Source organism: Actinomyces provencensis (genome assembly GCF_900155435.1).
Classification (GTDB): domain Bacteria; phylum Actinomycetota; class Actinomycetes; order Actinomycetales; family Actinomycetaceae; genus Pauljensenia; species Pauljensenia provencensis.
Genome location: NZ_LT700212.1, coordinates 2,378,742 through 2,436,412, shown reverse-complemented (window position 1 = coordinate 2,436,412; position 57,671 = coordinate 2,378,742). Strand labels below are relative to the sequence as shown.

38 protein-coding genes, 1 tRNA gene and 6 pseudogenes (1 of these 45 only partly in view) are annotated in these 57,671 nt (G+C 70.0%); 17 read left to right on the top strand and 28 right to left on the bottom strand.

Annotation, left to right across the window (positions count from 1 at the left end):
- The 4 genes from BQ9890_RS10775 to BQ9890_RS10760 form a co-directional block, all read right to left on the bottom strand.
- On the bottom strand, window positions 1-1,166 hold the 5' portion of the coding sequence (locus BQ9890_RS10775; protein WP_075891452.1) for an IS256 family transposase. The gene continues 103 nt to the left of window position 1, outside the view; the window shows 1,166 of its 1,269 coding nt (coding positions 1-1,166); the start codon lies at window positions 1,164-1,166; its stop codon lies off the left edge, out of view.
- A gap of 696 nt (window positions 1,167-1,862) precedes the next feature.
- Window positions 1,863-4,223 carry a DEAD/DEAH box helicase gene (locus BQ9890_RS10770; RefSeq protein ID WP_078062583.1) on the bottom strand — a complete coding sequence of 787 codons (2,361 nt, stop codon included), beginning with the start codon at window positions 4,221-4,223 and terminating at the stop codon, window positions 1,863-1,865.
- Window positions 4,224-4,323: 100 nt separating this feature from the next.
- Window positions 4,324-4,812, bottom strand: a complete 489-nt coding sequence (locus BQ9890_RS10765; RefSeq protein WP_075891448.1) for a YbjN domain-containing protein — start codon at window positions 4,810-4,812, stop codon at window positions 4,324-4,326.
- On the bottom strand, window positions 4,809-5,261 hold the full coding sequence (locus BQ9890_RS10760; protein ID WP_326844913.1) for a YbjN domain-containing protein: 453 nt from the start codon (window positions 5,259-5,261) through the stop codon (window positions 4,809-4,811). The genes BQ9890_RS10765 and BQ9890_RS10760 overlap by 4 nt, the downstream gene beginning before the upstream one ends.
- Before the next feature lie 124 nt (window positions 5,262-5,385).
- On the opposite strand from BQ9890_RS10760, the gene BQ9890_RS10755 reads away from it, so the two are divergent.
- Complete coding sequence (locus BQ9890_RS10755; protein ID WP_143226316.1) at window positions 5,386-6,384, top strand: phosphatase PAP2 family protein; 999 nt, start codon at window positions 5,386-5,388, stop codon at window positions 6,382-6,384.
- A gap of 558 nt (window positions 6,385-6,942) precedes the next feature.
- On the opposite strand, the gene BQ9890_RS10750 is transcribed toward BQ9890_RS10755, so the two are convergent.
- Complete coding sequence (locus BQ9890_RS10750; protein WP_075891442.1) at window positions 6,943-8,253, bottom strand: ISL3 family transposase; 1,311 nt, start codon at window positions 8,251-8,253, stop codon at window positions 6,943-6,945.
- 115 nt (window positions 8,254-8,368) lie between these two features.
- On the opposite strand from BQ9890_RS10750, the gene BQ9890_RS10745 reads away from it, so the two are divergent.
- The 4 genes from BQ9890_RS10745 (at window position 8,369) to BQ9890_RS10725 (ending at window position 13,266) form a co-directional block, all read left to right on the top strand.
- Window positions 8,369-8,920: a DoxX family protein gene (locus tag BQ9890_RS10745; RefSeq protein ID WP_075891440.1), complete on the top strand. Its 552-nt coding sequence runs from the start codon at window positions 8,369-8,371 to the stop codon at window positions 8,918-8,920.
- Between the two features lie 581 nt (window positions 8,921-9,501).
- Window positions 9,502-11,358 carry a ribonucleoside triphosphate reductase gene (locus BQ9890_RS10735; RefSeq protein ID WP_075891436.1) on the top strand — a complete coding sequence of 619 codons (1,857 nt, stop codon included), beginning with the start codon at window positions 9,502-9,504 and terminating at the stop codon, window positions 11,356-11,358.
- Between the two features lie 22 nt (window positions 11,359-11,380).
- Entirely contained in the window at window positions 11,381-12,145 is a 765-nt protein-coding gene (locus BQ9890_RS10730; protein WP_075891434.1) for an anaerobic ribonucleoside-triphosphate reductase activating protein, read from the top strand.
- 194 nt (window positions 12,146-12,339) lie between these two features.
- The gene (locus BQ9890_RS10725; protein WP_075891432.1) at window positions 12,340-13,266 is read left to right on the top strand and encodes a variant leucine-rich repeat-containing protein; all 927 of its coding nucleotides are present in this window, start codon (window positions 12,340-12,342) and stop codon (window positions 13,264-13,266) included.
- A 332-nt stretch (window positions 13,267-13,598) separates the two neighbouring features.
- On the opposite strand, the gene BQ9890_RS10720 is transcribed toward BQ9890_RS10725, so the two are convergent.
- From BQ9890_RS10720 to BQ9890_RS15690, 3 genes are all read right to left on the bottom strand, one after another.
- Window positions 13,599-14,453 carry an SIR2 family NAD-dependent protein deacylase gene (locus BQ9890_RS10720; RefSeq protein ID WP_075891430.1) on the bottom strand — a complete coding sequence of 285 codons (855 nt, stop codon included), beginning with the start codon at window positions 14,451-14,453 and terminating at the stop codon, window positions 13,599-13,601.
- Window positions 14,450-15,187: a glutamine amidotransferase-related protein gene (locus BQ9890_RS10715; protein WP_075891428.1), complete on the bottom strand. Its 738-nt coding sequence runs from the start codon at window positions 15,185-15,187 to the stop codon at window positions 14,450-14,452. Before BQ9890_RS10715 ends, BQ9890_RS10720 begins: the two co-directional genes overlap by 4 nt.
- Before the next feature lie 230 nt (window positions 15,188-15,417).
- Window positions 15,418-15,588: a hypothetical protein gene (locus BQ9890_RS15690; RefSeq protein WP_154671913.1), complete on the bottom strand. Its 171-nt coding sequence runs from the start codon at window positions 15,586-15,588 to the stop codon at window positions 15,418-15,420.
- 597 nt (window positions 15,589-16,185) lie between these two features.
- Between BQ9890_RS15690 and BQ9890_RS10705 the strand changes: the two genes are divergently transcribed.
- Entirely contained in the window at window positions 16,186-17,586 is a 1,401-nt protein-coding gene (locus tag BQ9890_RS10705; RefSeq protein WP_075891424.1) for a uracil-xanthine permease family protein, read from the top strand.
- 612 nt (window positions 17,587-18,198) lie between these two features.
- Here the strand turns inward: BQ9890_RS10705 and BQ9890_RS10700 are convergent.
- Complete coding sequence (locus BQ9890_RS10700) at window positions 18,199-18,873, bottom strand: LytR C-terminal domain-containing protein (protein WP_075891422.1); 675 nt, start codon at window positions 18,871-18,873, stop codon at window positions 18,199-18,201.
- 346 nt (window positions 18,874-19,219) lie between these two features.
- On the opposite strand from BQ9890_RS10700, the gene BQ9890_RS10695 reads away from it, so the two are divergent.
- Window positions 19,220-20,368 (top strand): acyl-CoA dehydrogenase family protein, encoded by a 1,149-nt coding sequence (locus tag BQ9890_RS10695; RefSeq protein ID WP_407638902.1) that lies wholly within the window; start codon window positions 19,220-19,222, stop codon window positions 20,366-20,368.
- Between the two features lie 28 nt (window positions 20,369-20,396).
- Here BQ9890_RS10695 and BQ9890_RS10690 read toward each other — a convergent pair whose 3' ends face one another.
- Complete coding sequence (locus BQ9890_RS10690) at window positions 20,397-20,903, bottom strand: hypothetical protein (protein WP_075891420.1); 507 nt, start codon at window positions 20,901-20,903, stop codon at window positions 20,397-20,399.
- 235 nt (window positions 20,904-21,138) lie between these two features.
- On the opposite strand from BQ9890_RS10690, the gene BQ9890_RS10685 reads away from it, so the two are divergent.
- From BQ9890_RS10685 to BQ9890_RS10665, 5 genes are all read left to right on the top strand, one after another.
- A tRNA-Ser gene (locus BQ9890_RS10685) sits at window positions 21,139-21,223 on the top strand.
- Window positions 21,224-21,487: 264 nt separating this feature from the next.
- Window positions 21,488-23,146: an OmpA family protein gene (locus tag BQ9890_RS10680; protein WP_075891418.1), complete on the top strand. Its 1,659-nt coding sequence runs from the start codon at window positions 21,488-21,490 to the stop codon at window positions 23,144-23,146.
- A 395-nt stretch (window positions 23,147-23,541) separates the two neighbouring features.
- The gene (locus tag BQ9890_RS10675) at window positions 23,542-25,134 is read left to right on the top strand and encodes an amino acid permease (RefSeq protein WP_075891416.1); all 1,593 of its coding nucleotides are present in this window, start codon (window positions 23,542-23,544) and stop codon (window positions 25,132-25,134) included.
- A 427-nt stretch (window positions 25,135-25,561) separates the two neighbouring features.
- The gene (locus BQ9890_RS10670; protein ID WP_078062393.1) at window positions 25,562-26,386 is read left to right on the top strand and encodes an HNH endonuclease family protein; all 825 of its coding nucleotides are present in this window, start codon (window positions 25,562-25,564) and stop codon (window positions 26,384-26,386) included.
- 223 nt (window positions 26,387-26,609) lie between these two features.
- Window positions 26,610-27,902: a VanZ family protein gene (locus tag BQ9890_RS10665; RefSeq protein WP_075891414.1), complete on the top strand. Its 1,293-nt coding sequence runs from the start codon at window positions 26,610-26,612 to the stop codon at window positions 27,900-27,902.
- A gap of 346 nt (window positions 27,903-28,248) precedes the next feature.
- Here BQ9890_RS10665 and BQ9890_RS10660 read toward each other — a convergent pair whose 3' ends face one another.
- The 6 genes and pseudogenes from BQ9890_RS10660 to BQ9890_RS10635 form a co-directional block, all read right to left on the bottom strand.
- Window positions 28,249-29,007: a response regulator transcription factor gene (locus BQ9890_RS10660; protein WP_078062392.1), complete on the bottom strand. Its 759-nt coding sequence runs from the start codon at window positions 29,005-29,007 to the stop codon at window positions 28,249-28,251.
- On the bottom strand, window positions 29,004-30,062 hold the full coding sequence (locus BQ9890_RS16345; RefSeq protein ID WP_407638915.1) for a sensor histidine kinase: 1,059 nt from the start codon (window positions 30,060-30,062) through the stop codon (window positions 29,004-29,006). Before BQ9890_RS16345 ends, BQ9890_RS10660 begins: the two co-directional genes overlap by 4 nt.
- Before the next feature lie 18 nt (window positions 30,063-30,080).
- Window positions 30,081-30,659, bottom strand: a pseudogene (locus BQ9890_RS16340) (response regulator transcription factor); the annotation flags it as partial.
- A 146-nt stretch (window positions 30,660-30,805) separates the two neighbouring features.
- Entirely contained in the window at window positions 30,806-32,002 is a 1,197-nt protein-coding gene (locus tag BQ9890_RS10645; protein ID WP_143226314.1) for a sensor histidine kinase, read from the bottom strand.
- A gap of 137 nt (window positions 32,003-32,139) precedes the next feature.
- Entirely contained in the window at window positions 32,140-32,985 is an 846-nt protein-coding gene (locus BQ9890_RS10640; protein ID WP_078062391.1) for an ABC transporter permease, read from the bottom strand.
- Window positions 32,986-33,095: 110 nt separating this feature from the next.
- On the bottom strand, window positions 33,096-34,136 hold the full coding sequence (locus tag BQ9890_RS10635) for an ABC transporter ATP-binding protein (RefSeq protein WP_078062390.1): 1,041 nt from the start codon (window positions 34,134-34,136) through the stop codon (window positions 33,096-33,098).
- A 392-nt stretch (window positions 34,137-34,528) separates the two neighbouring features.
- On the opposite strand from BQ9890_RS10635, the gene BQ9890_RS10630 reads away from it, so the two are divergent.
- Window positions 34,529-35,755: a VanZ family protein gene (locus tag BQ9890_RS10630; RefSeq protein ID WP_075891410.1), complete on the top strand. Its 1,227-nt coding sequence runs from the start codon at window positions 34,529-34,531 to the stop codon at window positions 35,753-35,755.
- Window positions 35,756-35,892: 137 nt separating this feature from the next.
- Here BQ9890_RS10630 and gcvH read toward each other — a convergent pair whose 3' ends face one another.
- Window positions 35,893-36,279, bottom strand: a complete 387-nt coding sequence (gene gcvH, locus BQ9890_RS10625; protein ID WP_075891408.1) for a glycine cleavage system protein GcvH — start codon at window positions 36,277-36,279, stop codon at window positions 35,893-35,895.
- 391 nt (window positions 36,280-36,670) lie between these two features.
- Between gcvH and BQ9890_RS10620 the strand changes: the two genes are divergently transcribed.
- A complete protein-coding gene (locus BQ9890_RS10620) occupies window positions 36,671-38,095 on the top strand; it encodes an IS1380 family transposase (protein WP_230297884.1) in 1,425 nt (474 codons plus the stop codon).
- Between the two features lie 182 nt (window positions 38,096-38,277).
- Here the strand turns inward: BQ9890_RS10620 and gcvT are convergent, their stop codons facing one another.
- The 3 genes from gcvT to BQ9890_RS10605 form a co-directional block, all read right to left on the bottom strand.
- Window positions 38,278-39,549, bottom strand: a complete 1,272-nt coding sequence (gene gcvT / locus BQ9890_RS10615) for a glycine cleavage system aminomethyltransferase GcvT (protein WP_078062388.1) — start codon at window positions 39,547-39,549, stop codon at window positions 38,278-38,280.
- Between the two features lie 150 nt (window positions 39,550-39,699).
- Window positions 39,700-42,726 (bottom strand): aminomethyl-transferring glycine dehydrogenase subunit GcvPB, encoded by a 3,027-nt coding sequence (gene gcvPB / locus BQ9890_RS10610; RefSeq protein WP_075891406.1) that lies wholly within the window; start codon window positions 42,724-42,726, stop codon window positions 39,700-39,702.
- 94 nt (window positions 42,727-42,820) lie between these two features.
- Window positions 42,821-43,054, bottom strand: coding sequence for a hypothetical protein (locus BQ9890_RS10605; protein ID WP_075891404.1), 234 nt, complete (start codon window positions 43,052-43,054; stop codon window positions 42,821-42,823).
- Between the two features lie 151 nt (window positions 43,055-43,205).
- Here BQ9890_RS10605 and BQ9890_RS10600 point away from each other — a divergent pair, with 151 nt between their 5' ends.
- Window positions 43,206-43,946, top strand: coding sequence for a TetR/AcrR family transcriptional regulator (locus BQ9890_RS10600; RefSeq protein WP_078062387.1), 741 nt, complete (start codon window positions 43,206-43,208; stop codon window positions 43,944-43,946).
- 845 nt (window positions 43,947-44,791) lie between these two features.
- Here BQ9890_RS10600 and BQ9890_RS10595 read toward each other — a convergent pair.
- The 3 pseudogenes from BQ9890_RS10595 to BQ9890_RS10585 all read right to left on the bottom strand — a co-directional run.
- Window positions 44,792-45,886, bottom strand: a pseudogene (locus BQ9890_RS10595) (ISL3 family transposase); the annotation flags it as partial.
- Window positions 45,887-46,022: 136 nt separating this feature from the next.
- Window positions 46,023-47,117, bottom strand: a pseudogene (locus tag BQ9890_RS10590) (ISL3 family transposase); the annotation flags it as partial.
- A gap of 136 nt (window positions 47,118-47,253) precedes the next feature.
- A pseudogene (locus BQ9890_RS10585) lies at window positions 47,254-48,369 on the bottom strand (ISL3 family transposase); the annotation flags it as partial.
- 124 nt (window positions 48,370-48,493) lie between these two features.
- Here BQ9890_RS10585 and BQ9890_RS15435 point away from each other — a divergent pair.
- Window positions 48,494-48,619 (top strand): annotated as a pseudogene (locus BQ9890_RS15435) (IS3 family transposase); the annotation flags it as partial.
- Window positions 48,620-49,182: 563 nt separating this feature from the next.
- Here BQ9890_RS15435 and BQ9890_RS10580 read toward each other — a convergent pair.
- Entirely contained in the window at window positions 49,183-50,538 is a 1,356-nt protein-coding gene (locus BQ9890_RS10580; RefSeq protein WP_028701541.1) for an FAD-dependent oxidoreductase, read from the bottom strand.
- A gap of 149 nt (window positions 50,539-50,687) precedes the next feature.
- Window positions 50,688-52,105: pseudogene (locus BQ9890_RS10575) on the bottom strand (IS30-like element ISPfr9 family transposase).
- A 159-nt stretch (window positions 52,106-52,264) separates the two neighbouring features.
- Between BQ9890_RS10575 and BQ9890_RS10570 the strand changes: the two are divergent.
- Window positions 52,265-53,689 (top strand): IS1380 family transposase, encoded by a 1,425-nt coding sequence (locus BQ9890_RS10570; RefSeq protein ID WP_230297880.1) that lies wholly within the window; start codon window positions 52,265-52,267, stop codon window positions 53,687-53,689.
- Window positions 53,690-54,317: 628 nt separating this feature from the next.
- On the opposite strand, the gene BQ9890_RS10560 is transcribed toward BQ9890_RS10570, so the two are convergent.
- From BQ9890_RS10560 to BQ9890_RS10550, 3 genes are all read right to left on the bottom strand, one after another.
- Window positions 54,318-55,253 (bottom strand): tyrosine-type recombinase/integrase, encoded by a 936-nt coding sequence (locus BQ9890_RS10560; RefSeq protein WP_075893057.1) that lies wholly within the window; start codon window positions 55,251-55,253, stop codon window positions 54,318-54,320.
- On the bottom strand, window positions 55,250-56,191 hold the full coding sequence (locus tag BQ9890_RS10555; protein ID WP_075891398.1) for a tyrosine-type recombinase/integrase: 942 nt from the start codon (window positions 56,189-56,191) through the stop codon (window positions 55,250-55,252). The genes BQ9890_RS10560 and BQ9890_RS10555 overlap by 4 nt, the downstream gene beginning before the upstream one ends.
- Window positions 56,192-56,331: 140 nt before the next feature.
- Window positions 56,332-57,657 carry an ISL3 family transposase gene (locus BQ9890_RS10550; RefSeq protein ID WP_075891396.1) on the bottom strand — a complete coding sequence of 442 codons (1,326 nt, stop codon included), beginning with the start codon at window positions 57,655-57,657 and terminating at the stop codon, window positions 56,332-56,334.
- Window positions 57,658-57,671 lie beyond the last annotated feature (14 nt).

Genomic DNA, 57,671 nt, shown 5'->3' with positions numbered 1-57,671 from the left:
TAGCTCCATTCCTCGTGCTGCTCCTGGAGTACGGCGCCGATGAGGCGGGTCACGCAGTCGCGGTCAGGGAAGATCTGGACGACGTCCGCGCGGCGTTTGATCTCGCGGTTCAGGCGCTCGATCGGGTTGTTCGACCAGACCTTCTGCCAGTGTTCTCGGGGCAGCGGAGCGAACCCGGTCAGGTCAGCCTCGGCTGCCTCGAGCATTTCGGTGATCTCGGGGAACGAGCCGCGGAGGCTCTCGGCGACGGCTTTGTACTGGGCGGTGACGGCCTCGGCCGTGGTCTGCGCGAAGATCGTCGAGATCAACGCGTTGACCGGCTTGGAACGGGCCGACCCGAGGCGCTGGGTGACGTTGCGGGCGAAGTGGACCCGGCATCTCTGCCATCCGGCGCCGGGCAGGATCGCCTTGACGGCGGCTTTCAGGCCGGCGTGGGCGTCGCTGGTGACGAGGGTCACGCCGAGCGGGTCGGCGTCGGTGGCGACCTTGAGTCCGCGGTCCCGGAGCGAGCGGAGGAACTCGGTCCAGAAGTCGGTGGTCTCCGCGTCCCCGAGCGCCATGCCCAGGATCTCCCGGCGCCCATCGCCGCTGACACCGGTGGCGACGACGAGGGCTTGAGAGACGACGCGGCCGCGGTGGCGGACGTCGAGGTAGGTGGCGTCGAGGAACAGGTACGGGAACCAGGTGTGGTCAATCCGACGAGACAAGAACTCCTGCACCGCCTCGTCGATCTCGCCGCAGATCCGCGACACCGTCGATCTTGAGATGCCAGTGTCGTTACCCAGGGCGCGGATCAGCTGATCGACCTTGCGTGTGGAGACGCCGTCGATCCAGGCCTGGCAGATCACCGCGTAGAGGGCCTTATCGACCCGGCGTCGCGGGTGCAGCAGCGAGGGGAAGAACGATCCCTCACGCAGCTTCGGGATCGCGAGGTCGACCTCCCCGGCCGGGGTCGCGAGGGTCTTCGGGCGGGTGCCGTTGCGGCGAGTCGTGCGCTCCGAGGTGCGCTCGTGCGGGGCAGCGCCGATCCTGACCGTCGCTTCCGCGTTGATCAGGTCCTGCAGGCCGGCCTGCAACATCCGCCGGAACACGTCCTGATGCGCGAGGTCGGGGTCGGCGAGGACTTCGCCGATCAAGGTCGACAAGGCAGACTGGTACTGGGTCATCGTGGGATCACTTCCTTGCTTCTTGGCGGAAACAACTTGGGTCTCCCACGATGGCCCTCTTACGTCAACAACGACGAGAACCCCGCGGGAAGTGACACCACGCTACGGGACTCACCCGTCTCTGGTGTCGGCACCCGCAGTCTCGGTCCTTCGGAGGGACGTCCCGCTCCCTGTGGCCTCTACGTGTGCCGGAATGCGGCGCACCCAGTTTCCCTGCGGGAATTGGGTACCCAGATGAGGGCGGTGACATTGGTGCAGGTCAGGGCTGAAGTGAGTTGCACGTGGCGTCGGTGTCGGGTCCCTGTGTCGTGAAACTGGGTGCATTCCAGCACGCCGAACGGACGTACCACCCACTCCCACCCACACCGCGGAGTCGCAGTGGGCGTTCCTGACCTGAAGGCCAGATCAGAGCGGACTTCAACCCCAGAACAGGACGGACTTCGAGCCCAGAACAGAGCGGACTTCGAGCCCAGATCAGAGCGGACTTCGAGCCCAGAACAGAGCGGACTTCGCGGAGTGGGGACGCCAGAAGGGGCCGGTCCGAAGACCGACCCCTTGAGGCATCCCATCAACACAGTGCGAGTCTTCCCGATGAGCGTCCCTTTCCGGTTCTGCGGACCCCTTCTGGATCCCTGAACCTCTGTTCCCGATGACCAACAATGTAGGCACCGAATCTTGGGGGAACGTCAGTGGAACCTATGAGTTCGCTGGGATTTCCGGAGGGCAGCGGTCAGCGACGTGGCGCAGCAGGGCGATCGCCCCCGACTTGGACAGGGGTTCGTTGCCGTTGCCGCACTTGGGGGACTGGATGCATGCGGGGCAGCCGTCCTCGCAGGGACATGTCGAGACGGCCTCCAGGGTCGCCGTGATCCACTCCCGGGCGTGGTCGAACCCGTGGGCGGAGTACCCCGCGCCACCCCGGTAGGCGTCGTGGACGAAGACCGTGGGGGCGTGGGTGTCCTCGTGGTCGGCGGTGGAGAGCCCACCGAGGTCCCACCGGTCGCAGTTCGCCAGCAGTGGCAGCAGGGCGATGGCCGCGTGCTCGGCGGCGTGCAGGGCACCGGGCAGATCGGCCGGGGGGATCCCCGCCAGGCGCGCCCCCGCAGGTGAGAGCGTGTACCACGCCGCCCGCGTGGGCAGGGTGTGGGTGGACATGTGCAGTTCCTGGTTGCGGATGAACTCCAGGCCCGGCAGACGCAACAGGTCGAAGTCCGTGACCCGGGTGGAGACGTCGACCTCGCCGAAGTGCCAGGAGACCGAGCCGTCGGGGCAGGTCCAGGACCTCTCCTCCGAGACGACCTCCACGGAGACGTGCTGGGCGGCGCGCGTGCGCAGCCGGGTGCGCACCTCCTCCACCACGGCCATCCGCTGGCGGGACCCCTCGGTGACGGGGGAGAGCTCCAGGACGTGGTAGCTGCGTCCCTGGTGGAGGTAGATCGCGTCGGGGAACACCTGGGCATCGGCGGAGGAGTCGTCCACCGTGCCGATGACCGTACCGGAACCGGCCTCCACGATCTGGACGTCCCCGGCGGATCCGCGCAGGTCCGTGAGGTCCGCTGCGCGTCCCTCCCGGGTCACGTCCCAGTACCAGCCCCGTGAGCGTCGCCGCAGCCAGCCCTGCGCCGTGAGCTCCTCGAACATGGAGGTGTCGGGCAGGTCGAAGACCGCCAGGTCCTCCTCCGTGAGGGGCAGTTCGGCGGCCGCCGCACACAGGTGGGGTGCCAGCACCCAGGGGTTCGAGGGGTCGATGACGGAGGCCTCGACCTCGGCGAGGACGGCCTCGGGGTGGTGGACCAGGTAGCTGTCCAGGGGGTTGTCGGAGGCGATGAGCACCGAGACGCCCTCGTTGCCCGCCCTGCCCGCACGGCCGATCTGCTGCCACAGGGACGCACGGGTCCCGGGCCAGCCGGCCGTGACCGTGGCGTCCAGACCGGAGACGTCGAGGCCGAGCTCCAGGGCACTGGTCGTGGCCAGGGCGCGCAGGCCGCCACTGCGCAGGTCGCGCTCCAGCGCGCGCCTCTCCTCGGGCAGGTAGCCACCCCGGTAGGCCGCGACCGCCCCGGACAGCGGTGACCCGTGTGAGGAGAGGCGGTCCCTCACCTGTGCCGCCACCGTCTCCGCGCCGTGGCGCGAGCGGACGAAGGTCAGCACGCGCGCCCCGTGCTCCAACAGGGCCGCGGTGAGGTTCGCGGCCTCCGTCGGTGCGGACAGGCGCTGCACCGGGGCCTCCAGCACCAGGGGTTCCTCCCCCTGGACGGCCGCCAGGAAGGACTCGATGGACACCTCGGCCTCGTCGCGCATGAGCGCCCCCTGCCACAGGGCCAGGTGGTGGGCACCCGCGGGCGCGCCGTCGCGGTCGATGGCGACCACCCCGTGGCGCCCGGTCATGCGTTCCCCCACCAGGGCGGGGTCGCGCACGGTGGCGGAGAGCATGACGACCACGGGATCGGCCCCCAGGTGGTGGGCGATGCGCAGCAGTCGTCGCACGACCAGGGCGATGTGGGAGCCGGTGACGCCCCTCCAGTGGTGGAGCTCGTCGATGACGACGTAGCGCAGGGAGGCCAGCAGACGCGTCCAGCGTTCGTGGCCGGGGAGCATGACGTAGTGGAGGAAGTCGGGATTGGTCAGCAGGACGTCGGCGTGTCCGCGCGCCCACTCCTTGGCCTCCCGGGGTGTGTCCCCGTCGGCGGTGGAGGCCCGCACCTGCAGCCCGCTCCCGTCCAGGAGGCGTTCGAGGGCGGCCAACTGGTCCGCGGCCAGCGCCTTGGTGGGGGACATGTACAGCAGGGTGGGCCGACGGTGCACCTCGGAGATGCGGGCCGTCCCCGCTGCAGTGGCGAGGTCGGAGAGGATCGGTACCCACGCCGCCAGGGACTTCCCCGATCCCGTCCCGGTGGCGAGCACCGTGTCGTGGCCTGCGTGGACGGCATCGAGCGCCTCGCGCTGGTGGGACCAGGGGCGCCGGATCCCCAGGGCGCCGTAGGCGTCCACGACCCCGGGGTGCACCCACGTGGGCCAGTGCGCCAGGACCTCGGGGCGCGCCGGGACGACGTGCATGTGGACGAGGCGCTCGTCGCGCCGACCCAGGTCCTCCAGCAGGGCGACCAGTTCGGCAGGGTCCGTGACAGGGACGCTGCTGGCCTCCGACACGTCTGCCTCAGTCGCCCTCGCGGGGCTCGGTCCATCCCAGCGCGTGGGTGGCGGCCTCCTTCATGTACCCGATGGCGCCGATCCCCGTGGAGACGCCCGCTCCGATGTTCTCCGCCAGCTGCGTGTCGGTCAGGCCGGGACGGGTGTCCACGATGAAGTCCGCGCACACCTGCAGCGAGCCGGTCTCGGAGGGGATCCAGTAGACGGTGGGGAAGTACTTCTCCCTGTTCCACCCGTCCGCCGCGGCGAACACGGCCTGGGCGGAGGACCGCGGGTCCATCCCCGTGTCCCACACCGCACGCACCGAGAGGAAGCGGCCGGTGGCATCGAGGCTGAGGAGGACGGGGACGCCGTCGAAGACGGCCCCGGCGGCGCGGCCCTCGACCAGCACGTCCACCTCGTAGCCCATGGAGGCGACCACGGAGAGGAGCCTGTCGAAGGGCACGGGATAGGGGGTGGTGGGGTCGTCGGGGACCACGAAGGGTGCGGAGCTCATCGGTCGTCCTCCTCCGCCGTCCAGTCGACCAGGTCCGGGTGTGTCTCCTCCACGTCGCGGAAGAAGCCCATGATCATCCCCATCGAGGTCTCGCAGAAGTTGGTGAGCTGGTCCTCGGTGAGCCCGGACATCGACACGATGTTGCACTCGGCGACCAGACCGAAGCGGCGACCGTCCTCGAAGGGGGCCAGGAACGCCTTGGGGCCGGTGCGGCGGGCATTGCACTGCGCGACCTCCTCGGCCAACGCCGTGAACTGCGCGTCGTCCTCCGCGATGCCGCGCCACTGACCCCGCAGCTGCAGGATCTGGGGGTTCGCCGTGTTCCAGAAGAAGACCGCGTTGGAGGTGGGCACCGCCAGTTCGGACTCGGCGTACTCGCCGAAGCTCACGTCACGGACGGTGAGCATCGACCGGATCCTCTCGCTGCTGACCGGACTCGGTCCTGCCACGGTGTTCCCCCTTGTCGGCTGCTGTCCCGCGATGGACGCCACACACCCTAGCCGAGGGGCGGCCCGGGAGCGCGGGGAGCCCAGCACTACAGTGGGCGGAAGTCATTCACGAGGGGGACGACGCATGGCTGAGGAGGCCGGAGGCACCACGGAACCGGGGACGTCCCGGTCCGGTGGATCGCGCCCCGGCGACGCGGGAGAGGCCAGCGGGGGGCGGGTGCCGCCCTCGTCGGGACCCCGGACCGGTGCCGACTGGGCGCAACGGCCCGAGGGCTACCGCCCCCGATTGGTGCGACGCATCTGCGCCGCGGTGCTGGGCGCCCTGCTCGTGGGGACCCTGGCGTGGGTCGCACTGCGCAGCCCCACCGGGCAGGCCCTGGACACCGTCCTCATGGAGTCGGTGATGTCGTGGGACGGGGCGCTCGGGCGCCTCGGTGTGGTGGTCACGGGCCTCGTCTCCCTGGAGGCGTCCGTGGTCGTGGCCGCCGTCGTGGTGGTGGTCGCACTGCTGCGCAGACGCCCGACGCTGGCCGGGAGGGCCCTGGGCATCGCCCTCGGGGCCAATGCCACCACACAGTTGCTCAAGGCCGCACTCGACCGCCCCGACCTCGGCGTGTCCACCGTGCTGGAGAACTCACTGCCGTCGGGGCACGTCACCTTCGCGGCCTCGGTCTCCCTGGCTCTGGTCGTCGTCGCGCCCGAGTGGTTCCGCACGCCTGCGGCCTGGCTGGGGTGGTTGTGGACCTCGCTCATGGGCATCACCGTCATGGTCTACGCCTGGCACCGCCCGGCCGATGTCATCGCCGCCGTGGCAGTGGCGGGGACGTGGGCCCTCGCCCTGGCACCCGTCGAGCACCGTGGCCGCCACGGCACCGTCATGCGACGCACGATGGGTGTCATCGCCCTCGTCCTCCTGCTCCTGGCGGCCCTCGGAATCACCGTGGCGCTGGCAGGGAGCGACCTCCCCGCCCAGGCCATGCCGGGGGCGACGGAGTTCGGCTTCTCGACATTCCTCCACGCCCACCCCTGGCGCGAGAGGCTCCTGGCGCTGTGCTGCGCGGGGATGGTGACCGGAGTCGTGGGCGTGGTCGTCCACGAGGTCGACCGGCTCAGCTGGTCCTGAGGGAGCGGCCCTCCGGCGTCCGGCCGGTCGGATGATGCAGGTCACCCGGTCCGGATGTGCATCAGGTTCCCGGAATGGGACCTTTGTCCCCGTGTGGCCCCGGGGAGTGAATCCGGCATGAGGCGCACCGCTGTGCGTTCGCCCGATGGACACGAGCATCCCCGGATGACTCGTGGACACGTCGCGCATGGCCGGCGACGGGCGTGTCCGGCTCCTCCGCGCTCCTGGCAAGGTGGTGTCTGACCGCGGATTCAGGCGGTCAGGACCTCTGTCACTCGGCTCTTTGCGCTGGTCAGAGGCAAGTTGTCAGGTGAGGCTGTCCACATCGGTTGGGACCGAGGTCGGCGTGGGATCGTCATGTGGGCGCCGAACCCTCCATGTGACGGTAAGATTTGCACGCACGGGTCCCGAAGCACGGTTCGCAGCGGAGGAGTCCGGGACGCCCGCCCCACCGACGTGGTGCGGCGAGATCTCTTCACTTTCGACAACACGAGCAATGTCCCGGCTGGGCCGGGACAAACAGGAGCAACAATGTGGCGCTTCTGACTCTTCCGTGGGTCATGGTCGGCCGGGGAGGGTGGGGCGGTGGCCGCCGAGGGTGAGCATGGCCAGGGCGATGAGTGCGTCGGGTGAGCGGAACCCGTACGCGACGCGGGTGATGAGTCGGATCTTGGTGTTGACGGACTCGATGCGCCCGTTGGAGAGTCCGTGCTCGATCGCGGCGAGGATCCTCTCGCGGTGTTTGACGATCGAGCGTTGGAGTTTCACGAAGGCGGGGATGCGACATCGCCTGGCCCAGGAGATCCACCGCTCCAGTGCGTCGATGGCTTGCTCGTAGGGCAGCTTGAAGACGACCCGTAGTCCTTCTTTGAGGAGGTAGGCGCGGTGCAACCTGGGGTCGGTCTGCGCGATCCAGGCGAGCTTCGCGGTCTGCCTCTCGGTGAGATCCTCAGGGTTCTTCCACAGCGCGTAGCGTGAGTTCTTCAACCTGCGGGCCGTGTCGTTGGCGGGTCTGGCGGGTGCGTCTTTGCGAGGTCTGCCGACGTTGCGGCGCGGCTCACCCCGGGCGGCCTTGCGGGCATCGTTCCATGCCTGCCGGCGCACCTCATCCAGGGCGTCGGTGGCCCACTTGACGACGTGGAACGGGTCAGCGCAGCGCACTGCATGAGGGCACTTCTCCGCCACGACGTCGCCGATCCAGTCCGCCCCGTCCGCACTGACATGCGTGACCTGGGCGCACCTGCCCGCCCCGGAGGCCTCCAGGGCGTCAAAGAAGGCTCGCAGCGTCTTCTTGTCCCGCCCAGGCGCTGCCCACACGAGTCGGCCGGTGTCGTGACAGACGACGACGGTGAGGTACTTGTGGCCCTTCTTGTAGCTGATCTCATCGATCCCGATGCGGGTGAGCCCGGCGAACAGGTCGGTCTCGGCGGCGGTGTCGTCCCACACGCGGGCAACGATCGCTCCGACCGTGCGCCACGCGATGCGCATCAACTCCCTCACGGCAGACTTCGAGGACACTGTCGCCAACCACGCGACCTGATCGTCGAAGAACCTCGTGTGTCCGGCACCGTGACGCGCCCACGGCACCTGCGCGACGATCACCCCATGCTCAGTACACTTCACACGCGGCGCCTCCGCTTCCAGCCACACCGGGACAGGGCCCAGGTCCAGCGCCCTCCACCGCCGCAGCCCCTCACCGAGGTCGTAACGGGCAGCACGTCTGCCGCACCTCCCGCACCGAGGCCTCAGCTTCCCCGACGCACGCACCGACGCGACCACGATGCCCTCGTCCGCGTCATACTCGACCTGCTCGACGACCGTGGTCTTCTCGACTCCCAGCAGCCCTCGCCATAGGGTGGTTTCCTGCACGCCGTTCTCCCTGTTTCGTTACTGACTCTCGACAAGCCAGGAACATAGACGAGAGAACGGCGTGCACCCGTCCAGACCCGCCCAACCACCCACAGATCAGTCACAAGAGCCAACAATGTCCTCTGCCACTTCCCTCACACATGAGGAGGAGATCGTCACCTCCTCCACCGTCCGCAAGGTCCTCGCGGCCCTGCGACTGACCACGGGCTTCATCTTCCTGTGGGCCTTCCTCGACAAGACCTTCGGCCTCGGCTACTCCACCCCTTCTGAGCGGGCCTGGATCAACGGGGGCAACCCCTCACAGGGCTTCCTCGGCAACCTGGACGCCGGGAAGCCGCTGACGGGCTTCTTCGGCGCCATCGCCTCGCCCGTCACCGATGTCCTGTTCATGCTCGGAATGCTCGGCGTCGGCCTGGCCGTCATGCTCGGCATCGGCACGCGCGTCGCCGCCTGGTCGGGCTCCATCATCATGGCGCTCATGTGGCTGGCCGAGTTCCCGCTCATCACCGGCCAGGGTGATGCCGCGACGAACCCGCTCATCGACTACCACGTCATCTACGCTCTGGCGCTAGTCCTCGTGGCGCTCACCTACGCCGGTGACACCTGGGGCCTGGGTCGCTGGTGGAAGTCCCTGGAGATCGTCCAGAAGAACCCCTGGCTCATCTGAGTCACCGGGAGTGTCCGGGGAGGGCGCCGGGTCGGTCATCCGACCCGGCGCCCTCCGTCGTTCGCGGCCGGGTCCGGGTCGGGCCCACTGCCCGGATGGAGAGTCGGTGCAGTGAGGTCGCGACCACCGTGGCGGGCACGTGCAGGAGGGGCGTCGCGGCCTCGGTCATCACCGCGTGCACCGCGGCCACACTCCTTCCGCCGGACAGGAGCCGAACAGGAGCCGGACCGGACCCTATGGGGAGGGCCTCCGTCCGTCCCGCGACCCGGTCGCGGGCGGTGTCAAGGACCGGGCCGGGATGTCGCGCGGCGGTGCTCCACCGGCGCAGCCTCGGCGCCCCCACCGGGACCTTCGGCCCCGTCCGACAGGGGTGGGCGAGCTTCCCCACAGTTCCCCCGGCGCGACACGCCCATGGGCGCGGCCGCCCGTCCAACACCTAGATACAGTGTTGTGACGTACCTGGAGACACTAGATGTAGTGTCCTCCGACGTGTCCCCGAACACGGTCCACCGCCCGACCAGGGCCTCCGCCGAACCGCCCAGGGGACACCACGAAGGACCGACCCGAGGTGGAGGAGCCCCATGAGCCAGCGATACGACGTCGACGCCATCAGCACGATCGAGGAGTACCTCGACCGCTCCGACTGGCGGGTCAACGCGAATGCCAACCAGGGCTACTCGCTCGGCGGTCTCATCCTCAACACGTCGGGCAAGATGGTCGCCAACTACTGGCTCGAGCGTGTCTTCAGCCGTGACGCGGGCGCCGCCCACCGCGCGGGCGACATCCACATCCACGACCTCGACATGTTCGCCGGGTACTGCGCCGGGTGGTCGCTCAAGCGCCTCCTCCAGGAGGGCTTCAACGGGGTCCCGGGAGCCATCGCGGCAGCTCCTCCGAAGCACTTCTCCTCCGCGTGCGGGCAGATCGTCAACTTCCTGGGCACCCTGCAGAACGAGTGGGCCGGAGCGCAGGCCTTCAGCTCCTTCGACACCTACATGGCGCCCTTCGTGCGCCTGGACGACATGACCTACGACCAGGTCGTCCAGTGCATGCAGGAGCTGATCTACAACCTCAACGTCCCCAGCCGCTGGGGCTCGCAGTGCCCCTTCACGAACCTCACCTTCGACTGGACCTGCCCCGACGACCTCGTCGACGAGCACCCCCTGATCGGGGACGAGGTCTGCGACTTCGCCTACGGCGACCTCCAGCCGGAGATGGACCTCGTCAACCGGGCCTTCATCGAGGTGATGAGCGGGGGCGACGCGGACGGACGCGTCTTCACCTTCCCCATCCCGACCTACAACATCACCCCGGACTTCGACTGGGACACCGACAACGCCAACCGACTCTTCGCCATGACCGCGAAGTACGGCCTGCCCTACTTCCAGAACTTCATCAACTCCGACCTGGACCCGCACATGATCCGCTCCATGTGCTGCCGCCTCCAGCTGGACCTGCGCGAGCTGCTCAAGCGCGGCAACGGCCTCTTCGGGTCCGCGGAGCTGACCGGCTCCATCGGGGTGGTCACCCTGAACATGGCGCGCCTGGGGTACGAGCACAAGGGCGACATGGACGCCCTCGTCGCCCACATGGACCACCTCATCGACCTGGCCTCCCAGACCCTGGAGCGCAAGCGCGAGACCATCCAGTACCACATGGACCGCGGCCTCTTCCCCTACTCCCGGCGCTACCTCGGCACCCTCGACAACCACTTCTCCACCATCGGCGTCAACGGCATGAACGAGATGGTCCGCAACTTCACCGACGACGCCCACGACCTCACCGACCCCGAGGGCTTCGCCATGTGCGAACGTCTCCTGGACCACGTCCGCGACCGCATGGTGGAGCTGCAGGAGTCCACCGGGCACATGTACAACCTGGAGGCCACGCCCGCGGAGGGCACCACCTACCGCTTCGCCAAGGAGGACCGCAAGCGCTTCCCCGGCATCCTCCAGGCCGGCACCGAGGAACAGCCCTACTACACGAACTCCTCCCAGCTCCCCGTCGGGGCCACGGACGACCCCTTCCAGGCGCTCGAGGACCAGGAGGTCCTCCAGGGCAAGTACACCGGCGGCACGGTGCTCCACCTCTACATGGGGGAGCGCATGAGCTCCGGGGAGGCCTGCAAGCAGATGGTGCGCCGCTCGCTCACCGCCTTCAAGGTCCCCTACATCACGATCACGCCGACCTTCTCGATCTGCCCCGTCCACGGCTACCTGGCGGGCGAGCACTTCGAGTGCGAACGCTGCGCCGCCGCCCACCCCGACCGCGAGCCCCAGCCCTGCGAGGTCTGGACGCGCGTCATGGGCTACTTCCGCCCCGTCCAGTCCTTCAACATCGGCAAGAAGGGCGAGTACGCGGAGCGCCAGATGTTCACCGAGCAGGCAGCCGGCGGCCACGGCGAGCTGGTCAGCGCCTTCCCCGCCGTGGGGGCGTGAGAGCCCGGAGGGGGCGCGCACGATGACCACTGACGAGGGCGTCTCCGCGTCCCCCCGGGGTCCCGGACGCCTCCCCGTCCGGGCGGAGGACCTGCAGATCGCCGGTCTGCAGCCCATGTCCGGCGTGGACTGGCCGGGCAGGCTGGTGGCGACCCTGTTCCTCCAGGGCTGCCCGTGGGTGTGCCCCTACTGCCAGAACCACGCGATCCTCGATCCCCGCCTGCCGGGCGTGGTGGGTTGGGAACAGGTCGAGGACCTGTTGGCGCGCCGCCACGGGCTCCTCGACGGAGTGGTCTTCTCCGGTGGGGAGGCCACCCGCCAGGTGGCCCTGGGTGCCGCCATGGAGCGCGTGCGCGCACTGGGCTACCAGGTCGGGCTGCACACGGCCGGCCCCTACCCCCACCGTCTGGAGCAGCTGCTCGGGGCGGGCCTGGTGGACTGGGTCGGCATCGACGTCAAGGCCATGCCCGCCGACTACGAGGAGGTCGCGGGCCGCCCGGGGGCGGGGGAGAAGGCCTGGGAGTCCCTGCACGTCGTGGCCGCGCACCCCGAGGTCGCCCACGAGGTCCGCGTCACCGTCTACCCCGGGGGCCCGGTGGATGCGGTGGCGATCGCCGGGGAGGCCCGTGCCCTGGGACTCCGCCACTTCGCCCTGCAGCAGGCGCGCGCACTGGGAGCACCCGAGGGCTTCCGGGCCGATGGCGTGGGCTGGGAGGACCAGGTGCGCTCGATGGCGCGCGACATCGAGGCCCTGGGCTTCGCCGGGTTCACCTTCCGTGCCGCCTGAGACCGGGAGAGCATGAGTGGGAAGCAGGTCGAGGACACCGTCCGGGGCCGTCCGTGTCGGGGTCCGCTCCCCGCGGGGAGGGGGAGGGAACCGGATGGACGCGGGTCCACACCGGGCGACGGGCCCGGATGACCGCTCACGACCGGTCCGCGTAGGGTGTGGTCAGACACGAGCACGACTGAGGGGACGAGAACATGGGTGAGGGACCCACTCCCACCGGAATGGCCGGGACTGCCGCCGATCCCGGGGCAGACCCGGAGACCCTGCGCCAGATCGCCTTCCACTACCCCGACCTGCGACCTGCGGTGGCCGCCAACCCTGCCGCCTACCAGGGGCTCCTGGACTGGCTCGCCGCACTGGGGGACCCGCGTGTCGACGAGGCGCTCGCGGCCCGCGGGCACGCCTCCCCGGGAGCCGGGGCAGCGGGTGCGGGAGCGCCCGTCTTCGCGCCGCTGGGCAGCGCGGCTTCGGTGGCTCCGGGTGCGACGCCCGCCCAGGGGGTACCCAGCAGCGCCGACCGGGACTCGGGCAGGGGACTCTCGAAGGGGACCAGGACCGCCCTGGTCATCCTGCTGGTGGCGGCGGTGGTCCTGGCGGGTGTGGTCTGGGCGATCTTCCGTGGCGCCTCCGGCGGCAGTGAGTCCGACCAGCCCGGGGCGACACCCCAGAGCTCCCCCGAGACGACTGCCCCGGCGTCGCCCACACCCGAGGAGACCTCCACCGTCGATGTCCGGTACCCCGCACCCGCCGGCGCGGTGGCAGCGACGCTGGTCGTCACCCCGTCGGGCAACATCGCCTGTGACCTGCAGCCGGACTCTGTGACCTGTTCGATCGTCGAGCAGAACTACGTCCAGAACGGCCTCCAGGACTGCGACGGGCAGAGCTTCGCCCTGACCGCCGATGCCGACTCGGCCGACCGCGCCTGTGGGATCTCCGTCGAGGGGACGGGCACGCAGCTCCCCTACGGCACGACCGCCGTCAACGGGAACTCGGCATGCCTGTCCGACACGAAGGGAGTGTCCTGCTGGAACACCGTGTCGGGTCAGAGTTTCGCCCTCGCGCGTCAGGGCTGGCAGACGGGGAACACGGGCCCCATCCAACCGTCGAACTTCCTCTGGTGAGGGTCCCCGTCCGGAGCTGAGCGCGGCCACCGCGGACCCCTCCCGCCTTCGTCGGGTCGGCTGTCACGCGGTGGTCGGCACGCGCTGGTCGGTCCCCCGGCACGGGGACGAGCGCGGACGAGGGCGTGGCCGCCTCGTGGGGGACATTCCCGGCACGGGACGGACCCGGTGCGCGGAGGCCGGAGGTCGCCGATGGCAGGCGTTCCCCCGAGGAACCCTGCGTCACCCGCGGGATCCAGGCGGTTGTCGAGGAACTCAGCGATTCGCGCCGTGATCTGTGTTCCCCGTGGGATGCGGACGCTCTCCGAGGAACTCAGCGTCTCCCGACGTGCTCAGCTTTCCCCGAGGAGTTGCCCGGACAATGCCTCCAGGTAGTCACCCGCGCCGCCGTCCACACGCAGGGCCACCGAGGGATCGCGGTCGAGATCCGTGGGACCGCGGTTGATGACGACCAGGTCCGCCCCCGAGGAGGCTGCCTGGCCGGCCACCCACACCGCCGTGGAGACCTTCACGGAGGTGCCCACCACCAGGAGGACGTCGCAGGCGTCCGCCATGGCGAACGCATCGGTCATGGCCGCCTCGGGCAGGGACTCCCCGAAGAACACGACGTCCGGCTTGAGGATGCCCCCGCAGTCGGGGCAGTCGACCAGGCTGAGGCGTGCGGCGCGGGCACCCGCGGGATCCACCCCTGCCAGGATTGCGACATGGGCGGGGTCGGGGTCGTCGACCAGCCACGGGTTGGCCTCACGGAGGCGGGCGTCCAACCACTCCCGGGGGAACCGGTGCCCGCACTGGAGGCAGTCGACCAGCAGGAAGGACCCGTGCAGTTCCGCCACGCGTCGGGAGCCCGCCTTCTGGTGCAGTCCGTCGACGTTCTGGGTCGCCACACCCTCCAGGAGACCTGCCCCCTCCAGACGTGCCAGTGCGAGGTGGCCCGCAGTCGGGGGCAGGGTCTCGAGTGCACGCCAGGTCTCCTGGTTGCGTTGCCACACCCAGCGTCGCCACATCGGGTCGGACAGGAACAGGTCGATGTCGACGGTGGGCATCCCGGAGGACCCGGTCCCCCTGTAGTCGGGCAGACCGGCGTCGGTGGAGATCCCGGCCCCGGTGAGTGCGGCCAGGCGACGACCGCGGCACAGGTCGACGAGCTCCGAGAGGACGCGTGGATCCGTCCCGGCAGTGGTCATCGGGCGAACATCTCCACGAAGTTGGCGAGGATCCGACCGGCCTGGTGGTGGCCCTCGCCGCTGCGGCCGATGAGGACCAGCGAGGCGAGGTCGTCCGCCCCGGAGTAGCCCGCGTCCTCGTAGGCGCTGAGGCGCTGGCTGATCACGTCGGAGTCGAGCTCCGGGTTGAACTGGGTGGCGTAGAAGGTGGGGGCCAGGCGCATCATCTGGATCGGGCAGCTCAGGGAGCGGGCGAGGACCACCGCTCCCTCGGGCGCCTCCTCGACGGCCTCGTGGTGACCGACGTAGGTGGAGAAGCCCGTGGTGGGAAGGCCTCGGAGCAGGGGGTCCTCGGCGCCGGCGCGCGTGAGGATGATCTCCACCATCGAGGGTGGCTCCGCCCACTTCGTCGTCACCGCACCGCCACGCAGCCACGCGGCGACCTCCATGCCGTAGCCGGTGGCGAGGCAGGGCGTGGAGGCATCCGTGATCTGGGTGAAGAGGTGCTCAAGTTCGGACTCGGTGCGCTTCTGGGTGGCGGACTTGCGTTCGTCCGGGGTGGTCGTCCCGTAGGGGGAACCCGCGACCATGATCCCGGAGTAGGCACGCACGTCGATGTCGGGCAGCCCCAGCAGGTCCAGGCGCACCTGCTCGAGCTGGTCCTCACCGAGTCCGGACGCCCGGAGGAAGGAGCGGCGTTCGGCCTCGATGGCCTCGTCCTCAGGACGGGTGGAGACGAGCAGGAAGGGCTTCATGCTTCAACTGTAGGCAAAGTGGAGGTCGGGCGTGCGTGAGGGGCCACGCGGTGGTCTGTCCCAGCCGGTATCTGCGCGTCGGGGTCACTGCGTGGCGAGGGCGTGTGGGCCCAAGGTCCGCCCACCGGGCGGTCCCGTGGTCGCGCGGCGGGGCACCGGGCGCCGCCGGGGCCCCGGGGGAGTGGGCAGGCGATCCGGGGAACGTCGCCGGTCCGTGGGCCGGGGGTGGGTCAGCTGGCGATGACCAGGACGTAGATGAGGGCCCACAGGGCGATCAGCACCAGGGAGATGGCCAGCGCGGCACCGCCCTGGCGGGCCCCGACCCTGTGGAGGCGTGGCGCACGGGCGAGTCCGATGGCGCCGAGGAGTCCCGAGACGACGAGGAGGGGAGGGAGGAACACCCCCACCACCGTCAACCACAGGGCAGTGGTGGACAGCCCGTTCGTCGGGGGGAGGGGAGACGTGTAGCCGGGACCTCGGAAGACGGTGGCCGGATCGACGTCCTCGGTGCCGGGAAAGGGAGAGGTGACGAGCTCCGCCTCCCCGACCGTGCGAGGAGCGGTGGCGAAGCTGTCGTCGGGGCCCGGGGTGGGTGGGGGAGTCCTGCCGGCAGGCGAGGCAGGTTGGTGACGAGGAGGGACGGTGGCAGGAGTGGACTCGCCCGGTGGGGGACCAGGTGGGGCAGGGGTGGATGCATGCACACCGGTCGGGGATGCCGGGGCCGGGGAGCTGGCAGGTGCCGGCCGGGGTGTGCCCACCCGGCGGGTGTCGCCCGGCGGCCTGAAGGCATCGTGTTCCATTGGTCCTCCCCTGGTCCGGCCCCCAGCATGGCACAGCGGCTGGAGGTCCCGGTGAGGGTCATCACAGGGTCAATGGCGCGTCTGCTCCTGTGCATGACCAGTTGTCGGATGGGTTGTGGGGGCGTGCCCGCTCTCGTCTATCCTGAGGTTCCGACCGGTACATCGGCCCAGCCCACTGACTGATCGGAGACGTCGCACATGAGCGACTCGAGCCATGCCCTGTTCCGTTGGAAGCTCCACGGCGACGGGCACTCCATCCCACCGGGCGAGGTCGTCGCCCCCGACGAGCGCCTCTCCTGGCCGCGGACCTTCGGCATCGGTGCCCAGCACGTGGTCGCCATGTTCGGCGCGACCTTCCTGGTCCCCCTGATCACCGGCTTCCCGCCCTCGACGACGCTGTTCTTCTCAGCGATCGGCACCCTGCTCTTCTTCCTCATCACCGCGGGCCACCTGCCTTCCTACCTCGGATCCTCCTTCGCGCTGATCGCCCCCATCCTGGCGGTCTCCCAGACGCTGGGGCAGGAGTACGCACTCGGTGGCATCATCGCCACGGGCGCCACGCTGGCCCTGGTCGGCATCGTCGTCCACTTCGCGGGCGTGCGCTGGATCGATGCCATCATGCCGCCGGTGGTCACCGGCGCGATCGTCGCCCTGATCGGGTTCAACCTGGCTCCCGCCGCCTGGAACTGGGTGAAGGAGGGTCCGGTCACGGCCGTGGTCACCATCGTCTCGATCTGCCTGGTCACCGTCCTGTTCAAGGGCATCATCGGGCGACTGTCGATCCTCGTGGGCGTGCTGATCGGTTACGTCGTGGCCTGCCTCCAGGGCGAGGTCGACTTCACCGCCATCGGTGAGGCCGCCTGGTTCGGCCTGCCCCAGTTCCACTCCCCCGCCTTCGACCCCTCGACCCTGGGCCTGTTCATCCCCGTCGTCTTCGTGCTCATCGCCGAGAACGTCGGGCACGTGAAGTCCGTGTCGGCCATGACCGGGCAGAACCTGGACCACCTGACCGGTCGGGCGCTCTTCGCGGACGGCATCTCCACGATGCTGGCGGGCTCCGGTGGCGGTTCGGGCACCACGACCTACGCCGAGAACATCGGCGTCATGGCCGCCACACGGGTCTACTCCACTGCCGCCTACGTCGTGGCAGCGGGCGTGGCCTTCGTGCTGTCCCTCATGCCGAAGTTCGGAGCGGTCATCGCCACCATTCCCGACGGCGTCCTGGGCGGGGCCGGCACGGTCCTCTACGGGATGATCGGCATGCTGGGCGTGCGCATCTGGGTGCAGAACCGCGTCGACTTCTCCAACCCGGTGAACCTCAACACCGCTGCCGTCGCCCTGATCGTCGCCATCGCGGACTTCACCTGGTCCCCCGGCGGGATGACCTTCGGTGGCATCGCCCTGGGCACGGGAGCCGCAGTGGTCATCTACCACGGCATGCAGTGGGTCTCCAAGATGCGTGGCACGAACCTGGAGGCCGCGACACCCGCGTCGGCCCCCTCGGGATCCGAGTTGGAGTCCGAGCCCTACGCCAAGCGACGCAAGGTCGGTGGTGTCGCCGTTGCGGACCCGGGAGGGGAGACGACTCCGAGGAGCTGAGCCCGACGTCCCGCGGGTCGGTGGACTGGTGGGTCGGGGCGAGTCCTCCGGCACGGCACTGGGCGACTCCGCTGCTGCGCGACCCTGCGGGAGGGCGACTCCGCGTGCGTGACTCCCCGGGGTGCGGGACCGGCGGGGCTGCATGACTCCGCAGGTGACGGGACCACGGGATTCCGTGGCTGCGTGACTGCCGCCGCCAGCAGGGTCCGAGCCCGGTGCGGCAGCAAGGGTCGGGGGTGGGGAGACGGGTCTCCCCACCCCCGACCTCTCCTTCGCCGACCACAGTCACCCGCACCACTGGGTCGACGGGACCCCTCACGCCGGACACTGTGGTGCGCGGCGCGGGACCCCTCACGCCGGACACTGTGGTGCGCGGCGCGGGCCCCGCGCGCACCTCGGGGACATGTGTGAAGGTCAGGGCCGGGTGGGTGGACGCCCTCGTCGGCCGGTCGTCGACGTCGTCTGCCGAGGCGCACGTGGTCCCCAACCGGTCCGCGTCCGGGTCCTGCGCAGGGCGGCTCCACGGCGCGCACGGGGACCGTCACGACGTCACGACGTCACTGAGTGGGACGGCAGGTCCTCCGCTCGGGTGGGCCGTGCCGACACCCGCCCTCACTGCCCGGACTGTTCTCCCGACTGGGTGCCGGACTGTCCGGACTCGCCTGACTGCTCGCCGGACTCGGACCCGACCGTCTCGGGATTGAGGGGAAGGCACGTCGCCGGACCGGAGAGCACCGAGACGTCCTGGGCGACCTTCTCGATCTCCTCATCGGAGAGGACGCCCTCGTAGAAGCCACCGAGGATCACGGTGACCGTCGTGTCGGTGGAGTCCGTGAGGGTGACCCTGGACTCGGGGAAGTAGCGGGCGACGGTGTAGGCGGCGTCCACCGCCCTGGGGCCCGCGTCGATCTCGACTGCTCCGGCGTACTCGGAGGAGGCGTTGCCCACCTCCTTCGTCTGGAAGCCGGCCTTGTCGAGCATGCTGCTGGCATCGCCCGCCAGACCTGCGCGTGACGTCGCATTGAGGACCTGGACGGTGACCGATGAGGGGTCCAACGGCGTCGTCGCGGTGGCCGGGCAGGGCACGTCGCCCTCGTCGGCGTACTTGCCGCCGTCGGAGAAACCGGAGGGCAGGGGCAGGGACACCAGGCCCAGGATCGACAGGAGGCTGATGATCACCAGGACGGCCATGACCGAGAAGATCACGGAGAAGGTGAGGTTCTGCTTGCGCTGGCGGTTCTCGAGGTAGCGCTGGCGCGGCGAGAGTCTGGGCGGTTCCGGGGTCACGGGTCCAACCTACTCGACCGGTGGCCGACGAGGTGCTCGCGGACCGGAGGTGTCCCCGGCCTCACGCCTGTGCCGGAGGTGCCGGGTCGCCCTCGTCGGGGCCGCGCGAGGGCGCGGGGCACCCGGGGAGGCGGGGTGGGACGAGGGCGGACGTCGCGCGGACGGGCCGGGGCACCCGGGGAACGGGGCGGAGGCAGGCGGACGGGTGCGGACGCCGCAGGAGCGGACCGGGGATGCCTGACATGCATCGATCGGGGCTGTGCGCGCGAGTGGCGGGCGGATACGGTGGGGGCGGTCGATGTGCGACCAAGGTCCTCATGGTCCTGTACACGCTTCCAAGGAGACAATGGTGGGATTCCTCAGCGACGAGCTGCTGTCCACGATCCACGCACGCGCTGCGCGCCACGACGCGGAGAACACCTTCCCCGACGACGACCTCGCCGACCTGCGGGCGGCCGGCTACCTGGCGGCGTTCGTGCCGCGGGAGTTCGGTGGCGCGGGCCTGACCCTGGAGGAGATCGCCGCCGAGCAGACGCGCCTGGCCAAGGCCGCGCCCGGCACCGCGCTGGGCATCAACATGCACCAGATCATCGTCGGGCTGGGCAGGCACCTGGTCCGCAACGGGAACCCGCGCGGGGAGATGATCCTGCGCGACGCCGCCGCCGGGGAGCTCTTCGGGTTCGGGATCTCCGAGCCCGGCAACGACCTCGTCCTCTTCGGGTCGACCACGGCCGCCGTGCCCGACGGGGAGGGCGGGTACTCCTTCACCGGTACCAAGATCTTCACCTCCCTGGCACCGGTGTGGACGCGGCTGATGACCTTCGGCCGTGACGACTCCGGGGAGGACGGGCCCCACTCCGTCTTCGCGGTCCTGCGTCGCGAGGACGGTGGGTTCACCGTCAAGGACGACTGGGACACCCTGGGCATGCGGGCCACCCAGTCCAACACCACCCTGCTCGAGGGCGCCCACGCCTCCGAGTCCCAGATCCTCACGCGCACCGAACCCGGGCCCTCGAAGGACCCCGTCGTGTTCGGGATCTTCTCCAACTTCGAGATCCTCCTCGCCGCCACCTACACCGGGGTGGGGGAGCGCGCGGTGGAGCTCGCCGCGGAACAGGTCCGCACGAGGAAGTCCGTGAAGAACCAGACGGTGTACGCCAACGACCCCGACATCCGCTGGCGCATCGCGGAGGCCGCCCTCGCGATGAACGCGGTCGGTCCCCAGATCCGTGAGCTCGCCCGCGACATCGAGGCGGGCGTGGACCGCGGCCCCATCTGGATGCCCCAGCTCTCGGCCGCCAAGAACGCGGCTGCCGAGGCCTCCCTGCGCGCTGTCGAGCAGGCGGTGCGGGCCTGCGGCGGGTCGTCCTACTACACGCGGAACGAGCTCTCGCGGCTCTACCGCGATGTGCTCGCCGGCCTGTTCCAGCCCTCGGACCAGGAGTCGCTGCACTCCGCGTGGGCGAACGTGGTGCTCGGACCGGTCGAGCGCTGACCCCGGGCGGCACCCGCGCCAGTGCCGGTCAGTCGCCGGAGGTGGAACCTCCCAGCTGGTCCGCGGCCTCCTGGAACTTCGGGCACAGACCCTGGAGGGTCGTCATGGACTCCTCCATCTGCTGGGAGACCTCCTGGAGACGGGCGAGTGCCTCCTCGGCTCCCGACTGCGAGGTGTCCCCCACCGAGGTCGACTCCGTGAGGGAGGCGTAGGCACCGATGTAGGAGTCCCAGGCGTTACTGACCTCGGGGTTCGTCACCGTCCCCCCGATGTCCTGCATCTCCTCCATCATCCGGCCCACGGCCTCCAGGGCTGCCTCCTGGTCACTGGTGTCGACGTCGCGGTACTTCGCGGCCATGACCTCGAGCTCGGTCTCCAGGGCCGTGCAGCCCTCGTCGACCGACTGGGAGGAACCGGCGGCGGCCGGGGCCGAGGCCTGCGCCGAGGACGTGCTCCCTCCGGCGCTGCCCGAGGCGGGTGCACCCGACTCCTCGGAAGGGCTGGTGCCGCAGGCGCCCAGCGAGGCGGCGAGCACGAGGGCGGACAGGGCTGCGGTGATGCTGTGTCATCTCATGGGGGACAGCCTGAGGGAACGCCGGGAGTGCGGCAACAGGAGGAGCGGCGCGCGGCATCCCCGTGTCGCGGCCGGTGCGGAACAGGGCTCCCGTGGTCACGGTGACCCATCGCACCCGGGACGAGGGCGGGACGGTTGGCCTTTTCGGTGCTCGGCCCGCTAACATGGTCCAGCGCGCGTGCGATCCACGCGCCTCGGAGGATTCGCCTAGTGGCCTATGGCGCACGCTTGGAAAGCGTGTTGGGTGCAAGCCCTCGGGGGTTCGAATCCCCCATCCTCCGCCGCGAGACCCCGGGACCCCAGTGGTTCCGGGGTTCTTCGTTGCCCGGCGCCGGGGGTGCCGGAGCGGAGGGGCCAGATGTCCCCGGGCGATCGGGACGATGCCACACCGGTCGCCGTGCCGTTGAGGGCGGGGCCGTGCCCCTCGTCCTTCCTCCGGATCCCCCTGGACTCTCCTCGGGCGGGACCACGCGTGTGCCCGCTAGGGTGCAGTGGAGACAGATCCCTGACCGCTTGCCCAGTCGACACCCGGAAGAGGTCCGCTGATGACGCGCCGCCCGACGTCTGATCCCCATGCCGCACCGTCCGCAGCACGGTTGGCCGCCCTCCTGGCGGCCGCAGCCCTCGCCCTCGGGGCCTGCACCGGTGGGGGTCAGTCCTCCGGGGAGCAGTCGGGACAGTCCGGGCAGTCAGGTCCGTCCCAGTCCGGTGCCGCCGACGAGGGCGGGACCGAGGCGCCGGCCGCGGGAGATCTCTTCGTCGAAGGGACGATCGAGACCCCGACGAGCGAGGTGACCGCCCGCATCGGTCCGCTGGTGAACCGGGGTGATCACGCCGTCCTGGTGCTCGAGGTGGAACTCCCCGACGGCGCGCAGGCGGCCGGGTTCGAGAGGCGCGACCACTGGATGGCCCACCCCTTCCGCGGCATCTACCGCTTCCCCCTCCTCGACCTGGAGGCAGGCACGGTGGAGGAGCCCGTACGGCTCGGGGCGGATCCCAAGGCCAGCGACGAGGCGACCCTGGAGATCTCCCCCTTCACGCAGGAACCGCCCTACGTGGCCTACTCGGTCTACGGTCCCCAGGACCGCGACGCCGTGGACGTCCTGGTGCCCAGCGTGGGCCTGGTGGAGGACGTGCCCGTCGTGGAGGAGTCGGCCCTGCCCACGGACGCCACGGACATCCGTTCCGTCGCCGCCCTGGACTCCGCCGAGGAGGAGATCGGACTGCCCGGCCAGGAGATCAACCTGCGCACGGCCGAGCTGCAGTCCTTCGCGCTGGCCACCGACGACGGCCAGGACATCGAGGTCACCCCCGAACGGGTGGACATCAATGTCAACTCCGACGTCCTCTTCGACGTCGACCAGGACACCCTCGGAAGCGGAGCCCAGGCGGAGCTGCAACAGGTGGCAGCCCAGTTGGGTGGCATCGAGGGCGGAACCATCACCATCGTCGGCCACACCGACGACGTCAGCACCGACGAGTACAACCAGGCCCTGTCGGAGCGGCGCGCCGAGGCGGTCCGAAGCGCCCTGGACGACCTGGCGGATCTCTCCGCCTTCGAGGTCACCACGCAGGGCAAGGGTGAGAGCGAGCCACGCGTCGCGGGCACGACCAGTGAGGCGCGGGCCGCGAACCGCCGTGTCGAGATCCTCGTCGTCCCCGCCGACACCTCCGGTCACGTCGTCATCCAGGGCAGTGACGAGGCACAGCTCCCCGAGGCCGAGGGACCCGTGGGTGTGTCCGGGGAGGGGGCGACGGTCTCCAATGACGACGGTGACACCATGCGCATCGACCTGGCGGAGCTGCGCACGCGTGGGCGTTACCTGGTCGGGGAGGTCACCGTGACCAACGTCGGGGACAAGGAGGACATCGGGGTCCTCAACGCCCTGCGGGCCATGACCCTGAGCACCCCGCGCGGTGAGTTCGAACCCAACCAGATGTCCATGCCGGCGGGGCTCACCCTCCTCGAGGGCGGCCAGCGCTTCTTCCCCGTGGACTACTCGATCGCGGGCGCGGACCACATGCCCGTCGTCCCCGACCAGTACGTGACGCTGGAGCCGGGTCAGTCCGTGGTCGTCCCTGTGGTGTGGCCACGGATGGAGGCCGACTCCGCAGTCCTCGACGTCTCCGACTACAAGGACGTCCTCGGGGGCATGACCGCCCACTACTTCCTCTTCCGCGTCACCGACATCCCCATCCGCTGATCGCCGGGGGCGGGCGGGTCCGATTCGGCTCGCCCGCTCGGGCACCTCCACCTCGCTCCCCGATGCGCCCACCGGATGGCTCCACTCGTACGCGCCCACCCCGGTCAGTCCAGGTCCGTCCCGGGCGCGACCCGGTAGAGGCCCCCCACGCCGCTGGCCGGTCGGGTCCCGCCGGGAGTCGTGGAGTCAGTGCACACGGTGGCACAATGGCGGGCGTCGTCACCGGAGACACCGCTCTCCGCGCACCCCAGCCCGGAAGGCCATCCGTGGACCCGAACCCAGACCCGTCCCGCCCTCGTCCAGTGTCGGGAGCCAGGCCCGCACCGGTTCGCGCGACGCCGACTGGCACGACCGCGGGAGCGCCCTCGTCCGCGTCCCCCACGACCGGGGCACCCGTGACCGGGAGGGGATCGCAGGCGGAGGCGGACGCGCGCCGGGGTGCCACCGCCACGACGGGCAAACGCTTCAAGACGCGCCACCTGTCGATGATGGCTCTCGGCTCCGCGATCGGGGCCGGCTTCTTCCTGGGCACGGGCGTGGCCGTGTCGGAGGCGGGGCCCGCGGTGCTCGTCTCCTACGTGCTGGCGGCGCTGCTGGCGATCTCGGTCATGTACGCCCTGGCGGAACTCGCCGCCGCACTGCCCTCCACAGGGTCCTTCTCCACCTACGCCGAGGCGGGCATCGGGCGCTGGGCCGGGTTCACGGTCGGCTGGCTGTACTGGTTCACCCTGATCATGGTGCTCGGCATGGAGATCACCGGCGCGGCCGGGATCTTCGTCAACTGGTTCCCCGCGGTGCCGCAGTGGACGGTAGCACTGGTCATCGTCGTGGTGCTGGGCGGGGTGAACCTGCTGGCCGCCGGCGACTTCGGTGAGGTCGAGGCCTGGTTGGCCGGCATCAAGGTCTTCACGATCGTCGCCTTCCTCGCCATCGGCATCGGCCTGGTCACCGGCATCATCCCCGGGCGCCCGGAGTCCGTGGTGGACAACGTCCTGGGCCACGGCGGCTGGGCGCCCCACGGGCTGGCCGGCATCGCCGTGGGCCTGCTCGCCATCATCACCTCCTTCGGGGGCATCGAGATCGTCACCATTGCGGCCGCGGAGTCCGAGGAACCCCAGCGCGCCATGGGCCAGGCGATCCGCTCCGTCATCTGGCGGATCCTGGTCTTCTACGTGGGGTCCGTGGTCCTGATGATCTGCCTGCTGCCGTGGAACTCCGAGGAGATGCGCACCAACCCCTTCGCCTCCGTGCTCGACATGGCGGGCATCCCCGCCGTGGGACGCATCATGGAGGCCGTCGTCTTCATCGCGCTGGTCAGCGCGTTCTCCGCCAACATCTACGCCTCCTCGCGCATGGCCTACTCCCTGTCGGCGCGTGGCATGGGGGCACGCTGGCTGCTGGGTGGGGCGGGCGTGCCCACGTCGGTGCCGGGTGTGCCCGCCGAGGTCAGCCCGGGTGTGCGGCGCGCCGACGGGACCGTGGGCACCCTCGACGACGCTCCCGTCGACGGGACCGTGGACACCCTCGACGATGCTCCCGTCGACGAGGACGACGTCCGCTCCGTCGTCGCGCACGAGGGCGCCTCCGGTGACCTCTCACGAGGGCGGACCCCACGCCGTGCCGTGTCGGTGTCCATCGCCCTGGCACTGGTCTCGGTCGGGCTCAACTGGTGGCTGCCAGAAGCCCTCCTCGGCATCCTGCTCAATGCCATCGGCATGTCGCTGCTGGTCGTGTGGCTCTTCGTGGTCGTCTCACAGATGCGTCTGCACCCGATCCTGGTCCGCGACGGCACCCTGGCGATCCGCATGCCCGGCTGGCCGTGGCTGGGATGGTTGGTCCTGGCCGGTCTGGGTGCCATCGGCGTGCTCATGGCGTGGAGCCCGTCGGGGCGCCCGCAGTTGATCGGTGTGGCAGTGCTGACGGCACTGATCGCCGGTCTCTACACGGTGCGCCAGCACTGGGGTCTGCGTCGCGCAGCTCGCGGCTGACGGCGGGGGGTGGGGGTGAGGGGCCGTAGGGCTGCGCCCGGTGCCGCAGGGCCCTCCCGGGGTCCGGGATCAGTCCCGGTGGTGCCCCTCGTGTCGGACGGACTCCCCGGTGGTGCCCGGTGTGTGGGACGGACTCCCCGGTGGTGCCCGGAGTGTGGAACGCACTCCCCGGTGGTGGGCCCCCGGACAGTCCAGGAGCTGTGGACGATGTCCAGGTGCATGCGGCCCACATCATCATGTGGATGAGGGAGGGGACCACCGGACTGAACGGAACGACCGGTGAAGACCGGATCGACCGGGATGCCCGGTGACGAGCGGACCTGCCGGAAGGACCGGAGCGGCCGGACCGATCGGTGACGGAGAGACCCGTCGTCCGGACAACACGGACCAACCGGCGCGGGCACAGGTGTGAGAGCGAGGACCAGGGATGGGGCACGACAAGGGCAGGTCCGGCTCCGGTGGTCCCCCATGGCGTGGCTCCGCGATCCGCAGCTCGGGGCGCGGTGGTCCCGCCAGCCGGGGGTGGAACAGGCCTGACGTCGCACTGGTCGTGTTCGCACTGGCCGCCCTCGTCTGGGCCTTCTTCCCGGGGCTGGGTCCCGACCTCCTCGGACTGCAGCACCGCCTGGGCTGGCCTGCCGCATCCTCGGGCGGGGACGTCGGAGACCTGCCTGCCACCGAGGTCGTGGTGGCGCTGCGCTCCCTGCCCGCGCGCGGGGACGAGGACGTCCCCGACTACCGACGCGAGGCCTTCGGGACCCGGTGGGCCGACACGGACCACAATGGCTGCGACACGCGCAACGACATCCTCGCCCGGGACCTTGCCCGGCCGGTGTTCAGACCGGGAACGCACGACTGCGTGGTGGCGTCGGGGACCCTGGCCGAGCCCTACACCGGACGGACCGTCGAGTTCGTGCGCGGGGAGGGGACCTCGGATCTGGTCCAGATCGACCATGTCGTCGCGCTCGCGGATGCGTGGCGCGCCGGTGCCTGGCAGTGGGAGCTCGGTGCCCGTCAGGAGTTCGCCAACGACCCCCTCAACCTGTTGGCGGTGGACGGAGCGGCCAACCAGGACAAGGAGGCGGCACGCGCGGACCAGTGGCTGCCCCCGGATGCCGACTTCCGGTGCCCCTACGTCGCCCGTCAGATCGCGGTGAAGGCAACCTGGGGGCTGAGCGTGACGGACTCCGAGCGCGATGCCATGGGCGATGTGCTGCGGGACTGCCCGGACCAGGTGTTGCCGACCCGGTGACGGTACGCCGAGAGGTGGCATTCCCACCGAGTAGTGACTTCCCGTCGAACGGTGGACTTCTCACCGAGAGGTGGCCCCATACCCCCACCGTTCGGTAGGAAGTCCACCGCTCGGCGGGGCGAGTCGAGACCCTGCCCCGTCGTGCTGCCCCTGCGCAGTAGTGTCCGTGAGGAGGAACCTGTGGGCCAGGAGTGGCTCCGCGACACGTCAGGGGAGGTGACGCATGCTCTTCCACTGGGAGGAGAGGGGGCGCCTCGCGCTCCTGGCCGGTATCCCGCTGTTCCTCGTGCTGTTCGTGCCCGGGCTGGTGTGGCACTACCGCCGCTACGGGCGCCCGAGCCTGGCTCGCCTGGTCGGTCTCGCCATGGTCTGCCTGTACGCGACGGCGATCGTCGCCTACACGACCATGCCGTTGCCGGACTCGACGGGCCAGTGGTGCCAGTCGCACACGGCGGACCGCAACACCACACCCCTGAGGTTCCTGGTCGAGATCCTGGGGGCCATCGAGGCGGTGGGTCGCCGGGCCGCCCTGCGCTCCTCCGTCTTCCTCCAGGCCGTGCTCAACGTCGCCTTCTTCGTCCCCTTCGGGGTCATCGGCACCCGCTACCTCAGGTGGCGCACGTCGGTGGTGGTGGGCCTGGCGGCCGTGGTGTCCGCCGCCATCGAGGTGACCCAGGCCGTCGGCATCCCCTTCCTCTACCCCTGCCCGTACCGGGTGGCCGATGTCGACGACATCCTCCTCAACACCTCCGGGGCCCTCCTGGGAGTCCTGCTGGCCCCCGTCCTGCTGTGGTGGATGCCGAGTGCCCGGTCACTGTCCCAGGAGCGCCTGCAGCCCCGGCCCGTCACCCCGGGGCGCCGCTGGACCGGGATGGTCGTGGACGTCCTGCTCGCCGCGGTGCTGGGGGCGGGGACCACCTGGGTGGTCCGAGCGGTGCGCATCCTCGCCGGGGCACCCCACCCCGCAGTCCTGGACACCGCGGAGTTCGCCGCCGGCCTGGTGGTGGCGCTGGTCTGCGTGTTCCTCGGCCCGGCATGGAGCGGCAGGGGGTCGACCATCGGCCAGGCGAGTGTGTGGCTCGCCCCGACGTGGGGGCCCGCTGCTCCGACCGGAACCGACTTCCGGGGAGCCGTTGCCCCCACCAGTTCTGCCCGCCGGGGGGCGGTCCCTCCTGCCACCGCCACCCACGAGGGCGCCGCAGGCGAGCATGACGGAGGGGAGGTCACCGGGGCCCCCACGCGTGATGGCCACCGGTGGCAACGTCTGCTGTGTGCCGGTGGGGTTCCCGCAGCGGTCGCGGCCTGCCTGCTCGTGGCGGAGAGTTCCACTCCCGGAACCGGGCGCGCTGTCACGGCTGCGGCCCTGGGCCTGGCAGGTGTACTGGTCCTCGCCGAGGTGGCACTCGTCCCGGTCGGCCCCGGTTGCCGGGGTCTGTCGGGGATGGTGGCGCAGGCGTGGTTCCGCGACACCCGGGCCGATGCGGGCACCGGTGTGAGGACTGGCGACCCGTACTGAGCGGCGATCTCAGCGCGCGAGGGGCCCGGACCGGGCCCGGATGACCCGCTGGACCGTCACCCGGTGCAGGGGGTCGAGAGATGCAGAGGTGCCCGGGGCCGCGGGTGTTCGGAGTCCGGCGCGATCGGGGAGGTGCGCGCCGGGTCGGTGTGGCCGCGACCGGGGAGATGTGCGCCCGGTGGGTGCGGGGGCGGTGTGCCCGTGGGAGTGCGGGTCCCTCCCGACCGGGGAGGTAGTCGTCGGGTCGTTGTGGGGGCGGAGTACCCGTGGGGTGTGGGCCCCGGGCGTGGCGGCCAGCCGGCTCCCCCACGACCGACCGGGCCTCCTCACGACCGACCGGGCCTGCTCACAACCAGCCGGACTCCGTCGCCAGGCGCACGGCCTCGGCACGGGTGCGTGCCCCCGTCTTCGTCATCGCCGCGCTGATGTGGTTGCGCACGGTTCCCTGGGTGAGTCCGACCTCGGCGGCGATGTCGGCGATCGTCCCTCCCTCGGCGACGGCGCGCAGCACCTCGACCTCGCGCTCCGTCAGGGGTGAGGCGCCGCGCGTGAGGGTCTCCACCGCCAGGGTCGGATCGATGACGCGTTGCCCGCGGGCGACCCTGCGCACCGCATCGGCCAACTGTTCCGAGGGAGCGTCCTTGACGACGAAGCCCGAGGCGCCGGCGTCGAGTGCACGTTGGACGTAGCCCGGGCGGCCGAAGGTGGTGAGCATGAGGACCCGCGTCCCGGAGAAGCGGGACACGATGGCCGCACAGGCGGTGATGCCGTCCATCGTGGGCATCTCGACGTCCATGAGCACCACATCGGCGGCAGTGGGCAGTCCGGCGAGGACCTCCACCGCTTCTCGTCCGTCAGCGGCCTGGGCGACGACGTCGATGTCGGGCTCCAGGTCCAACAGGATCGCCAGTGCCCCGCGCACCATGGCCTGGTCGTCCACCACGACGACACGCAGCGCGGGGGCGTCGCCCTCGTCGGCGCGGAGTGTGGCGGGGGACGGGCCGGGAGTGGTGGGCGTGGCCCCGGCGGTGCCCGCCGGGTCGGGCCCGTTCGTCCTGTGCCCACCCGGACGGGGGTGGCCCGCGCCCGTGCGAGGGGTGCTCATCGTCCCAGCTCCAGGGTCACGACCCACTCCCCGCCGCGGGGACCCCACTCCAGGTGGTCGCCCGGGCCGAGGCGCTCCCGCAGGCCGGACAACCCCGTGCCCCCACCCGAGGTCGAGTGCGACACACGACGCGAGTACCCGTCATTGCGGATCTCGACCCCACCTTCGCGCATCGTGAGCTGGACGATGGCGGGTTCGGCGTGCAGCAGGGCATTGGTGCAGGCCTCCCGGATCGTGTGGGCGACCAGGGTCGCCGATGCCCCGGGTGCGGGTTCTCCCTGCTGGTCGACCTCCAGGGTGACGCCTGCGGAGGTGAGGAGTGTGCGGGCGGAGTCGATCTCCGCGGTGGGGGTGAGGAGCCGGTTGGCGGAGACCACGGAGCGCACGTCACCGAGCGCCTCGCGGGCCAGGTCCGTGAGGTCGTCGAGCTGGGCGCGGGCGTCCTCGATGCGGCCGGCGTCCAGGAGTCGGCCCGTCAGGTCCGCCTTGACGGTGATGCCGGTGAGGGTGTGGCCGAGGATGTCGTGGAGGTCGGCGCTGATGCGGGTGCGTTCGCGTTCCTGGGAGAGGGCCAGGGCCTGGCGGTGCTCGACGGAGGTGCGGCGGTCGTAGTCGATGGAACTGCGGGCGAAGAAGCAGATCGCGGCCGTGAGGAGGGGGGACAGCAGCGCCAGGAACAGGTCCGACCACGGTGCGGACGTGAGGGCGACGGTGGCCGCCCCGAAACCGAGGATCACCGCGACGCCGGGGAGGACGAGCCGGCGGGGGGACAGCAGGGTCCAGCTCGCCGAGATGTAGGCCAGCAGGTAGGGGGATCCCCCGATCCCGGCGCGCGAGGTGGACCAGATCAGGAGCACCTGCAGGGCGAACATGGCGGTCATGCACACCAGCAGGCGCACGCTCAGGGAGGCCGAACGTGGGGCGGGTGGGTTGAGGACCCAGGTGAGCACGTAGACGAGCGCGAAGGTGATCGTGGTCCACAGGATCGGGGCGCCCAGGCTGCTGGTCACCCCCAACTCGATCGCTGCTGCGATGGGGAAACCGAGGAAGACCATGAACGGGGCGGCCCACAGCAGNGCCTCGGCACGGGTGCGTGCCCCCGTCTTCGTCATCGCCGCGCTGATGTGGTTGCGCACGGTTCCCTGGGTGAGTCCGACCTCGGCGGCGATGTCGGCGATCGTCCCTCCCTCGGCGACGGCGCGCAGCACCTCGACCTCGCGCTCCGTCAGGGGTGAGGCGCCGCGCGTGAGGGTCTCCACCGCCAGGGTCGGATCGATGACGCGTTGCCCGCGGGCGACCCTGCGCACCGCATCGGCCAACTGTTCCGAGGGAGCGTCCTTGACGACGAAGCCCGAGGCGCCGGCGTCGAGTGCACGTTGGACGTAGCCCGGGCGGCCGAAGGTGGTGAGCATGAGGACCCGCGTCCCGGAGAAGCGGGACACGATGGCCGCACAGGCGGTGATGCCGTCCATCGTGGGCATCTCGACGTCCATGAGCACCACATCGGCGGCAGTGGGCAGTCCGGCGAGGACCTCCACCGCTTCTCGTCCGTCAGCGGCCTGGGCGACGACGTCGATGTCGGGCTCCAGGTCCAACAGGATCGCCAGTGCCCCGCGCACCATGGCCTGGTCGTCCACCACGACGACACGCAGCGCGGGGGCGTCGCCCTCGTCGGCGCGGAGTGTGGCGGGGGACGGGCCGGGAGTGGTGGGCGTGGCCCCGGCGGTGCCCGCCGGGTCGGGCCCGTTCGTCCTGTGCCCACCCGGACGGGGGTGGCCCGCGCCCGTGCGAGGGGTGCTCATCGTCCCAGCTCCAGGGTCACGACCCACTCCCCGCCGCGGGGACCCCACTCCAGGTGGTCGCCCGGGCCGAGGCGCTCCCGCAGGCCGGACAACCCCGTGCCCCCACCCGAGGTCGAGTGCGACACACGACGCGAGTACCCGTCATTGCGGATCTCGACCCCACCTTCGCGCATCGTGAGCTGGACGATGGCGGGTTCGGCGTGCAGCAGGGCATTGGTGCAGGCCTCCCGGATCGTGTGGGCGACCAGGGTCGCCGATGCCCCGGGTGCGGGTTCTCCCTGCTGGTCGACCTCCAGGGTGACGCCTGCGGAGGTGAGGAGTGTGCGGGCGGAGTCGATCTCCGCGGTGGGGGTGAGGAGCCGGTTGGCGGAGACCACGGAGCGCACGTCACCGAGCGCCTCGCGGGCCAGGTCCGTGAGGTCGTCGAGCTGGGCGCGGGCGTCCTCGATGCGGCCGGCGTCCAGGAGTCGGCCCGTCAGGTCCGCCTTGACGGTGATGCCGGTGAGGGTGTGGCCGAGGATGTCGTGGAGGTCGGCGCTGATGCGGGTGCGTTCGCGTTCCTGGGAGAGGGCCAGGGCCTGGCGGTGCTCGACGGAGGTGCGGCGGTCGTAGTCGATGGAACTGCGGGCGAAGAAGCAGATCGCGGCCGTGAGGAGGGGGGACAGCAGCGCCAGGAACAGGTCCGACCACGGTGCGGACGTGAGGGCGACGGTGGCCGCCCCGAAACCGAGGATCACCGCGACGCCGGGGAGGACGAGCCGGCGGGGGGACAGCAGGGTCCAGCTCGCCGAGATGTAGGCCAGCAGGTAGGGGGATCCCCCGATCCCGGCGCGCGAGGTGGACCAGATCAGGAGCACCTGCAGGGCGAACATGGCGGTCATGCACACCAGCAGGCGCACGCTCAGGGAGGCCGAACGTGGGGCGGGTGGGTTGAGGACCCAGGTGAGCACGTAGACGAGCGCGAAGGTGATCGTGGTCCACAGGATCGGGGCGCCCAGGCTGCTGGTCACCCCCAACTCGATCGCTGCTGCGATGGGGAAACCGAGGAAGACCATGAACGGGGCGGCCCACAGCAGGGAGATGAGGTTGGAGTCCGGGTCGAGTCCGAGCAGGCGCCGCTGGCGGGGCCGGGCGGGCTGGCCCGGGCGGAGCGTGCCGGACCGTGGGGAGGGTGCGCCCTGTGCGGTGTCCACGCCCCCAGTCTGCCCCAGCCCGCCCGCGCCCGCCCCCGTGGTCACGTCGCCTTCCCTGCCGGGCCCGGTGCCGACCGGCGGGGTGGTGGCACCTGAGGACGGAGTGGCGGAGCGGCGCGCCCTCGTACCCACTGTGCTCAGCGCCCCGTGTCGCGACGCCGGGCGACCACGGCCACGGTCGCGAAGACCACGGTCCAGCCCACGTAGTTGGCGACCCAGCCCCAGGAGAAGGAGTCCACCCCGATCAGGGGCATCTGGACCAGGTTGACGATGCCGGAGAAGGGCGTCCACGGCGCGATGTTCCGGAAGAACTCGCCCATGGAGTCCAACGGGATGAACATCCCGGACCCGAAGGCGCCGATCACGGTGAAGATCGAGGTCGCCGCGAACGCGCCGTCAGTGCGCACGGCGAACCCGGCGGCCAGTCCCAGGGAGGCGGGCAGGATCGAGAGGGCGACGATCAACACGGCGGAGAGCAGCCACGCCTGCCACTCCATGCTCGCACCCGTCATGAAGCCCACCGCGTAGGCCACCGCGATCACGGCCGCCGAGATGCCCATGGACGCCACCACGCGGGAGACGACACTCGCTGCGGGGCTCAGCGGTGTGAGCGCGAACAGCCGCGTCACCCCCGAGGTCCGCTCCAGGGAGACATTGGCCCCCATGGAGGAGGTCGTCATGATCGCCCCGTAGATCGCCATGTTCACCAGGACGGTGGCGGCGGTGTTCCCGTGGGCGACGAGGATGTCGGAGTAGTCCTGCCCCGCCCCGAACATCAGGTACATGAAGATCGGCAGGGCGATCGCGAAGGCGAGGGAGAAGGGGTTGGTGAGCTCCTTCCAGAACGTGTAGCCGGACAGGCGCCAGAAGCCGTGCCACGGCGCGGCGGGTCGGCGGGCGGCGATGGTGGCGCCGATGTCGTGGGCGCTCGCGGACGGGTCCGGGGCGGAGGGGAGGACGGTGGGGGGAAGTGCGGTGGTCATGGCGGTGTCCTTCGGACGAGGTGGCGGGTGGGGTGGGGCGGGCGTGGCACCGGGGGGCCGGGTGGCCCGCCCCGGGTGCGTCGGGTTCGAGGGCCGACGAGGGCGGGGCCTCAGGCGGTGAGCGCCGTGAAGACGTCCTCCAGGCTCGAGGCGACGATCTCCAGGTCGTGGGCGCCGGGCTGGTCCAGCAGCAGGCGGGCCGCGTCGTCCAGGCCGGACCCGTGGATCGTCACCTCACCGGGGGGCCACTCGATGAGCCACTCATCGGCCCCCGGCAGTGCCCGGAGCTGCGGCTCCAGGGAGGCACGGGCGCCCTCGTCGATGCGGATGCGCAGCGAGCGCGACGCGTCGAGGTGGCGGACCTCCTCGGTGGGGGCGTCGGTGATGACGCGGCCGTCCTTGACGATGACGGTGCGGTGGGCGAAGTCCTGCGCCTCGGCCAGGTAGTGGGTGGCGAAGACGATGGTGCGGCCGGCCTCGGCCTGGGCGGCCATGAGCTTCCAGAAGTCGCGGCGCGCCAGGGCGTCCATGCCGGCGGTGGGCTCGTCGAGGATCAGCAGCAGGGGGTCGGGCACCAGGGCCAGTGCCAGGCGGACGCGCTGCTGTTCGCCGCCGGAGAGCTTGACGACGGGGCGGCGCGCGAGTCCGACGAGGTCGGTCTCCTCCAGGACCTGGTCGACGGGGAGCGGGTGGGAGTGGGTGCCGGCGAAGACGCGCAGGGTTTGCTCGACGGTGAAGTTGGGCAGCAGTGCACCTGTCTGGTGCACGACGCCCACGAGGGAGCGCCGGATGGCCTCGCGCGGGGACATCCCGAACAGGGCCGTGGTGCCGGAGTCGGGCTGCTGCAGGCCCAGCACGATGTCGATGAGGGTGGTCTTGCCCGCGCCGTTGCGGCCCAGGAGGGCCACGACCTCGCCGGGGCAGATGGACAGCGTGATGCCGTCCACGGCGTGGGTGGTGCCGAAGCTCTTGTGGACGTCGTGGACCTCGAGGGCGGGTGCCGTGCGGGGAGAGGTGTCGGACGTGGTGTCCGGGGCGGTGGATGCCGCTGGTGCAGCAGAGGGCGCGAGCGGGGCGGGGGCGGCGGAGTCCGGGTGCGTCGACTGGCGGGCCGCGGTGTCCGCATTCTGGTTCTGGGTTGTGGTGTCCATGGCATCCATCCTGATCGGAGGGTCGTCCCGGCAACAGTGCCGTGCGTGTGGGCGGTGCCCATGACATCCGTCATCGCACGCGGCGGGGTGGTGTGGAGTCGAGGGCCCCGTCAGGTGGCGACGTGGGCGGCGTCGGAGGGTTCCGGCACGAGGAGCCCGCCCTGGGGGACAGTCCTGCCCATTCTCTCCCTGGCGAAGGTCTCCGCGGTACAGCCGAGGAGGCGTGAGACGTCCCTGACCTGCCAGGATGTGCCGTACTGCCGCGTCGTGGAGAAGACTGGGCGCAGGGCCGGGCGGGAGCCCGGACGAAGGACCGGGCAGAGGCCGGACAGCCGGGTAGGAACTGGGCAGCCGGGCAGATGCCGTGCGGGACACAGGGAGGAGCAGCGGACATGACGGTGTGGGTGGACAACGCGTGGCTGTCGCTGCTCTTCGCCGGTCTGACGCTGATCCTGCTGATCGTGCCGACCCTGGTCGCTCGGTCGCGCCGGGGCGGGGGCTGGGGAATTCCGCCGGGTGCGGCGCGTCTCCTGGCAGTTCTCTACGGTGTGGCCCTGGTCGTCTACACCCAGTTCCCCACCCCCTCCGGTGATGCCGGGACGTGGTGCTCGGCGCACAGCGTGCGCCACAACCTGGTCCCCCTCGACTTCCTCCGCATGGTCGTGCACCGGACCGGCAGTCTCTCGATCGCCCTCGCCCTCCATGACGTCTACCTGCTGCAGGTCGTCCTCAACCTGCTGCTCTTCGTCCCCCTGGGGCTCCTGCTGCGACGGTGGATGGTGCGTTCCGTGGGGTCGGCCGTGTTCATCGGGCTCGGCGTGAGCGTGGTCATCGAGGTCCTCCAGGGGACCGGTCTTCTGGGTGTGTACCCGTGTCCGTACAGGATCGCTGACGTCGATGACGTCCTCGTCAACACCACGGGAACCGCACTGGGGGCGCTCCTGGTCAGGGCCTTCGAGTGGCGCAGGCACGGGATCGACTCCCTCACCCACCGCGAGCGCACGCCTCGGCGGGTGCGGTCGTGGCGCCGGTGGGTCGGGATGCTCCTGGACGTCATCGCCGGGGTGGTGGTCGCCGTCCTCGTCCAGGCTGCATCCAGGGGTCTGGTGCTCGCAGTGCCCGCCACACGGACAGTGGTCCAGGGACACACCGGTCTGGTCGTGACACTGGTCGCCTCGCTCCTCACGGCGCTCCTGGCGGTGTCGCTGCTCCCGGCGATGTCGGGAGGGGGCGCGACCCTTGGGCAGACGGTGATGCTGCTCGCTCCGAGGTGGCTCACCGGCGGGGGGCGCGGACTCACCCGTGGTACCGCTGCGCGCCGCGTGGTGCGTGCCGTGGCTGTGCCGGGCCCGCTCCTGGTCGCCCTGGTGGCCTCCCAGGTGTGGCCGGAATGGGCGCAGTGGATCCAGCTGCCCGGCCTCGTGTGGGTGCTCGTGGCAGTGGTGATGGTGCCACCGACTCTCACCCACCGTTCGCTGTCAGGGGTGCTGACCGGTGCGGTGTTCGTGGACGCGCGCGACCCCGCCGCCGGGGGTCCGACCGATGGGGGGCCGGTCCTCCTGGACGAGTGCGACCGGGAGCATCTCGGACTCGTCAGCGGGGTGCCCGGGGACCGGTGAGGGTCCCGATGTGCACGAAGGATGTGCGCGGGCCTGACACGTGGGCCCGAGGTGCGGACCCACTTGGACCCAGGCGGGCCCGAGGGGCGGAGCCACGTCGGGCCGACACGTGGCCCCACCCGGTCGGTGCTCCTGTCTCAGGCGAGCGAGGCGTCGACCACCTCGGCATAGGCGGAGGCGTCCAGCAGGTCGCCCGGCAGGGCGTCACCGGCAACGTCCACGGTGAACAACCAGGCGGCGTACGGGGCCTCGTTGATGAGCTCCGGGGAGTCGACGACCTTCTCGTTGACCTCGGCCACCGTGCCGGTGACGGGGGAGAAGAGCTCAGCCACGGACTTCACGGACTCGACCTCGCCGCAGGCCTGCCCCGCGGTCACGGCGGTGCCGGGCTGGGGGAGGTCGACGAAGACGATGTCCTTGAGTTCGTCGACGGCGGCTTGCGTGATGCCGATGCGGGCGGGGGAGGCGTCGTCCACCCACTCGTGCTCGGCGGTGTAGCGCAGGTTCTCGGGATAGGTGCTCATCGGGTGGTCCTTCCGGTTCGTGCGGGTGTCGGGGTCGTGGGGGAGTGGTCGTGTGTGTCCGGACCCGGCCGGGTCACCGGGGCCTCGGTTGTCCGGGGCTCCGGGGGGAACCCGGGCCGGGAGGCTCCGTGGCAGCTCCGGATCGGTGGCAGAGCGGACTTCGAGGTGAGAACTGAGCGGACTTCGAGGTGGGAACTGAGCGGACTTCGAGGTGAGAACTGAGCGGACTTCGGTGTGGTAACAGAGCGGACTTCGGTGATGGGGGTGGGTTCGTGGACGAGGGCGGCTCCCCTTCCCTGCCTTGTCGGTGGGTCCTCAGCCCTGATCCACCGTTTAGGGGGTGGGTTGTGGGGGTGTGAAAAAGGGAGGATGCCCCTTCTGATCTGGGATAATGGGTGTCGCCAGACAAACCATTTCACCAAGTCGAGGGGGCATCGCTCAGGTGCAATCGTCTCACACTCCCACCCGCCGTTTCACCCCGGTCTTCGATGAGGACCACCTCGTCTCCGCCGGGGGCCTGCCCGCGGTGATGGGCCTGGCCCAGCGGGCCGGGCTCGCTGATCTGCTGAACGAGCGGCTGACGGTGGCATCCCCGAACGCGGTGGTCAAGACGCGCGCGCTGGTGACGGGCATGCTGGCGGGGGCCGATGACATTGACGGGATGGATGTCTTGCGTTCGGGGGGCACGGCGAAGGTGGTGGGGGCGGTGCGTGCCCCCTCCACCCTGGGGACCTTCCTGCGGTCCTTCACCCACGGTCACACCCTCCAGCTGGGAGCCATCAACCGCCAGCTCCTGGCCAACCTGGCCCCCAGGGTCCCCACCCTGTTCGGCAGTGATGAGCTGGTGATGGTGGACCTCGATGACACCATCCGGGAGGTGCACGGGTATTCGAAGCAGGCGGTGGCCTACGGCTACAACCATGTCAAGGGCCTCAACGCCCTCGTCGCCACCATCAGCACCGAGCACACCCCGCCCGTGATCGCCGGGGCCCAACTGCGTCGGGGCAACATCCGCAGCGGGGGCAACGCCGCCTGGCACGCCAAGAGAGCCCTCACAGTCCTCAGACGCGTCCGCCCGGATGCGAGGGTGATGGGTCGGGCTGACAGCGCGTTTTGCACGTGCGACTTCGTCCACGCCTTCCTCGACGCCGGGTGCTGGTTCTCCGTGACCGTCCCCCAGTGGAAGACCGTCACCCGAGCCATCAGTGCGATCCGGGAGGAGGAGTGGGTGGGGATCCACTACCCCAACGCCGTCTTCGAAGAAGACACGGGAGAATGGATTAGTGACGCCGAGGTCGCAGAAGTCCCCTTCACCGCCTTCACCTCCCACACGGTGAGTGAACACGTCACCTGCAGGCTCGTCGTGCGCCGTGTCAAGCGGTTGAACCCGAAGGCCAGCCCGGGTCAGGGGGAACTGTTCGACACGTACCGGTACCACCCCTTCATCACCAACTCCACCCTCCCCATGGTCCAGGCCGATGAGCGTCACCGGGGACATGCGATCATCGAGCAGGTCATGGCCGAGTTGAAGGGCAATGCCCTGGCCCACCTGCCCTCGGGGAAGTTCCAGGCCAACGCCGCCTGGCTGCAGTTGGCGGTCCTGGCGTTCAACATCTCCCGGGCCGCAGCCCACGCCGCAGGCATGAACACCGCCCGCATGCCCACCATCCGCACCCGACTCATCCACGTGCCAGCACGAGTGGCCACGAGGTCCAGGCGCCGCTTCCTGCACTACCCGACCCACTGGCCCTGGCAACGCCAGTTCATGGACCTGTGGGGCCACGCCACCGGCAGCGACCCGCCCCTGGCGGCCTGACCACCACCCACCCAGCCCCAGCGGGCCCAACCCGAGGAACCCCAGGACAAGCCGACACCAGTGGTCGGAGACCCCACCACACCCCGGAACCCGAACACCCTCACACCAGCACAAACACACCACCACAACCCCATCCCGCTCGCCTCACACCACCCCCACCCCCACAAACGGTGGATCAGGGCTCAGTGGGGGCGCTTGTAGGCGGCGAGGGGACGGACCGTGGCGGTGAGGGCGTGACCGCGCACGTCCACGGTCACCAGTGTGCCCAGGGCCGCGGCGTCCGCCTCGACCAGGGCCATGGCGATGGCATGGCCGAGCGTGGGGGAGTAGAGCCCCGAGGTCACCGTGCCGATGCGGCGCCCGGGCTCGGCGGCGGAGTCGGAGGCCAGCACGGGGCAGCCCTCGCGCATGGCGCGACGACCGTCCGCGGACAGGCCCACCAGGACCACCTCGGGGCTCGACGTCGCCGCCTGTTCCAGTGCTGCGCGTCCCGGGAAGTCCTGCGGCTTGGACAGGGACACGACGCGTCCGGCGCCCACCTGGAAGGGGGTCGTCTCCCGCGTCAGCTCGTGCCCGCACAGCGGCATCCCCGCCTCCAGCCTCAGGGAGTCACGCGCCCCCAGGCCGGCGGGGACCAGACCGTCGTGGGAGCCGACGTCCATGAGCAGGTCCCAGGTCTCCCCCGCCAGCTCCCAGGGGACGAAGAGCTCGAAGCCGTCCTCCCCCGTGTAGCCGGTGCGTGCCACCACCGTGTCGACGCCGGCGTAGTCCATGTGGATACCCGCGTAGTAGCGCAGCTCGCGCAGGGCCTCGATCTCGGCGGGATGGGCACGGTGTGCGCTGTTGGCATTGACCAGGATCTCCTCCGCGCGTGGCCCCTGCAGGGCGATGAGCGCGGTCGACAGCGTCCGGTCCTCCACCCCGACGTCCAGCCCGTCGGCCGTGGCGGCCAGGGTCTGGGCGACCGTGGCGGCATTGGCGGCATTGGGGACCACCAGGAACTCGGCGTCCTCCAGGCGGTAGACGATGAGGTCATCGACGATGCCGCCGCCCTCGTCGCAGAGCATCGTGTACTTCGCGCGTCCGATCCTCACGGCGGAGAAGTCGGAGACGAAGGTGCGTCCCAGCAGTTCCACGGCGTCGCGGCCCTGGACGTGCAGCTCCCCCATGTGCGAGAGGTCGAAGAGCCCCGCGGCCGTGCGCACGGCCTGGTGCTCGGCCAGGGCGGAGGTGAACTGCAGGGGCATCTCCCACCCGGCGAAGTCGGTGAAGGAGGCGCCGAGTGCCGCCTCGCGGTCGTACAGGGGGGACCGGCGGGCAGTGGCGTCACCCGCCCCCGTGTCGTGCCCCCGGGCGCCGGGTGTCCCGGGGTCCGTTTCCGCCCCGGCACCCTGCTGCCCGGAAGCTGCCTGCTCCTCGGTGGCCGTGCCCGTTCCCACTGTGTCCTCGTCCATGTCAGTCCTCCTCAGTGGGGCGGTCCGGTCGTGCCGCTCCCGCCCCCGTGCTTCTCACGTCTGGTTACAGTGTCCGTCATTCCGGGCCCGTCGGGGGCCGCACTCCCCGGGGGTCGGCCACCCGCGAGGTCGCGGGTCCACTCATCGACCTCAGTCCGAGCCCTCAGGGTCCTCCAGGGTGAGCACCAGGTGTCGGTCGCCGTACGCCCCGTCGATGCGTCCCACGGGTGGGAAGTACTTGTCGGGGGCCATGCCGGGCAGGGGGAAGGCCGCGCGTTCACGCCCGTAGGCACGCTCCCACCCGTCCCCGACGAGGGCGGCCGCTGTGTGCGGGGCCCGGTGCACCACGGATTCCTCGGCCGCCACCTCACCGTCGATGACTTCCTGGACCTCCACGCGGATGGCGCGCATGGCCGCGACGAAGCGGTCGAGTTCACCCAGGTCCTCCGACTCGGTGGGCTCCACCATGAGTGTGCCCGGGACCGGGAAGGAGAGGGTCGGGGCGTGGAAGCCGTAGTCGATGAGACGCTTGGCGACGTCCTCGGCCCCGATGCCGGACTCGTGGGAGAGGTGGCGCAGGTCCAGGATGCACTCGTGTGCCACCAGGCCGCCTGCGCCCGTGTAGAGGACGGGGTAGTCCTCGTGCAGGCTGGCGGCGACGTAGTTCGCGGCGAGGATCGCGCCCTGCGTGGCCCGGGTCAGGCCTGCACCACCCATGAGCCGGATGTAGGCCCAGGAGATGGGCAGCACCCCGGCCGACCCGTAGGTCGTGGCGGCCACCGGGCCGCCGAGGCCCGTGTCCGTCGGCGCCGGTGTTGTACCGGCCGGTGTCGCCTCGCCCTCGTCGACGGGGGAGGACCACGCCGCGGCGTCCTGGGCGCGCGGCAGGAAGGGCGCCAGGTGCGCCGCCGCGGCCACGGGTCCCACCCCCGGGCCGCCCCCGCCGTGGGGGATGCAGAAGGTCTTGTGGAGGTTGAGGTGGGAGACGTCCCCGCCGAATCGTCCCGGGCGGGCGAGCCCCACCAGGGCATTGAGGTTCGCACCGTCGATGTAGACCTGCCCGCCGGCGGCGTGGACCAGGTCGCAGACCTCGGTGATGTGGCCCTCGAAGACGCCGTGCGTGGAGGGGTAGGTGACCATGATCGCGGCGACGCGGCCCTCGTGCTCGGCGAGCTTCGCGCGCAGGTCCTCCAGGTCGATCGCACCGTCGGGGGCGGTGCCCACGGCCACGACCTGCAGTCCGGCGAGGGCCGCGGAGGCGGCGTTCGTGCCGTGCGCCGAGGCGGGGATCAGGCAGATGCGGCGCTCGGGGTGTCCGATCGACTCCTGGTAGAGGCGGATGGCCTGCAGGCCCGCGTACTCGCCCTGGGAACCACCGTTGGGCTGCAGGGACACGGCGGCGTAGCCGGAGATCTCGGCCAGCCAGGTCTCCAGGTCGCCGATGAGCGCCAACCATCCCTGCGCCTGGTCGAGGGGGGCGAAGGGGTGGATGCCGGCGAAGCCGGGCCAGGAGATCGCCTCCATCTCCACGGCCGCATTGAGCTTCATGGTGCACGAACCCAGGGGGATCATCGTCCGGTCCAGGGCCAGGTCCCGGTCCGCCAGGCGGCGCAGGTGGCGCATGAGGGCGGTCTCGGAGCGGTAGCGGCGGAAGACCGGGTGGGTGAGGTAGGTGCTCGTGCGGCGCAGGTCGACGGGCAGGTGGTCGGTGGCGGGGGCCGTGGGGGAGGCCGGCGCGTCGGGCGCGACCGGGGCGTCGACGAGGGCGGCCCCGGTGGAGGCTCCCGTGCCCGCAGGACGCTCCGTGCCACCCGTGCCCAGGGCCTCCAGGTCGGCCGGTGCGGCGCCTGTGGGCACGCCGAAGGCGGTGAGGACGTCGTCGACGTCCACGTCCGTGGTCTCCTCCGAGGTCGACACCGACACAGTGGTGGCGTCCACGCGACGGATGTTGATGCCCGCACGCCCGGCTGCGGAGACGACCTCGGCTGCGGCGCCCTCGTCGGCGAGCGCGACGCGCACGGTGTCGAAGAAGGAGTCGCTCACCGGGGTGAGGCCGTGGGCGGTGAGCGCGTCGGCCAGGCGAGCGGCGTGGGCGTGGGTGCGCTCCGCGATGGCGCGGATCCCCTCGGGCCCGTGGTGGACGGCGTACATGCCCGCGACGATGGCGAGCAGCGCCTGGGCCGTGCAGATGTTGGAAGTGGCCCGCTCGCGGCGGATGTGTTGCTCGCGGGTCTGGAGGGCCAGGCGAAGGGCGGGTGTGCCCGCGTCGTCGTGGGAGATGCCGACCAGGCGTCCGGGGATCTGGCGGGTGAGGGCGGTGGTGACCGCCATGTAGGCGGCGTGGGGGCCTCCGAAGAACAGGGGCACACCGAAGCGTTGGGTGGAGCCCACTGCGATGTCCGCACCGATCTCCCCGGGCGGGGTGATGAGCGCCAGGGAGAGGATGTCGGCCACGACGGTGACGAGGGCACCGCGCTCGTGGGCGGCGGCGACGACGGGTGCCCAGTCGGCGATGCGCCCGGAGTCACCCGGCTGCTGGATGATGACGCCGGCGAATGCTCCCTCCGGGAGGCCGTCGGAGAGGTCGGCCTCGACCAGGTCGATGTCAGCTGCCCGCGCCCTGCCCCTCAGGACCGCCAGGGTCTGGGGGAAGACGTCGGTGTCCACCAGCACGGGGGCGTCGGGGTGGGCGCGGTTGGCGCGGCGCATGAGGAGCATGGCCTCCGCCGCGGCGGAGGACTCGTCCAGCAGGGAGGCGTTGGCCACCGGCAGCGCCGTCAGGTCGGCGACCATCGTCTGGAAGGTGATGAGTGCCTCCAGGCGGCCCTGGGAGATCTCAGGTTGGTAGGGGGTGTAGGCGGTGTACCAGCCGGGGTTCTCCAGGACGTTGCGGCGGATGACGGCAGGGGTGACCGTGCCGGAGAAGCCCTGGCCGATCATCTGGCGCATCGGCCGGTTGTGGGAGGCGAGGTCGCGCAGCTGCGCGAGGACCTCCTGCTCGGTGGCCGGTGCAGGCAGGTCCAGGGGGGAGCGGGTGCGGATCGAGGCCGGGAGCGCGGCCTCCACCAGGGACTCCAGGCTGGGGTGGCCGATCCGGTCCAGCGCCCGGGCGAGGTCGGCGTCGGCAGTGAGGCCGATGTGGCGGATGGTGAAGCCATCGTCAGTGGGTGTGACCATCAGGGACCTCCGGGGCAGGGCTGGACCGACCTGACCACTGTACGTCCCGGTCGCGCCGGAATGGTGGGGCGGGGCACGGATGCCCACGGAGGACCTACCGGATGTCTGCGATGTCGGGGTGAACGGTGACGTCGTACTTGAGGAGGGGAGGCTGTCCGTTGGTGAGCCCGGCGAAGTGGACGGCGCCGGTGGGGGTGCGTCCCTGCTTCCAGGCCTGCTCGATGGCTGCCTCCTCGCTGGGACGGTGATGGGCCCCGCTGTGGTGGAGGGCCAGGATCCGGCGGCCTTCCTCACGTGTGCTGGTCAGCTCGACCCTGATGGTCGGCACGTCCCTCACCTCCGTGTGCAGTGCCCTGCAGGCTGCGACCACTCGGCGCCGCCCGGGTGGCAGAGGTGTCGTCGGGGGGCCTGGGGGATGATCGCTGTGAACTCAACTTATCAATGTCAAGGTCGATGATCAATGGGCTACCATCGATGCCATGGCACGACGCGCCGACCCTGCCCGCGGCAGGCCTGTCTCCGATGGCGCTGCGTCGATCAGTGCCACTCACGCGCCGGGTGGCGTGTGGCTGCGTGACCTTGCGCCCACACGTCCACGCCGGAACCTCACCCGCGAGGAGATCGTCACCCAGGCGATCGCGCTCCTGGACGACCACGGTGTCCAGGGACTGACGATGCGCGCAGTGGCCGAGCGCCTGGGTGTGACCTCAGCTGCGCTCTACTGGCATGTCCAGACCAAGGAGGACGTGCTGGACCTCGCCTTCGACCAGGTCTTCGCCTCAGTGGAGCTCCCACCCCGGGACGGGCCGTGGCGCCTTCAGGTACGCACCCTCCTGTCCCGGTGGCGTGCGGCCATGCTCGCCCACCCCTGGTCCACAGCCCTGGTCAACCGGCCCATGCTCGGACCCCACGTGCTGGAGCGCACGGAGTACCTCCACGCCGCCCTGGCACGAGCCGGCCTGACGGGCACGGAACTGGTCGCTGCGGCGCGCGTGCTGGCGAACTTTGTCATCGGAAACGCGGTGGTCGAGTCCAGTCGGCCCCTGCTGGGCGCCGACCCTGACCGGGAGGGCCTGCCTCCACAGGCCCATGTCGTCGACCAGGGGCGCTACCCCACACTTGTGCAGGTCGGGCACTTCGCTCAGGAGGAGGTCCATCCGGATCGGATCTTCGAGCTCGGTCTCGACATGGCCCTGACCGGGGTGGCGGCACGCCGGTAGCTCTGAGTTGTCCGGTTCGGGGCCAGGTACCCCAGCAACGAGCCGCTGGAGTTCCCCGGGAGGTCCAGCTCCCTCCTCGCTTCGTCGAGTGGCCTGATCCGGCGTCTGGTGACCGGATCGGTGACCAGACGGTTTCCGCGAGGTGCGGTGTGTGGTCGTCACTGTCTGGGGGCGTGCGCACGCGACCCCGAGCCTCTCAGCGACGCGGGCGAGCGTGAGATGGCCGGCGACGTGTCCGGACAGGGTCCACCACAACCCGCCACGTCACCGCGTCCCGGGGGACGTGTCCGCAACCGCACCGGTGACACTGTGCGTCGCCGCCCACGACACGGCACGCCAGCACTGCCTGGCCGGGCCCGATGCGTTGCGCGATCGCGATCGGCCCGAGTTCATCAAGTCGGCCGGGACGTCGTCAGGCCAGCAGCCGCAGAGGTGGCGCCAGGCACGTCGTGGTCCACCGGATGTCAGGCGTGGGAGCCTTCATCCCCGGGAGACCTCGACACATCTGGCTCATCCGAATCCAGGGTGTAGTCGGGGTCTGAATCCGCCGGTCTTGAGCAGTGATCTGGCGATGGTATGTCGACCTCGGGGTTATGTTGACCGGCTCGGTGAGCGCCCAGGCGGGGCAGGGGTGAACNACGACGAGCCCGAGGTCGTCGAGCCGACAGAACTTGGTCAGGTCGGGGCAAGCGAAGGTAGCGTCAGACAAGTCGAGGTCTTCCAGATGGGTGGCGTAGGAACCCCCATCATCGGGAGACCTCGACCCCTACCCGGACCCCGACGCGCCGAACACGACCACCAACGAGGTCACTCCCCCGCTACACCCCCAATTGTGAGGAGCCGGTGATCTCGACCAGGGCCTTGGGCACGCCGGCGCTGAGGTCGTCGATCAACTTGGCCATCAGCTCACGGCCACGGCTTCGGTCCTCGTGCCGGTAGGCAGCGATCATCCTCTGGTAGACGCCCCAGGTGACCTCGACCTCGACGTGGTTGTCGTCGGCGAACAAGGACCTGAGTCGGGTTGCCTGCTTGTCTATGAGCAGGTCGGCGCCGGTGCACAGCGTGCGTCGCGCCGAGTAGAGCGGGTCGCCCTTCATCCCGCGGTGCCCGTGGATGGCTTGTTGGACCCGACGGCGGCACACGTCCAGTGCCTCGCCCGCGAGCCTGGTGACGTGGAAGGGATCTAGCACGGTCACCACGTCGGGCAACTCCTCGACCGCGGCGGTCTTGAACCCGGTGAAGCCGTCCATCGCGACCACCTCCACGCCGTCGCGCCACTCCTGCGGGCGGTCGGCCAGCCAGGTCTTGAACGCCTGCTTGGAGCGGCCCTCGACCATGTCGAGCAGCCGTGCCGGGCCGGTGCCATCTCGCACTGGGGTGAGGTCGATGATCACGGTGACGTACCTGTCGCCGCGACGGGTGTGCCTCCACACGTGCTCATCGACCCCGACGACCTTCACCCCCTCGAAGCGGTGCTCCTCGTCGATCAGCACCCGCTTGCCCTCGGCCAGAACGGCGTCGTTGGCGGTGTCCCAGGCCACCCCGAGCCCCTCGGCGACCCGAGCCACGCTCAGGTGCTGGACCACGATCCCTTCCAGCGCCCACCGCAGAGCGCGCCGAGACAACTTGGCCCGCGGTTCGGCCGCCGCGCTGGTGTCTTGGCGCCACACGCGGGTGCAGCCGGTGCACCGGTACCGACGGACCGTCACGACCAAGGTCGTCCGCCGCCAGCCCTGCGGGGCGTAGGCGAGCTCGCGCGTGACCGAGTCGCGCGGGCTGCCTTCACAGCCGCAGCCGCGGCACCAGCGGTCGTCGTCGACGACCCGGCACGCGAGAACGGCACGGTCGGGCTCGATCCGTTGCCCGGTGACGACGAGCCCGAGGTCGTCGAGCCGACAGAACTTGGTCAGGTCGGGGCAAGCGAAGGTAGCGTCAGACAAGTCGAGGTCTTCCAGATGGGTGGCGTAGGAACCCCCATCATCGGGAGACCTCGACCCCTACCCGGACCCCGACGCGCCGAACACGACCACCAACGAGGTCACTCCCCCGCTACACCCCCAATTGTGAGGAGCCGGTGATCTCGACCAGGGCCTTGGGCACGCCGGCGCTGAGGTCGTCGATCAACTTGGCCATCAGCTCACGGCCACGGCTTCGGTCCTCGTGCCGGTAGGCAGCGATCATCCTCTGGTAGACGCCCCAGGTGACCTCGACCTCGACGTGGTTGTCGTCGGCGAACAAGGACCTGAGTCGGGTTGCCTGCTTGTCTATGAGCAGGTCGGCGCCGGTGCACAGCGTGCGTCGCGCCGAGTAGAGCGGGTCGCCCTTCATCCCGCGGTGCCCGTGGATGGCTTGTTGGACCCGACGGCGGCACACGTCCAGTGCCTCGCCCGCGAGCCTGGTGACGTGGAAGGGATCTAGCACGGTCACCACGTCGGGCAACTCCTCGACCGCGGCGGTCTTGAACCCGGTGAAGCCGTCCATCGCGACCACCTCCACGCCGTCGCGCCACTCCTGCGGGCGGTCGGCCAGCCAGGTCTTGAACGCCTGCTTGGAGCGTCCTTCGACCATGTCCAGCAGCCGTGCCGGGCCGGTGCCATCTCGCACTGGGGTGAGGTCGATGATCACGGTGACGTACCTGTCGCCGCGACGGGTGTGGCGCCACACGTGCTCATCGACCCCGACGACCTTCACCCCCTCGAAGCGGTGCTCCTCGTCGATCAGCACCCGCTTGCCCTCGGCCAGAACGGCGTCGTTGGCGGTGTCCCAGGCCACCCCGAGCCCCTCGGCGACCCGAGCCACGCTCAGGTGCTGGACCACGATCCCTTCCAGCGCCCACCGCAGAGCGCGCCGAGACAACTTGGCCCGCGGTTCGGCCGCCGCGCTGGTGTCTTGGCGCCACACGCGGGTGCAGCCGGTGCACCGGTACCGACGGACCGTCACGACCAAGGTCGTCCGCCGCCAGCCCTGCGGGGCGTAGGCGAGCTCGCGCGTGACCGAGTCGCGCGGGCTGCCTTCACAGCCGCAGCCGCGGCACCAGCGGTCGTCGTCGACGACCCGGCACGCGAGAACGGCACGGTCGGGCTCGATCCGTTGCCCGGTGACGACGAGCCCGAGGTCGTCGAGCCGACAGAACTTGGTCAGGTCGGGGCAAGCGAAGGTAGCGTCAGACAAGTCGAGGTCTTCCAGATGGGTGGCGTAGGAACCCCCATCATCGGGAGACCTCGACCCCTACCCGGACCCCGACGCGCCGAACACGACCACCAACGAGGTCACTCCCCCGCTACACCCCCAATTGTGAGGAGCCGGTGATCTCGACCAGGGCCTTGGGCACGCCGGCGCTGAGGTCGTCGATCAACTTGGCCATCAGCTCACGGCCACGGCTTCGGTCCTCGTGCCGGTAGGCAGCGATCATCCTCTGGTAGACGCCCCAGGTGACCTCGACCTCGACGTGGTTGTCGTCGGCGAACAAGGACCTGAGTCGGGTTGCCTGCTTGTCTATGAGCAGGTCGGCGCCGGTGCACAGCGTGCGTCGCGCCGAGTAGAGCGGGTCGCCCTTCATCCCGCGGTGCCCGTGGATGGCTTGTTGGACCCGACGGCGGCACACGTCCAGTGCCTCGCCCGCGAGCCTGGTGACGTGGAAGGGATCTAGCACGGTCACCACGTCGGGCAACTCCTCGACCGCGGCGGTCTTGAACCCGGTGAAGCCGTCCATCGCGACCACCTCCACGCCGTCGCGCCACTCCTGCGGGCGGTCGGCCAGCCAGGTCTTGAACGCCTGCTTGGAGCGGCCCTCGACCATGTCGAGCAGCCGTGCCGGGCCGGTGCCATCTCGCACTGGGGTGAGGTCGATGATCACGGTGACGTACCTGTCGCCGCGACGGGTGTGCCTCCACACGTGCTCATCGACCCCGACGACCTTCACCCCCTCGAAGCGGTGCTCCTCGTCGATCAGCACCCGCTTGCCCTCGGCCAGAACGGCGTCGTTGGCGGTGTCCCAGGCTACCCCGAGCCCCTCGGCGACCCGAGCCACGCTCAGGTGCTGGACCACGATCCCTTCCAGCGCCCACCGCAGAGCGCGCCGAGACAACTTGGCCCGCGGTTCGGCCGCGGCGGTGGTGTCCTGGCGCCACACATACCCGCAGCCGCTGCAGCGGTAACGGCGCACGACGACCTCCAGCGTCGTGGGCCGCCAGCCCAGTGGTTCGTGGGCGAGCCGTCGGACCACGGTGTCACGTGGTCTCCCTTCGCAGCCGCAGCGCCGGCACCACTGGTCGGGCTCGACCACCTGGCAGGCCAATACGGCACGATCCGGCTCGAGTCGCTGCCCGGTGACAACGAGGCCGAGTTCGTCGAGGCGGCAGAAGGCAGTCAGGTCGGGGCTGGCGAACGCATCAGCGCGCCCGCCGACGGTAGCGTCGTGCACGTCGAGGTCTTTCGGGCTGAGTGTGTAGGAGCTCTCATCCTCGGGAGACCTCGACCTCTATCCGGCCACCGACGCGCCGGCCCGCCGCGCGACGTGCGCTACACCCTCATCTGGGAAGAGCCCCATTCAGGGCGTGGAGGAGTGGATCTACGACTTCTACAACACGAAGCGCCTCAACTCAGCGATCGGCTACCAGACCCCAGTCGAGTTCGAAGCCCAACACGCGGCAGCCCTGACACGGGCCGCCTGAACCAATCCAACCGTCCGAAACTTGCGGGTAACCCCACGAAGACGTCGAGCAGGAAGACCCGCAAGAGCTCATGGCGAGGCTCACGGGCAACTACCGGCGAGGGAACGAGCGACAGGCCCGCAACCACCCCCGAAACCGCGGCCGCTGAACGACCGGCCATCGACACGACCGCGTGCACACGCCCTCGGCGCGGCAGTTGAGGACGTTCTGATCGCGGGTAGCCCGCCCGTTCCGCTCTAGCCTCTGCGGACGAGGATGAACCCGTCCCATCCCTTTTACGCCGACAGTTTGGAGCACAGTGGCGGTCAGGTCGGGATTAGCGGCGATGGCATCGACGACAGCACGGACGCCTCGAACCGAGCCATCTTGCGATGCATACCCCTACAGGGTACACCTATTCGAACCACGATCCGGCAGGGTCTATTCCCGGGGCGGGTCGGTCAGCCTCCAAGACATGCGGTGCCTGCGTCGGCGGCGGGGCCGGACGCCGGGCCCGACCGCCCCCGTCGAAGCAGAACGCCCTCCGACCCATCGGGTCGGAGGGCGTACTCGTGCCTGAGCGGTCAGGCCAATGGCTCCAGGGTGCCGAGCACCTCGTTGAAGGCCTCGGTGCTGGACGGGTGGGTCCAGATCCCGTCGCGCAGGTCGGAGACCTTGGCGCCCAGCCGGATGGCCAGGGCGACCATGTTGACCAGCTCCTGGGAGTCGATGGAGAAGATCGTCGCGCCGAGGATCTCTTGGCTGTCGGCGTCGACGAACAGCTTGAACAGGCCGTGGGTCTCGCCGACGATCTTCGGCCGGGGCATGGCGGCGATCTTCGCCACCTCCTTCTTCGCCATCAGGACGTTGCGGCCGGACTTGCGGGCCTGGGTCTCGTCCATGCCCACCATCGACAGCGGCGGGGTGATGAAGGTGGTGTTCGGCACCGCCACGCGGTCGCTGCGGCGGCGCGTGCCCTGGCCCATCACCGCGTCCCACACGATGCGGTTGTCGTCCAGCGAGATGTAGGTGAACTGCGGGCCGCCGTTGACGTCGCCCACCGCGTACACACCGGGGACGCTGGTCTGCAGCTGGTCGTCCACGACGACGAAGCCCCGCTCGTCCACCTCGATGCGGGCGGCCTCCAGGCCCAGCTCGCCGGTGACCGGCACGCGTCCGGCGGCCACCAGCACGGCCTCGGCCGCGAAATCGCCCTTGGTGGTGTGCACCACGGCGTGTGTGCCGTCGTCGTCCAGCGACGTGGGCCGGACGCCCTGCTCGATGGTGACGCCCATGTCGAGCAGGGTCTGCCTCACGGCCTCGGCCACGTCCCGGTCGACGCGGGGAAGGAACTCCTCGCCGCGGTCGAGGATGGTGACCTTGGAGCCGAAGTGGGTGAACATGCTAGCGAACTCCAGCCCAATGAAGCCGCCGCCCACGATCACCAGCCGTTCGGGCAGCGGGTCGATGTGCTGGATGGTGGTCGAGTCGAACACCCGCGGTGAGTCGAAGCCGGGCAGGTCGACGCGGCGCGAGGTCGCACCGGTGCCGATCACCACGGTCTCGCCGGTGAGCTCCACCTGGCCCTCGGCGGTGTCGACGACGACCGTCCGCGGGCCGGTGAACCGGGCGGTGCCGTCCACCAGGGTGACGCCCGGCTTCTCCAGCATCTGGTGGTTCGCGGCGTTGAGCGTGCCGATCAGCGCGTCGCGGCCGGCGACGGCGGTGCGGAAGAACTCCTGCGGGTCGTCGGAGTCGCGACGCTCCTCGGCAGAGACGACGAGGTCCTTGGTCGGCACGCAGGCGATGTTGATGCAGGTGCCGCCGTACATCTCGGGCGAGCGCTCCACCAGCGCCACGGTCTTGCCGGCGGCCGCGAAGCGCCCCGCCAGGGTCTTGCCTGCCTTGCCCCAGCCGATCACCAGCAGGTCAACGTCCATCACAATTCTCCTTCGCGTAGGCACGCTCTCGCTCGCAACGCTCGCAATCCACGAGGTGCGGGATTTGCCGGTGGGCATCCTTCCAGCGGTACCGCTGAGATGGAAAGCCAACTGCTGACATCGCTCTGCTGGTCGGAGCCACGGCAGGTTCAACCGGTCGTCGCAACACCGGCTTCTTCCAAGGATCGTAGTTGCTCTTCGAAGACCTCGGCCGGTGTTCTCCAGCCGAGGGTCTTGCGGGGGCGGTTGTTTAGGGTGTGGGCCACGGCTTCCAGATCTTCTGCTGTCCAGCGGGACAGGTCGGTGCCCTTGGGGAAGTACTGACGCAGCAGCCCGTGGTGTTCTCGTTGCTGGGCCGCTGCCATGGGCTGTGGGGGTCAGCGAAGTAGACCTTCGTGCCGGTCTCCAGGGCGAAGGTGGCGTGAGCGGATAGTTCCTTGCCGCGGTCCCAGGTGATGGTCTTGCGCAGCTGCTGCGGCAGAGCGGTGATCGACGCGGCGAGCGCGGTGTTCATCGCGACCGCACCGTAACCGCCCAGCGAGGGGCCGTTCTTGACCAGCGGCGTCTGGCCCCAGCCCTCCAAGCGAGGCAGATGGACCAGGATCGTGGCGCGGCTGTGGCGTTCGACCAAGGTGCCGATCGCGGAGCGGCCGGTGCCGATGATCAGGTCGCCTTCCCAGTGGCCGGGAACAGCCCGATCCGCGGCCTCCGCGGGCCGTTCGCTGATCACGACATCGGCGGTGACATGGCCATGGGGCTTGTTCCGCGAACGCTCACGCGGCGAGCGCAGAGCCCTGCCGGTGCGCAGGCAGGTCACCAGGTCCCGCTTCAGCGCCCCGCGGCCCTCGATGAACAGTGACTGGTAGATCGCCTCGTGACTGATCCGCATGGACTCATCATCACCGAACTCGATGCGCAGGCGGCGGCTGATCTGCTCCGGGCTCCAGGCCTTCGACCAGCGACGGTCGGCCCGGTGGGGCTTGTTCAACCCTTTCCAGACTGGCGTGTCTGGGCCGTTGACGGTGCGGCCGTCAGGGTGGGTGACCTTGCCGGCGAGCCGGTCCTGGACGTAGTCACGCAGCCGCGGGTTGGTCACCATCTTCGCTTCTTTGGGCCTCTTGGCGGCCTCGTGGGCTTTCCACTGGGCGACCATGGCTCGGTATTCGAGTTTCCCGCCTCGGGTAGCGGCGTTGCGGCGCAGCTCACGACTGATCGTGCCCGGATCACGGCCCAGAGCCCGGGCGATGGTGCGAACCCCCTTGCCCTGGGCCTTCAGGATGGCGATCTCCTCACGCTCGGCGAAGCTGAGATATCGCCCACTGGGTTCGACCAGACTGATCGGTGGCATGCCGCCAGCGTGGCGGAACCACCGCGAGGCCACCGGGATCGACACACCCACCACGAGCGCGGCCTCCGCCGTTGAGATCCCCGTCGCAATGAGACGCCAGAAGTCACGCTGCACCGTCCGAGACGGTTGCGGCCTGCCCGGAGAGAACATCGCCGGCCGCAAGGCCCTGTCCGCTCGCCACTGACGCCGCAACACCTCGGGGACATCGCCAGTCCTCATGCTCCAATGCTTGGTAGCCATCCTCCACACCTCTCACATCAAGGTGTTGCGACGACCAGTTGAATGCGCCCACAGAACGACACTCAGCCCTGATCCACCGTTTAGGGGGTGGGTTGTGGGGGTGTGAAAAAGGGAGGATGCCCCTTCTGATCTGGGATAATGGGTGTCGCCAGACAAACCATTTCACCAAGTCGAGGGGGCATCGCTCAGGTGCAATCGTTTCACACTCCCACCCGCCGTTTCACCCCGGTCTTCGATGAGGACCACCTCGTCTCCGCCGGGGGCCTGCCCGCGGTGATGGGCCTGGCCCAGCGGGCCGGGCTCGCTGATCTGCTGAACGAGCGGCTGACGGTGGCATCCCCGAACGCGGTGGTCAAGACGCGCGCGCTGGTGACGGGCATGCTGGCGGGGGCCGATGACATTGACGGGATGGATGTCTTGCGTTCGGGGGGCACGGCGAAGGTGGTGGGGGCGGTGCGTGCCCCCTCCACCCTGGGGACCTTCCTGCGGTCCTTCACCCACGGTCACACCCTCCAGCTGGGAGCCATCAACCGCCAGCTCCTGGCCAACCTGGCCCCCAGGGTCCCCACCCTGTTCGGCAGTGATGAGCTGGTGATGGTGGACCTCGATGACACCATCCGGGAGGTGCACGGGTATTCGAAGCAGGCGGTGGCCTACGGCTACAACCATGTCAAGGGCCTCAACGCCCTCGTCGCCACCATCAGCACCGAGCACACCCCGCCCGTGATCGCCGGGGCCCAACTGCGTCGGGGCAACATCCGCAGCGGGGGCAACGCCGCCTGGCACGCCAAGAGAGCCCTCACAGTCCTCAGACGCGTCCGCCCGGATGCGAGGGTGATGGGTCGGGCTGACAGCGCGTTTTGCACGTGCGACTTCGTCCACGCCTTCCTCGACGCCGGGTGCTGGTTCTCCGTGACCGTCCCCCAGTGGAAGACCGTCACCCGAGCCATCAGTGCGATCCGGGAGGAGGAGTGGGTGGGGATCCACTACCCCAACGCCGTCTTCGAAGAAGACACGGGAGAATGGATTAGTGACGCCGAGGTCGCAGAAGTCCCCTTCACCGCCTTCACCTCCCACACGGTGAGTGAACACGTCACCTGCAGGCTCGTCGTGCGCCGTGTCAAGCGGTTGAACCCGAAGGCCAGCCCGGGTCAGGGGGAACTGTTCGACACGTACCGGTACCACCCCTTCATCACCAACTCCACCCTCCCCATGGTCCAGGCCGATGAGCGTCACCGGGGACATGCGATCATCGAGCAGGTCATGGCCGAGTTGAAGGGCAATGCCCTGGCGCACCTGCCCTCGGGGAAGTTCCAGGCCAACGCCGCCTGGCTGCAGTTGGCGGTCCTGGCGTTCAACATCTCCCGGGCCGCAGCCCACGCCGCAGGCATGAACACCGCCCGCATGCCCACCATCCGCACCCGACTCATCCACGTGCCAGCACGAGTGGCCACGAGGTCCAGGCGCCGCTTCCTGCACTACCCGACCCACTGGCCCTGGCAACGCCAGTTCATGGACCTGTGGGGCCACGCCACCGGCAGCGACCCGCCCCTGGCGGCCTGACCACCACCCACCCAGCCCCAGCGGGCCCAACCCGAGGAACCCCAGGACAAGCCGACACCAGTGGTCGGAGACCCCACCACACCCCGGAACCCGAACACCCTCACACCAGCACAAACACACCACCACAACCCCATCCCGCTCGCCTCACACCACCCCCACCCCCACAAACGGTGGATCAGGGCTCAGAGTGTGCTGAGGCCGTGCGCAGCAACGCGCGCACATCGGCAGATGATCAATGTGGCTCTTCACAATCGAGGGTGTAGTTGCGGCCTGAACCCTCCGGTCTCGAGCAGCGATCTGGCGATGGTATGTCGACCTCGGGGTTATGTTGACCGGCTCGGTGAGCGCCCAGGCGGGGCAGGGGTGAACGGTTGAGCCGGTCAACATAACCATCGCGGTGTCACCGGTTNAGTTCCCGCGCTCGGTTTCCAGGTGCTGGAGGAACCCGCCGATCAGGTCTGCGTCGAGATCGGCCAGCGTCAACGCCGATGGCGCGATCCCGGTGGCCCGCTCAGCGTAGGTCAGTAGGAGCCGGAACGTGTCGGCGTAGGCGGCTTTCGTGTGCGGGCTGGCATCCAGATGCCGGTCGAGCTTGTCGGTGAAGAACCGTTGCAGCAACGGCGCGAGGTCACTCATCACCGCCCCCTCTCGCTTGGATGCGCTCCGCGAGAGCAGCCGCCAGTTCGGGAGTGTTCGACAGATACCAGTAGGTCGCCTCCGGGCCGACGTGTCCGAGGAACGCCGACAGCACCGGCATCATCGCGTCGACATCGCCGCCGGTTCGGATGTGCCCGATCAGGGTGTTCGTCGCGAACGAGTGCCGGAAGTCGTGCAGCCGGGCGGCCGGCTCGGTCGGCCCGCCGGCCAAGCCAGCGGCCTCGCGGATCTCTCGGAACGTGTTCCCCGCGGTTGAGCGGGCGATCCGGGTGCCTCGGCGGGCGACAAACACCGCGGTCGTCTTCGGGACCGGGAACGTCCGATCCCGTAGCCGCCGATACCTGCGGATCGCGGTCATCGTCGTCGGGCGGAGTGGGACGAGGCGGGACTTGCCGAACTTCGTGTCCGTGACCCGCACCCAACCGCTGCCATCACCGGCATCGTCGTCGATGGTGATGTCGTCGTCGTTGAGGTTCCTCGCTTCGCTGATCCGCATCCCCGTCACCGTCAGCAGTCCGAGTAGCGTTTGCCAGGAAGCCGCCCGGACTCGTGGGGTCAGCCTGCCTGCCGCGACCAGCAGCGTGTCGATCTGCTGGTCGGTGAAGATCCGCGGGCGAGGACGATGAGCGCCGTAGGGTCGTCCGTCCAGGACGGGGACCTCGGTCGCGGGGTCGAACCAGGCGACATGCTCGGCGAACTGGCGGACATAGTTCAGTCGCTCCAGCAGCGTGCCGCGGGAGAACTGTGCTGCCCACGCGGTCGCCAGATCCCGGCGGATCGTGGGCTCACCAGCGTCTTCCATCCAGCCGACGAACGCATCCAGAGTCTTGCCTGGCGCGACGAGCTTGAACCCGAGTGCCCGCCGGGTCGCCAGGTAACCGTCCATCAGATCGCGCAACCCGCTCATCGTGGACACCTGCCCAATGACGCGGCCGCCGGCCATTCGGGTGCGAGAGCGGTGAGCCGGTTCTTGTCGACCTTGGCGTAGAGCGCGGTCGTGCGTAGATGCGCGTGGCGTAGCAGCCCCTGGACCTCCTGCAACGTCGCCCCAGTGGCGAGCATCCCGGTCGCGAACGTGTGCCGCAGCCGGTGTGGGCCGAACTTCTCCACCCCGGCCTTGATGCAGATTTGCCGGATCGTCCCGCAGACACCGTTGGCGCTCAGTGGCTGGACCGGATCGATGACCGTCCAGAACACCTCCTCGCCCTGGACCCTGCCGCCGCGGCCGTGGAGCACGTAATCCTCCAAGGCGTGGCCGACCTCGTCGGGCAGTGGGAGCTCATCGACACGGTCGCCCTTGCCCCGGATGCGTAGGCTTCCGGTGCGCCAGCCGATGTCGTCGAGCCGAAGGCCGGCGATCTCACAAGCGCGCAGCCCGAGCCCGGTAAGAAGCAGCAGGATCGCCCGGTCACGCAGCCCTTTCGGTGAACGCAGATCGAGAGTGTCGAACAGTGCCTCGATCGTGCCCGCCGGCACCGGGTCCGGAATCGATGAGAGTCGCCACGCCGCCGCGTGCGGCACCACCCCGGACAGGTCCTGTCCCACCCGACCGGAGCGGTGAGCGTACTGCAGAAACGAGCGCAGCATCACCAGCTGCTTGCCCAACGTCGATGCCTTCAGCCCACGCGCTGCTTCCAGGTCCACCCACTCGATCAGCATCGCCGCGGTCAGCTTCCGCAGCGACTCCTCGACCGGCGCGGGCAGCCACTCCACGAATGCTGCGACGCGAGCCGTGTACGCGGCAGCCGTGCACTCCTGCGCTGATCGCTCTTGGAGCAGCCACCTCTCGAACTCATCCAGCACATCCCGCACGTCGGCGCGGCGCTGATTACGATGAACCACCATCTCGGTCCTCCTCGACCTGAAGCCGAGCGATCCCAGCGACCGCCCCGGTCAGATCAAGCGAACCCCGACTCCAGAGCCAATGGTTATGTTGACCGGCTCAACCATTCACCCCTGCCCCGCCTGGGCGCTCACCGAGCCGGTCAACATAACCCCGAGGTCGACATACCATCGCTTATGCGGAATTCCGCATAAGCGATGTAGCTGGTCAGGTTGCGGAACCCCAGCGCCGAGCCGCGCAGGTGCTCGAGCCGGCCGTTGATCGCCTCCGTTGGGCCGTTGCTGGTGCCGGGCCGGTCGAAGTAGGCCAGGACGTCGGCGGCGCGCTTCTTCAGGGTTCGCCCCAGCGTGATGACCTCGGTGAGCGCCTTCGGGACGCCGTGGCTGACCGAGTCGATCAGTTTGACCATTAGCTCGCGGCCTCGACGCCGGTCCTGCTCGCGGTAGGCGGCGATCATCCGCTGGTAGACGCCCCAGGTTGCCTCGACTTCGACATGCGCATCGACGCTGAATAGGCCGTGCAGGCGGTCGTTCTGCTTGTCGGTGAGCAGGTCAGCTCCCGTGTGCAGGGTTCGCCGCGCCCGGTATAGCGGGTCGCCCTTGCGGCCGCGGTGGCCCTGGGTGTGCTGCTGGACCCGGCGGCGGCAACGGTCCAGTGCATCGCCGGCCAGCCGGACGACGTGGAAGGGATCCATCACCGCGACCGCGTCGGGCAGCGCCTCGGCGGTGGCGGTCTTGAAGCCGGTGAACCCGTCCATCGCGACCACCTCGATCGCGTCGCGCCACGCCTGCGGTCGCTCGGCGAGCCAAGTCTTGAACGCCTGCTTGGAGCGGCCCTCGACCATGTCCAGCAGCCGTGCTGGTCCGGTGCCCTCACGGATGCCGGTCAGGTCGATGACCACGGTGACGTACTTGTCGCCGCGGCGGGTGTGCCTCCAGACGTGCTCATCGACGCCGACGACCTTCACCCCGTCGAACCTGTGCTCGTCGTCGATCAGGACGCGCTTGCCCTCGGCCAGGACGGCGAGGTTGGCGGTGTTCCACGCGACCCCGAGCCCCTCGGCGACGCGGGCGACGGTGAGGTGCTGGACCACGATGCCCTCTAGTGCCCAGCGCAGCCCGCGGCGCGACAGCTTCGCCCGTGGTTCGGCCGCCAGGCTGGTGTCCTGTCGCCATACATGGCAGCAGTCGGTGCAGCGGTAGCGACGCACGACGACCTCCAGGGTCGTGGGCCGCCACCCGAGCGGTTCGTGCGCAAGCCGCCGGACCACCGTGTCCCGCGGAACCCCTTCGCAGCCGCAGCGACGGCACCACTGGTCGAGCTCGACGACGCGGCAAGCGATCACCGCGCGGTCGGGCTCGAGTCGCTGCCCGGTGACAACGAGGCCGAGTTCGTCGAGGCGGCAGAACACGGTCAGGTCGGGGCTGGCGAACGCATCAGCGCGCCCGCCGACGGTAGCGTCGTGCACGTCGAGGTCTTTCG

Bases quoted from the DNA above. Each gene is read 5' to 3' on its own strand.
- BQ9890_RS10630 (WP_075891410.1), top strand. From the start codon at position 34,529: ATGACGGTGTGGGTGGACAACGCGTGGCTGTCGCTGCTCTTCGCCGGT.
- BQ9890_RS10640 (WP_078062391.1), bottom strand. From the start codon at position 32,985: ATGACCACCGCACTTCCCCCCACCGTCCTCCCCTCCGCCCCGGACCCG.
- BQ9890_RS10570 (WP_230297880.1), top strand. From the start codon at position 52,265: ATGGGTGTCGCCAGACAAACCATTTCACCAAGTCGAGGGGGCATCGCT.
- BQ9890_RS10765 (WP_075891448.1), bottom strand. From the start codon at position 4,812: ATGAGCTCCGCACCCTTCGTGGTCCCCGACGACCCCACCACCCCCTAT.
- BQ9890_RS10715 (WP_075891428.1), bottom strand. From the start codon at position 15,187: ATGAAGCCCTTCCTGCTCGTCTCCACCCGTCCTGAGGACGAGGCCATC.
- BQ9890_RS10745 (WP_075891440.1), top strand. From the start codon at position 8,369: ATGTCCTCTGCCACTTCCCTCACACATGAGGAGGAGATCGTCACCTCC.
- BQ9890_RS10770 (WP_078062583.1), bottom strand. From the start codon at position 4,223: ATGCACGTCGTCCCGGCGCGCCCCGAGGTCCTGGCGCACTGGCCCACG.
- gcvH (WP_075891408.1), bottom strand. From the start codon at position 36,279: ATGAGCACCTATCCCGAGAACCTGCGCTACACCGCCGAGCACGAGTGG.
- BQ9890_RS16345 (WP_407638915.1), bottom strand. From the start codon at position 30,062: ATGGTCTTCCTCGGTTTCCCCATCGCAGCAGCGATCGAGTTGGGGGTG.
- BQ9890_RS10600 (WP_078062387.1), top strand. From the start codon at position 43,206: ATGGCACGACGCGCCGACCCTGCCCGCGGCAGGCCTGTCTCCGATGGC.
- gcvPB (WP_075891406.1), bottom strand. From the start codon at position 42,726: ATGGTCACACCCACTGACGATGGCTTCACCATCCGCCACATCGGCCTC.
- BQ9890_RS10660 (WP_078062392.1), bottom strand. From the start codon at position 29,007: ATGAGCACCCCTCGCACGGGCGCGGGCCACCCCCGTCCGGGTGGGCAC.
- BQ9890_RS10635 (WP_078062390.1), bottom strand. From the start codon at position 34,136: ATGGACACCACAACCCAGAACCAGAATGCGGACACCGCGGCCCGCCAG.
- BQ9890_RS10735 (WP_075891436.1), top strand. From the start codon at position 9,502: ATGAGCCAGCGATACGACGTCGACGCCATCAGCACGATCGAGGAGTAC.
- gcvT (WP_078062388.1), bottom strand. From the start codon at position 39,549: ATGGACGAGGACACAGTGGGAACGGGCACGGCCACCGAGGAGCAGGCA.
- BQ9890_RS10725 (WP_075891432.1), top strand. From the start codon at position 12,340: ATGGGTGAGGGACCCACTCCCACCGGAATGGCCGGGACTGCCGCCGAT.
- BQ9890_RS10580 (WP_028701541.1), bottom strand. From the start codon at position 50,538: ATGGACGTTGACCTGCTGGTGATCGGCTGGGGCAAGGCAGGCAAGACC.
- BQ9890_RS10705 (WP_075891424.1), top strand. From the start codon at position 16,186: ATGAGCGACTCGAGCCATGCCCTGTTCCGTTGGAAGCTCCACGGCGAC.
- BQ9890_RS10730 (WP_075891434.1), top strand. From the start codon at position 11,381: ATGACCACTGACGAGGGCGTCTCCGCGTCCCCCCGGGGTCCCGGACGC.
- BQ9890_RS10665 (WP_075891414.1), top strand. From the start codon at position 26,610: ATGCTCTTCCACTGGGAGGAGAGGGGGCGCCTCGCGCTCCTGGCCGGT.
- BQ9890_RS10555 (WP_075891398.1), bottom strand. From the start codon at position 56,191: ATGGTGGTTCATCGTAATCAGCGCCGCGCCGACGTGCGGGATGTGCTG.
- BQ9890_RS10560 (WP_075893057.1), bottom strand. From the start codon at position 55,253: ATGAGCGGGTTGCGCGATCTGATGGACGGTTACCTGGCGACCCGGCGG.
- BQ9890_RS10620 (WP_230297884.1), top strand. From the start codon at position 36,671: ATGGGTGTCGCCAGACAAACCATTTCACCAAGTCGAGGGGGCATCGCT.
- BQ9890_RS10755 (WP_143226316.1), top strand. From the start codon at position 5,386: ATGGCTGAGGAGGCCGGAGGCACCACGGAACCGGGGACGTCCCGGTCC.
- BQ9890_RS10720 (WP_075891430.1), bottom strand. From the start codon at position 14,453: ATGACCACTGCCGGGACGGATCCACGCGTCCTCTCGGAGCTCGTCGAC.
- BQ9890_RS10670 (WP_078062393.1), top strand. From the start codon at position 25,562: ATGGGGCACGACAAGGGCAGGTCCGGCTCCGGTGGTCCCCCATGGCGT.
- BQ9890_RS10695 (WP_407638902.1), top strand. From the start codon at position 19,220: ATGGTGGGATTCCTCAGCGACGAGCTGCTGTCCACGATCCACGCACGC.
- BQ9890_RS10680 (WP_075891418.1), top strand. From the start codon at position 21,488: ATGACGCGCCGCCCGACGTCTGATCCCCATGCCGCACCGTCCGCAGCA.